This window comes from Kumtagia sp. (assembly GCF_059502445.1).
The window spans coordinates 1-41,976 of record NZ_JCACER010000057.1; the positions used below are offsets into that span (position 1 = coordinate 1).

A 41,976-nucleotide genomic window follows, 5' to 3' on the forward strand; every position below is an offset into this window, starting at 1 on the left:
CCACAAACGACCAAGATGTGTGCATGCCGTAGCCCAAAGCGGGGGAGAGGTGGCGAGCCCGAAGGGCGAGACGGAGAGGGGGACTCCTGGCAGCCGAAAAATCGGGGCGCAAAGCCGTCGTCAGTTCATTCCGCGGCTAGACAACTCGCAACAAAACACCACCCAGCGGCGCGAGTACCACGCGTGCCTCGCAGCGCTTCGGAAGGGCATGGCCGGGCAGATGCGCGCCGGTGAGCACCACCATGCCGGCCTCCAGCCGCCGCCCGTCGCGGGCGAGGCGGCCTGCGAGCCAGGCAACGGCATCGATCGGGTCCTGCGGCGCCGCACCCGTCGCTTCGCCGAGGCGGACGCCGTCGACGTCGAGGCTCGCCGTGACGAAGGGGGCGAGGGAGCCGATTGGCGATTCCGGACCCAGCACCGCGCCCTGGCTGTAGATGCGCTGGGCGACCGCGGCGGCGGCACTTGGATCGCGGGCGAAGGCGCCGCGCACGTCCATCAGCTCGATGGCCGGCAGACAGGCCGCGATGGCTGCGGCCACGGCGGCGCGCTCCTCGTGTCCGTCGAGCGGGGCGGCGAGCCGCACCGCGATCTCCGGCTCGACGACCAGCTCGCGGAAGGCGACGAGCGGCAGCTCGATGCCCGATGGATGGATCTGGTCGGAGAACAGCGGCGCGAAGCACGGCTCGGCCAGCGTGTAGTAGTCGAGAGAGCTCGGCCGGTTGAAGGCGATCTTGTAGCCGGCGATCTTTCGGCCCGGCCGGTCGCCGAGCAAGGCGTCGGTCACCTCGTCCTGGATGCGATAGGCGCTGGCGAGGTCGCCGATCTCGTCCTCGCGCGGCTCGAATGGTGCGAGCCGCCGGATATCGTCGAGGATCCTGCCGGCGACGGGGCTCAAGCGGCGAGGCCGAGGTTGCGCCGCAGCGTGCCGCCTTCATAGGCCGTGCGGAAGAGCCCGCGGCGCTGCAGCTCCGGAATGACCCGGTCGACGAAGCTGTCGAGCTCGCCGGGGAAATAGGCCGGCATGACGTTGAAGCCGTCGGCCGCGCCGCGCCTGAACCATTCTTCCATCTGATCGGCGACGTCGGCGGCGGTGCCGACCAGCCGCCAGTGCCCGCGCGCGCCGGCGAAATGCTGCGCCACCTGGCGGATGCTGAGGCCGTCGCGGCGCGACTGCTCCACCACCAGCGCCTGGCGGCTCTGCATGCCCTCGGTCGACTTCAGCTCGGGCAGCGGCCCGTCGAGCGGCAGCCCGTTCAGCGCATCGGTGGCGAGATAGCTGGCGAGCAGCGCCAGCCCGACATCGTCGGGGATCAGCGCCTGCAGCTCGTCGAACTTCGCCTGCGCCTCGGCGCGGCTGTCGGCGACGACCGGCGAGACGCCGGGCATGATCTTGATGTGGTCGGGATCGCGGCCCGCCCGCGCCGCGCGCGCCTTCACGTCGTCGTAGAATTCCTTGGCGACGGATAAGGTCTGGGTGGCCACGAACACCACGTCGGCGGTGCGTGCGGCGAGGTCGCGGCCGACATCGGAGGAGCCGGCCTGCACCATGACCGGCCGGCCCTGCGGCGAGGCCGGAATGCCCAGCCCCTGGCGGACGGCGAAACTCTCGCCGTCGTGGCCGAGCGTGCCGGTGCGGGTGGCCGGATCCCACAGGCCGAGCACGATGTCGGCGAACTCGCCGGCCCGCGCATAGCGGTCGCGATGGGCGCGCAGGCCCTGCGCGCCGAAATTCGCAGCCTCGATCTCGCTGGCCGAGGTGACGAGGTTCCAGCCGGCGCGACCGCCGCTGACCAGGTCGAGCGTGGCGAAGGCGCGCGCCAGCGCGAAGGGCTCGTTGTAGGACGTCGAGGCGGTGGCCACGAGGCCGACATGCGATGTGTGGGCGGCGAGCGCGGCGAGCAGGCTCACCGGCTCGAAGCCGATGGAGCGCGACGTCTGCGCGGCGAGTTCGACCCGCGCCTCGCGCACGCCGGCCGCGTCCTCGAAGAAGACGAGGTCGAACAGCCCGCGCTCTGCCGTTTGCGCCAGCCGGATCATGTGGCCGACATCGATGCCGGCATCGGCGGCCGCGGCCGGGTGCCGCCAGCCGGCGATATGGTGGCCGGTCGGCATCAGGAAGGCGCCGAGCTTCATCTGTTTCATGGCGCGCTCCCGTCGAGAATGGCGAATGCCGTCCGCGGCGTCTCGGCCGTGGCGACGGGCCCGAGGTCGGCTTCCCGCAGCAGGTCCGGCCGGCCGCGCGGCGAGCGCATCACGTTGAGCGGCCCGCGGACGGAGAAATGCGCGCCGTCATGGTCGAGCGGGTGCATGGCGTCCGGCCTGAAGAAGCGCCCGGCCTGCTTGTCCAGCAGAAGCGCGTCGGCGTCCCAGCTTTCCCACAGGCCTTCGACCACGGCGGCAAATTCCTTCTCTCGGTCCGCCAGGTCCACGCCCTCCAGCCTGGCCTTGCCGCTGAAGGCCGCGAATGCGGCGTCGAAATCCGCGTCCGCCACCAGCCAGCCGGCCCGTCCGCCGCTGATCAGGTCGAGCGAGGCGAGGCGCCGCGCCAGATTGTAGGGCTGGTGGCCGAGGCTCGACACACGCCCGAGAAACCTGATCCGACCGGTCGAGGCGGCAAGCCAGCCGATCAGGATCAGCGCGTCGGGCCAGCCGGCGCCGCCCTCCGCCGGCGGGATAGTGTCCGGCAGGACCGCCGTCTCGACGCCGGCCTGGTCGGCGCGCTTGATGACAGCCGTCAACTGGTCGAGCGGCCAGTCAGCGAATTCGCCGGAAATGGCGAGCGTTTGCGGAATGCCGGCCATCGTCACACCGCCAGGATCGCGGCCTGGGTGATCGTCCCGATCATTTTTCCCTCCTCGTCCACCACGGCCGCCGCCGTGCTCCTCGCCGCCACGATCGCCGACAGCGCGTCGCGAAGGTCGCCGTCCTTGTCGACGCGCGGCAGCGACGCATCGCCGGTGCCGGGCGTCATGATGCTCCCGGTCGAGAACAGCGTCAGCCGCTTGAGCGCGCGGTCGGCGCCGACGAAATTCTCGACGAAGCCATCGGCCGGCCGCGACAGGATCGTCTCCGGCGTATCGTACTGGACGATGCGGCCGTCGCGCATGATGGCGATGCGGTCGCCGAGCCGCACCGCCTCGTCGATGTCGTGCGTCACCATCACGACCGTCTTCTTGACACGCTTCAGGATCTGCCGGAACTCGTTCTGCAGCCGAGTGCGTGCGATCGGGTCGATGGCGCCGAACGGCTCGTCCATGAGCAGCACCGGCGGGTCGGCGGCGAGCGCCCGCGCCACGCCGACGCGCTGCCGCTGTCCGCCGGAGAGCTGGCGCGGGTAGCGCTCCAGCATGCTCTGCTCAAGCCCTACGAGCTGCATCAGCTCGCTGCTGCGGGCGCGGATGCGCCCGGCGTCCCAGCCGAGCAGCCGCGGCACCGAGGCGATGTTCTGCGCGATGGTCATGTGCGGGAACAGGCCGACCTGCTGGATGACGTAGCCGATGTGGCGGCGCAATTCGACGGCGTCGGCGGCGGCGCGCACGTCCCTGCCGCTGACCAGAATCGTCCCGCTGGTCGGCTCGATCAGCCGGTTGATCATGCGCATGGTCGTCGTCTTGCCGCAGCCGGACGGCCCGACCAGCGCCACCGTTATGCCGTCGGGGATGTCGAGGCTGAGATCGTCGACGGCCGCGGCGCCGGTGCCGTCGAAGCGCTTGGTGACGTTCTTCATGGTGATCATGCGGCGCGTCTTTCTCCGAACAGCAGCCGCTCGGTCTGGCCGAGCAGGAATTCGGTGCCGAGCGCCAGCAGGGCGATCGGCACGGCGCCGACCAGCAGGCGCGCCTGGTCCATGCCGGCTATGCCGACGGCGATGAAGTCGCCGAGCCCGCCGCCGCCGATGAAGGGCGCCAGCGTCGCGCCGGCCAGCACCTGCACCGAGGCGGTGCGCAGGCCGGCGAACATGGCGGGCGCGGCGAGCGGAATGCGAATCTTGCGCAGGATCTGCCGCTCGCTCATGCCCATGCCGGTCGCCGCCTCGATCACGTCGGCGTCGACGTCGCGCAGACCGATATAGGCGTTGATGAGGATCGGCGGCAGAGCGAGGATGGTCAGCGCGACGATGGACGGCCACAGGCCGATGCCGAGGATGGGCATCATGATGGCGAGGATAGCGAGGCTGGGCAGCGTGCGCAGGCCGTTGACCGAGTTGATGGCGGCCGCCGCCATGCTGCCGTGGCGCAGGATCAGCACCGCCAGCGGCAGGCCGATGAGAAGCGCGAAGACGATCGCGGTGATCGACATCAAGAGGTGCTGGCCGAGCGCCCGGTTGAATTCTTCCGGGTTCTGGATGATCCAGTCGATCGCCTGGGCGAGCAGGGTCATGCCTGCCTCCAGCGCAGCAGGCGGCGCTCGATCCAGGTCATGGAGAGGTCGAAGAAGATGGCGATCGCCGCCGTCAGGGCACCGCCGACGATGATCTTCTCCGGCCAGCTCTGGTCGATGCCTTGCAGGATGATGGTGCCGAGGCCGCCGGCATCGATGAAGGCGGCGACGGTGGCGATGCCGATGACGGTGACCAGCGCGATGCGGATGCCCGAGACGATCAGCGGCAGCGCCAGCGGCAGCTCGATCCGCACCAGCCGCTGCCAGCGGCTGAAGCCCATGCCGTCGGCGGCGTCGAGCACGTCGTCCGGCACGCTGCGCAGCCCGGTGACGACGTTGCGCAGCAGGATCAGCACGCAATAGGACGACAGGCCGGTCAGCGCCGGCTTCATGCCGAGACCCATGACCGGGATCAGGAAGGCGAACAGCGCCAGGCTCGGGATGACGAAGATGATGCCGGCGATGGTCAGGAAGACGGCGTAGAGGCGCGGCCGCCGCGCCGAGACGATGCCGAGCACCAGCGCGACGGCGCAGCCGATGAGCACCGACAGGAACGACAGCAGCAGATGCTGGCCGGCGGCCTCGGCGATCAGGCCGATGTTCTTGTGTGCCCAGGTCATGCGGATGGTTTCACGCGCGGCCCGTCATGCGCATTCCCCTCGCCGGAGAACGCCGGCCCGCGCCCGGCGCGGGCCGGTCGCTCGGAGGTCAGATACCTTCGGCCGCCAGGAATTCGGCGGCGACCTCGGCCGGCTCCTTGCGGTCGCGCTCGACCGCGGCGTTCATGGCGCGCATCTTCTCGTTGGTGAGCAGCGGCGCGATCCTGTCCAGCACCTCGGCGATCCTGGGATTGGCCTTCAGCGCATCCTGGCGCACGATGGGCACGAGGTAGTAGGGCGGGAACAGCCCCTTGTCGTCGTCGAGCACGGCGAGCTTGCTGTCCTCGATCTGCCAGTCGGTGGAGAAGCCGAAGGATACGTCGATCTGCTTGCTGGTCAGCGCGCTGTAGCGGATGCCGAGCTTGGCGAACTTGACGAACTCCTTGAACTTGATGCCGTAGACGCTCTCCAGGCCGGGCAGGCCGTCCTTGCGCTCGCCGAAGGTGCCCTCGGCGCCGAAGGTCAGGTCCTTCGACGCGGGGCCGAGGTCGGAAAGCGTCTTCAGCTTGTACTCCTCCGCCTTCTCCGGCAGCAGGATGATGGCATAGCCGTTGTTGATGGCGGTCGGCTTCAGCAGGGTGAGGCCGAGCTGGCCCTCGTAATAGGTCTTCACGTCGGCGTAGATCTTGTCGGCGTCGCTGGTGAGCTCGCCCTTCACGACCGCGGCCAGCGCGGTGCCGGTGTATTCCGGATAGAGGTCGATCTCGCCGCTGGTCAGCGCAGTGTGGGCGATCTGGGTGGCGCCGAGGTTGAGGCGCTTCTGCACCTCGATGCCGGCCTTCTCCAGCGCCTGGGCGTAGATTTCGGCGACGATGAACTGTTCGGTGAAATTCTTGCTGCCGATCTTGACCGGCTCGGCCTGGGCCGGAAGGACCGAGGCGATGGCGACCGCGAGGCCGATGCCGGCGGCCTTCAGGATTGTCGAAAACATGGGGAGGCTCCAGTTGAGGCGGCAACAATCTGGCGCAGATTGGCATCCTTTGGCAGAGGTCGCTATCCCAAATCCGCGCGGCAGCACGCAAAAATGTCAGCGTCCGTGACGCATTTCGCAGATGGCCGTTGCGGGGCGAAGCCGCTTCTCGCGCGCCCGGCGCAGGTAAGATCGACGCCGCTGCGCATGAGGGACGGCATGATCTTCCTCGACGCAGCTCTCGGCCCGGAATGCACGGATAACCTGACGGCAAGTTGATGGAGGACGAACGCCGGTCGACCGAATCCGCCTGTCCTGGCATCCAACGTTCAGGGCAAGGCCCGCCCGTTTTCGGGGGCCAGACGGGCGCCGACTGGTAACGATCAAGCTTTTGAATTTTTTGGTATATTTTGGTAGCGGAGGAGGGATTCGAACCCCCGACACAAGGATTATGATTCCTCGATCCGGTATTGATATTGCAATGAAAAAATGACGTATGTGCCGTCCATGTGCCATTCACGCCAGAAGCGCATTCGCGGCCTCGGCCAATTCGGCGCCGTCATCGCCGCGCGGGAACAGGTGGCCATAGGTGTCGGCCGTCATGGTGATCGAACTGTGCCCCATACGCTCCTGCACGATCTTGAGCGGCAATCCCAGTCCGCCGCGATCCTTCGGGTTGATGAGCCATGACGCATAGAAATGGCGCAGGGCGTGAAGGCCGCTGTATTTCGCCTTGAGGATCGGGGCGCCTTCCTCATCCTTCTTTCCGGTGTCGATCGTAATTCCGGCCCTCACCATCGCCGGCACGAGGCCGCGGTTAATGATGTTGGCGTGGCTCTCTGGATTACCTTGGCCGTTGGCGAACACAAGCGTGTTCTCCTTGCCATTGCGCCAGCTTTTTAGGCGCAATTCTCTGAGTGTGGTCGCCAGTATCTTCGGAAGTGGAATCGTCCGCTTGCCTGCATCCGACTTGGGCGGGCCTATTTCTCCGAACTCATCCGCCCGTTGATGAACGCGAATTGTCGCGGCGAGATAATCGAAATCGTTCCAGCGCAGGCCGCGCAACTCCGACGACCGTATTCCGGTAAATATGGCCGTCATGATAAGTGGCCGCCATCGGCCTTCCAGCGCATCGACAAGGGCCTTGATCTCATCACGCGTCGGAATATCGACGCCGACTTCCAGCTTGCCTTTCTGGCGCTTCTCCGCCCGCCGCTCCTTGCCCTTGCGCGTGCCGCGCATGTCGCGCACCGGATTGCGCGCCGCCAGCCCGCGCTCCGTAGCGTCCGAGAGAATGGAGCCGAGCGAGCCGACCACCTTCTTGACCATTGCCGGCGACCGGCCGTCGCGCAGCGTATCCTCGAAAGCCCGCACGAATGGCACGCTCACCTTGGATAACAGCGTGTCACCTATTAGCGGTACGATATGGAATTTCAGGTGCCGCTTGCGCTGGTTGATGGTGGAGCGCTCCAGCCCGGCAGCCTCGCCGCTGGCAATCCAGAACTCGCCTGCCTTCTTGATGGTCACGGTGTCGCGGTCGGCAACGTGCACGCCGTCGCGGACCTCGACCCGGGCCGTCGCCTCGAAATCGTCGGCCTGCTTCTTCCGGGTGAATGTCTTCCGGCGGCGCTTGCCCCTAGCGTCAACGTAGTCAACGAGCCAAGCGGTTTTCTCCTCGCCCTTACTGGTCTTCCAGACGCGCTTGCGAACAGACATCCGAATCCCCCGCCACCTGTGGACTTCGCGGTAAATCGTATTGTGTGCCATTAAATCCTTGTGTCAGACGGTTCGTCAAGGGATTTATCGTTTTCCTGTAACTGCCTGTTTTCACTTAAGAAAGCTAACCGAAACATTGAGGAAACTGTGATTAAGTGCGCTGAGCAATGCACACTGGGAAAGAACTACAGTATATTGGCAGCATGTTCTGGCGATGCGTCCTGAACGCAAAAGCGGCGGGGCCTGCTCCTGGAAAAAGTAGCCCCGCCACCCGTTTAACCACGAGATGGAGACCATCAATCGTGACGACCTCATTTAACCACGAGTCCGCTCCTGCGGACAACCACCGTCAGCCCGAAATCGTCTACGGCGTCCATGCCATCGGCGAGGCGATAGACGAACCCGACCCGCGCAAGGTCTTCTACGCTCTCCAGCAGGGGCACATTCCCGGCGCCCGCAAGGTCGGCCGCCGCTGGGCGCTGAGCATCCGCGTCTTCCGTCGCGAGATGCACGGAGAAGCAGCGTAGGCATCAAGCCTTCTTCCTTCGAAACCGCCACTCCGTGGGCAGTATTGCGTCGCCTGCGCCTCGCAGGCGCGCGACAAGAGGCCGCAGCACCATGACCTCCGTCGTAAGTATCCCTATCGAAGACATCCGGCACCGTCCCGATGCGCGCCACCGCAGCGAAGAAGCACTTGCGGCGCTTTGCGACAGCATCGAGAAGATTGGGCGGCTGATAAACCCCGTCACGGTCCGCCCCGTGGGTGACGGGTTCGAGGTTGTCGCCGGATCACACCGGCTCCAAGCATGCGAACTGCTCGGCTGGCGGGAGATCGACTGCATCATCGTCGAAGCGGACGATCTCCGCGCCGAACTGGCGATGATCGACGAGAACCTGTGCCGCGCCGAACTGTCCCCGGCTGACCGGGCGAAGCAGACGGCGCGGCGCAAGGCGATCCATTTGGAAATGCATCCAGAGACCAGGCATGGCGGCGACCGCAGCAAGTCGCAAACTTTGCGACATGATGGCGAGGTCGAACGGTTCACCGCCGAAACGGCTAAAGTTACAGGCCAATCCGAACGCACCGTGCAGCTTCATGCCGAGCGCGGCGAGAAGATCGCCGACGACGTTCTTGCCTTCATCCAAGGCACGGAACTCGACACCGGTACCTACATGGACAAGCTCAAGCGCTTGTGGGTCAGCGACCAGATGACGGTCGCCAAGCGCGACCTCGCCGACCTTCGGCGCCGCGAACGCAAAACGACCGTCGCCAAAAGCAGCACGATGGCACGCCGTTCGGACCCGCCGCAATCGGCCAACGCAGTCGGCCCGACCTATGACGAGCTCAGGTCGGCGGTCCTGTTCCTCAGCGAACTCCAGCCCGACGACTATCTCCGCCTCTGCCCTCCGACCATGCGGGCCGCAATGTTCCAGCGCCTCGCTCATCTGGAGCAGGTGTTCGGCCAAGTCCGGGAGGGCATCGCGGCATGAGCAGTGTAGCGATGAAATGGGCGAAGCGTCAGCGCTTTGGCGATGGGTTGTTGAGCGCCCTGGTTACCCGCCTGGCACAGTATGCCGACAGCAGCGGAGCCGCATACCCTTCGCAGGCGACGCTCGCCGCCGATTGCGGCGTTTCCGAACGGTCAGTTCGGCGAGCGCTTATGACGCTTCAGCAGTTCGGAGTGATCACGCGCCGGTGCCGTAGCAAGGGGCGTATGGGGCGCACAACCGATCTTGTGGTGCTTGCCCTCCATCGCGACTTCGACATAGGCCGGGCCACAATCGTTATGGCGCGGCGTCCCAAGTTCCAACCGGACAATTTGTCCGTTCCAACCGGTCAATTTGTCCGGGGAATAACTAAGAGAAAAACTACTTCTCCCTATCAGGAAGAGGGAATCTCCAAGGTTGAAGGTTGTAGCGCGACACGGGGAGGCATCCTCTCTGACAGGGCAAACTGCAACCTGATCAACGTCGTGCCGTTCCAGCGGAGGGGCGCGGCATGACGCGGCAGCTGTGGGAACACCAGACCCGTGCCATCGGCCTTCTGTGGCAGGCCATGGCCGAAGGGCGTCGCCGTCCGATGCTGATGATGCCGACCGGCAGCGGCAAGACGGACACTGCACTGGAGATCGTCAAGCGAGCGCTAGCAAAGAACCGTCGGGTCGTGTTCACCGTGCCCGCAATCGAGTTGATCGACCAGACCGTCGAGCGATTTGGTGCCGGCGGGATCTCCGACATCGGGGTTATCCAGGCGCAGCACCCCCTCACAAACCCGGAAATGCCGGTGCAGATCGCCAGCGTGCAAACGCTGACCAGACGCAAGTTGCCCGACACCGACCTCGTGATCGTCGACGAGGCGCACAGAGCCCACAAGATCATCTTTCAGTGGATGCGGCAGGAGGAGCGGCTTCCGTTCATCGGGCTGTCGGCCACGCCATGGACGCGGGGGCTGGGAAAGCACTTCGATACCCTGATCGTCGGCGCCACGACGCGACAGCTCATCCGGGATGGCTTTCTGTCCGACTTCCGCGTCTACGCTCCGTCTCATCCCGATCTGACGGGGGTCCGCACCGTCGCCGGCGACTACGCCGAGGGCGATCTGGCGGAAGTTATGGACAAGCCGAAATTGACCGCGGATGTCGTGTCGACCTGGCTGAAGCTTGGCGAGAACCGGCCGACCCTTTGCTTCGCTGTGAACCGTGGCCATGCCCGGAGTCTGGAGCGCGATTTCGCTCGGGCCGGCGTCGCCTGCGCCTATGTGGACGGGAACACCGATCGGGAGGAGCGCAAGCGGGTCCAGCGCGGTTTCGAGGCCGGTGACATCCGCGTCGTCGTCAATGTCGGCGTGCTCACGACCGGAGTAGATTGGGATGTCCGCTGTCTGATCCTGGCCAGGCCGACCAAATCGGAGATGCTCTACGTCCAGATAATCGGCCGAGGCCTGCGCCGGGCACTAGGCAAGCAGGACTGTCTGATTCTCGATCACAGCGACACGACGCTCAACCTCGGGTTCGTCACCGACATTCATCACGACCGTCTCGACGATGGGAAGGAACGCAAAGCTTCGTCGGCCGGTGCCCGTCCGGAATGGCCTGCGCCGAAGCCGAAGGAATGTCCGTCCTGTTTGTATGTAAAGCCCGCAGGTGTCCACAAATGCCCGTCCTGCGGATTCGCGCCACAGCGTATCCACGAGGTCGAGACGCGCAACGGTGAACTCGCCCATCTCGCCGGCCGCCAGGCTAAGCCGGACATGGAGACGAAAAAGAAGTGGTACTCCATGCTGCTTTGGTATCAGGACGACCGGAAGAAGGCGCACGGCTGGGCAGCACATCGCTACCGGGACAAGTTCGGCGTCTGGCCGAACGGCATCCACGTTACGCCAACAAAACCTGACATCGAGGTCGGCAACTGGATTCGCGCCAAGGCAATCGCCTGGGCCAAGGGGCAGGAGAAGGCAAAGAAAGCTGCGGAGGCCGTGCACCATGCGGCATGAGACTCCACTGCTCGATCGCGCCCGTGGACGTTGGCATGGCATCCTGCCGGCCCTCGGAATACCGGCAAAACTGCTGGACACCCGTAGGCATCAGCCATGCCCATTCTGCGGAGGCAAGGATCGGTTCCGCTACACCGACAAGGATGGCGATGGCCGGTTCATCTGCAATCCGAACGGCAGCGGGTGCGGAACGGGAACGGGCATCGATTTTGTCATGCGCTTCCATCAATGGGATTTCGCCAAGGCAGCTCGCGAGATCGAGACCGTCATAGGCGATATCTCGGTGAAGGTGCCGAAGGCGAAGGGTACCGACCCGGAAGCCCGCACCGCCATGCAGAACCTGTGGGATGCATGCAGCCTGATCAAGCCCGGAGACTTCGTCGACAGGTATCTGGGGAGCCGAGGTATCCGGCAGGATCGCTTTTCGTCAGCACTTCGCAAGATCGAGAGCACCAAGCACGAAACCGAGGGCGGGCTAAAGAGCTGGCATCCGGCAATGGTGGCAAAGATCACGGCGCCGGATGGGAAACCGACTAATCTGCACCGAACCTACCTGACGTTATCGGGGGCAAAGGCGGTGGTCGATCCGGTTCGAAAGACCATGTGGGGCAGCATCGCGAAAGGCTCGGCGATCCGGCTGTTCCCGCCCGAGCCCGTCATGGGAATAGCCGAGGGCATCGAGACTGCACTGGCGGCGGCAGAGCTGTTCCGCATCCCGGTTTGGGCAGCAATCAACTCAACGATCCTGACGGGATGGGAGCCGCCGCCTGAAACGGTTCAGGTGATCATCTTTGGCGACAACGATCCAAAGTTTGGTGGCCAGGCCGCGGCGAACAGCCTCGCCCACCGCCTCGCCTGCCAGCGCAACATCAGGGTGAGCGTCGAGATTCCGTCCTCGACGGGAGACGATTGGAACGACGTGTTGATAGCCCGGCGAGGGCTGGCGGCATGACCGAAGCGCGCTTCTCCCACGCCGAAATGGCGGACGAACTGAACAAGCTCGTCCGGTCAAAAGCGACTTGGCTGGCCGATTTTGATGCCGGAAGAGCTAAGCGTCCGGATTGGGAGATCGACATCCGCCGGCGCGAGCACCGCGTTCTCACCCAGGCTGCCGAGGACTATCGCCGAGCGGCAAAACGGAGGACTGACGATTGAAGATAAACGTTCCCGGCTGCCTCGCCATCGCGATCCACGACCGACGCTGGTTCGCATTGCGGCTCCGACCCACCTATGACCTACGGCAGAAGGCTGGTGCCTCCGACATCGCCTTCAACTCCCTTCGCGAAATGGGGTACGACAGCTATCTGCCCCGCCGCCGGGTCGACCGGTTCAACAGGCGGCTGCGTGTCATGGCCGAGTGGTCCGAACCGCTTCTCCCCGGATACATGTTCATCGTCCATCCCCGGCCTGGTGGCGCAGTCGACAACTGGGATGAGGTCCGATCTCTGAAGGAAGTGCTCGGCCCGCTCGGCGGCGCCGACGGCCCGCTGCGTATTCCCCAGGCGGTCATAGAGACGTTGATGGCAGCCGAGTTCAGCAGCGCCTATGACGATACCGCGGCCGGCAAGCGGTTCCGCGGCGAATCCGAGCGGGACAGGTTGGGGGCGCGGTTCCGAGCTGGCGAGCAGTTCATCGTCACTGATGGCCCGTTTGCCTCGTTCCTCGCCATTGTCGACGACCTGACGCATGACGGTCGTGTCCGCGCGCTGGTTGAAATTTTCAACCGCCAGACGCCGGTCGAGTTCGAGCCCGGACAGCTGGAGAAGGCGCCTCAGCGCGGCGGAACAAAAGCAGCATGATGATCATGTGCGCACAGCGAATGCGCAGGGTTGTTGATCCTGCGCAAATCAGATATACGTGGTTGCGGATGACCTTGCTCGTCTGATTGGGGGCCTTCGGGCGCTGCCAGCGGAGCGGACCCGGCCCCAGCAAGCGCCTGGGCGCAATGGGTTCGTATGCCTAGAGATCCCGAACAGCTTAGACAATCTCTACAAATCGCTGATGCCCAGCAAGCCCCCTGTCCACCGCGCGGCCGGTTCGGGCAACCGGCCGCAGCAGCGCCGACAGTTTGATAAACAGCGCGATCAGCAGCCCTGGCGCCGCTGGTACAAGACAGCGAGATGGCAGGCGATCCGAGCAGACCAGCTCGCCCGCGAACCACTCTGTGCCAACTGCCTGAAGGAAGGACGGATCACGCCGGCAACGGTAGCCGACCACCCGATCCCGCACCGAGGCGACTACGAGCTGTTCTGGAACCAGCCGCTGCAATCACTATGCGACCAGGCACCATGGCGCTGCCACTCAAGTCAGAAGCAGCGGGAGGAAAGGGCCTATTCGGGAGGACGAAGCTTCCGAGCGGCTTCCGATTGAGCCCGATGCCATTCCCGATCGATCGTGCCTTCCTCTGCCTTGTGGAAGTATTGGGAACACACCAGCCAGCCCTTGAGCGGCCGAAGCAGCAGCATGCAAAGCAGGAGCGTCAGCGGCAGCGTGATAAACAGGTGAGCCCAGACTGGTGGCTCGTAGGTCAGTTGTAGCCACAGCGCGAAGGCCAGTGCCGGCACTGCGGCAATTGACATCGAGAAAAAGGCCGGTCCGTCTGCCGGATCAGCGAACGAGAAGTCCAAACCGCAGACTTCGCACTTGGGTGCCAGCCGCAGGAACCCGGCGAACAGATGCCCACGCTGGCAACGGGGACAGAGACCTTGAATGCCGGTTAGCGCCGGATTGGTCGTTTCGTTGAATGACGTAGCCATCTCGCCCCAACAGCAGCTCAGCCAAGAGGTTCCCGAGCCTCGCGCAGATCATGATCGATCAAATGTTCCAGATGCTACCGCGCGAATAGCCGCAGCTCCTCCCGAGGGAGGGGGTGGGTCGAATCTCTGGGGCCTCTCCCGGCTAGACCGGCGCCCCGCCAGATTTTTGCGCCGTCAAAATGAAAGAGATTTTCCATGGCCGGCAGGAAGCGCAAGCCCGACCATCTCAAGGTGGTCGCCGGCACGGACCGGCCCGACCGAACGAACCCGGATGCGCCGGTGCCGTTGTCGGAGTTGCCGACTGCACCCGAATGGCTGTCGGCGCGGGCAGCGGAAATTTTCGATCAGCTCGTCGGCATCGTCGGATCGATGGGTGTGGGCTCGGCTTCGGACACGGCGATGCTGGCGATGGCGGCGTCGAGGCTCGAGGAGGTGGAAATCTGCACGGCCATCATCGAGGACGGCGGGCGCACCTTCGTTAGCTCGGCCGAGTATGACCAGCAAGGCCGGGTCATCAGCCAGCAGATCAAGGGACATCCGGCGGTGGCGCAGCGCAGCGAGGCGATGAGGCACGCGCAGTCGCTGCTGGTCGAATTCGGCCTGTCGCCGGCGGCTCGTTCGAAAGTGTCGGCGAACAAGAGCACCAATGAAAACCCGTTCGCGGCGCTCGGCTGATCACCCGCATGTCGCGGTCGGCAATCAATATGCAAGGGATGTAGCCGCCGGGAAGGTCCCGGCCTGCAAATGGGTGGTTCTCGCCTGTAAGCGCCATCTCGACGACCTGGAGGCCTCGGCAAGCCACAACTTCCCCTATCGGTTCGATCCGAAGGCGGCGGAGAAGTGGTGCCAGTTCGTCGAACTGCTGCCGCACATCAAGGGCGAGTGGGCGAGGAAAGGCGAGAAGCTACGGCTGGAGCCGTGGCAGTGTTTCAAGACGATCTGCATCTTTGGCTGGCTGCGCAAGCAGGACGGGCTCCGGCGCTTCCGCAAGGCGCTGATCCTGGAGCCGCGCAAGAACGCGAAGTCGACATGGGCGGCCGGCGTCGGCCTCGGCATGATGACGATCGACGGCGACCACGGCGCAGAGGTGTATTCCGGCGCGACGACCGAAAAGCAGGCATGGGAGGTGTTCAAGCCGGCCCGGCTGATGGCGATAAAGACGCCGGCCCTGCTCGACCACTTCGGCATTACGGTCGGAGCGAAGAGCGTGCATCGGCTGGGTGACGGATCGAAGTTCGAGCCTCTGATCGGCGATCCCGGCGATGGTGCCTCTCCGTCCTGCGCAATCGTGGACGAGTATCACGAGCATGCGACTGACCGGATGGTCGACACGATGGAAACGGGCATGGGTGCCCGCGAACAGCCGCTGCTGCTCATCATCACCACGGCCGGCGATAACCTGGCAGGTCCCTGCTACGCAGCGGTTCAGGAAGCGCAGAAGGTTCTTGAAGGGGTAATCGAGAACGACGAGCTGTTCGCCCTGATGTTTGGCGTCGACAAGGACGACGACTGGACTTCGGAGCTGGCGCTGCGCAAGGCCAATCCGAACTACGATGTCAGCGTAAAGGGTGAGTTCCTGCGCGCCCGCCAGCGCGACGCGATCCAGAACCCGCGCAAGGCGGGGGTGTTCAAGACCAAGCACCTCAACATGTGGGTGCAGGCTCGGAACGCCTACTTCGACATCCAGAAGTGGAACGAGAGCGCACGGCCAGAGCTGCGGCTTGAAGACTTCAGAGGGCGCCGCTGCATTCTCGGTCTGGACCTCGCTTCCACCATCGACATCGCGGCTATGGAACTGACTTTCGAACATGAGGGCGGGTATGCGCGGTTTGGCAAATACTATCTGCCGGAGGCAACGATCGAGCTGCCGGAAAACCAGCATTATCGCGGCTGGCGTGATGCGCCCGAGGCTTGGATCACCCAGACCGACGGCGACATGATCGACTATGTGACGATCCGCGACGACATCCTCGGGCTTCGCGACCAGGGTTTTCTCATCGACGAGATCGCCTTCGACCCGCACCAGGCGCACATGATGATGTCGGAGCTGCGTGACGAGGGCTTCATCACGGTGGAGGTTCGGCCGCTGGTACTGAACTTCTCGCCGGCCATGAAGCAGATGGACGGTCTGATCCGGTCGAGGAAGATCGCCCACAACGGCGACCCGGTGTTCACCTGGATGCTGTCGAACGTCGTGGCCAAGGCAGACGCCAAGGACAACGTCTATCCACGCAAGGACCGCGCGGAGAACAAGATCGATGGTCCCGTCGCGCACATGATGGCGCTCGCGCGCTGGATGCAAGGCGGCGACGACCCGTCGATCTACGAGCAGCGCGGCATCCTGGAGATCGAGGTTTGAGCGAGCAGCAGAACCCGCGCCGATTGCTGGAAGCGGTCGATGTCCTCGGCCTCGGCGGCATTGTGCTCATAACGAGCGGCACGGCCATGATTTACGTGCCGGCCGCCATGATCGTCTGCGGCACGCTCCTGCTCTGCGGTGCGATTCTGTTGGGACGACGCTCATGAGCCTGTTCGCCAGCCTGTTCGGCTCGACGTACCAGAATGCCGGATCGCTCACCTCGCCCTCCGGCTGGCTCATGCAGATCATCGGCGGCGGCAAGACGAACTCCGGCGTTGCGGTCAGCGAGCACACCGCGCTCCGGCTCACACCGGTCTATGCCTGCGTCAACCGGATTTCGAACCCGCTGGCATGGTTCCCGCTGCGCATATACCGGACACGCCCGGCTGGCGGTAAGGAAGCCGTGCTGCCCGGCAACGGTCCCGGCCAGCATCCTTTTGCCTCACGCATCGGCGTCCGGCCAAACGACTTGATGTCGTCGCGCACCGTTCGCAAGACGACGCAGGGTCATGCGCTGCTCTGGGGTAACGGTTACGGCGAGATCGAGCGCAACGGCCGTGGCCAGGCGGTTGGCCTCTATCCGCTGCTGCCCGACAGGACCGGCCCGGTGCGCCGTGACGGGGAGCACTGGTACGAAACGACGATCGACGGCAGGCGCCATCGGCTCGACCCCGACAACGTGATCCACATCATGGATCAGAGCCAGGATGGCTATGTCGGCATGTCGCAGATCGCGCTGCACCGCGAGGCAGTCGCGCTGGGAATCGCAACGGAGACGTTCGGCGGCAAGTTCTTCGCCAACGATGCCAAATCCGGCGGCTTCCTGCTGCATCCCGGCCGGCTCGGCCCGCAGGCGCACCAGAACCTCACCAGGCCCGGCGGTGAGAAGGAACGTTCCTCCGAAAGCCCGGCGTCGCGCCTGGAAAGCCAGGGCGGGCTGGAAAACGCGCACCGGGTCAAGGTGCTCGAAGAGGGCATGAAGTTCGTCCAGACGACGATTCCGCCCGAGGATGCGCAGTTTCTCGGCACCCGCGAATTTCAGATCGCGGAAATCGCCCGCATATTCGACGTGCCGCTGATCCTGCTGCAAAGCCACGAGAAAACCACCTCGTGGGGCTCCGGCATCGAACAGTTGATGATCGGCTTCATCCGCCAGACGGTCGGCCCATGGGTCGACGCCTGGGAGCAGGAGTTGAACTGGAAGCTCTTCACCGAAGAGGAAAAGGAACAGGGTTTTTACGTCAAGTTCAACGTGAACGCCTTGCTGCGCGGCGACATGAAGACCCGCGCCGAATTCTACAACAAGATTTTCGCGGTCGGCGGCTTCTCTCCGAACCGCATCCTGCAACTGGAAGACGAGGACCCGATCGGCCCGGAAGGCGACGAGCACTTCGTGCCGGCCAACATGGTCACGCTGAAGCGAGCGACCGATCCGAACTATCAGCCGAACGGCTCGCCTGGGGCGGCCAACCGCGCGCCCGACCCTGAAGAGGAAGAGGCAGACGAACGGGCAGAAAGGGACGCCGAATGAGGTATGCGCACATCCTGTTGGCGGTCGCGGCCGAAATCTGGGCGCTCGATCCGCAGAAGCTCGACCAGGTGGTGGCGTTCCTGGCCTTGCAGGCGGCCGGCGAGAAGCTTCCAGACGACATGGTGGCGCGGATCACGAGGAAGACCGAACAGGCCGTGGCGCGGCAAGAAGGAAACGTCGCGGTGCTGCCGCTGCGCGGCGTCATCGCCAACCGCATGAACATGATGTCGGACATTTCGGGCGGCACCAGCTCGGAAGGATTTGGCCGGCTGTTCGACGCCGCGGTGGTCGACGACGCCGTAAAGGCGATCATCCTCGACGTCGACAGCCCTGGCGGAGCCGTGAGCGGGACCGACGAGCTGTCGGGTAGGATTTTTGCCGCGCGGGGCCGCAAACCCATCGTCGCTCATGTCAACGCCACGGCGGCGAGCGCCGCTTACTGGATCGCCACGGCGGCTGATGAGATGGTGCTGGCGCCGTCGGCGGAAGTCGGATCGATCGGCGTTTACGGCGTACATGACGATCTCAGCGGAGCGCTGGAGAAGATGGGCGTCAAAAAGACGATCATCTCCGCCGGCGAGTTCAAGGCCGAGGGAAACCCATTCGGTCCACTGAGCGAAGAGGCCATCGCGCATCGCCAGGCGCGGGTGAATGCCTATAACGACCAGTTCATCAAGACGGTGGCGCGCAACCGCGGCGTGTCGCAAAGCGCCGTACGCGAGGGTTTCGGCAAAGGTCGCATGGTGATGGCGCAGGCGGCGATCGATGCTGGCATGGCCGATTCCATCGCAACGCTTGACGAAACGATCGGTCGCTTCGTCGGTGCGCCGCCGAAGCGCAAGCTCGCCTCCGCCAGAGAGAAGCGGGCGCTGGCCCTCTAACCCATTCCGAATTCACGGCTCGAAAATCGCGCTCCTGGTGCCGGCCGGGGCGATGCGAAGTCCTATCCGGCATTCAGCAACACAGGAGAAACCCATGCTGAAGCAGCTCCGAGAGAAGCGCGCAAAGCTCGTCGCCGAGATGCGCGGAATCATCGAAAAGGCCGAGGCCGAGGATCGCGATCTCTCGGCGGAGGAGCAGACTGCATTCGACGCGGCGAAGGCTTCCAAGGAAGACCTCGACAAGCGGATCGAACGCCTGGAGGCGGTCGAGGGCGATGAAGCCGCGCTGAACGCCATCGTTCCGGCGGTGTCGCGCCAGGCGAATATCCAGCGGCAGGGCGGGCCGGAAGCGGCGCGCGAGTTCGAGACCCTCGGCGAGTTCATGCACGCCGTGCGCTTCCGCCCGAGCGACCAGCGCCTCGAATTCGTGGAGCACAATCCCGCCGCGATCGACCCGGCCACTGGCGATGTCCGCGCCGAATTCCGCATGGACAACGACACGTCCGGTGGCTTCATGGTGCCGACGCAGTTCCGCTCGACAATCCTGCGGGTCCAGCCGCAGGATGCCTTGGTGCGCCCGCGCGCCCAGGTTATCCCGGCAGGCTCTCCTCCCGATGCGTCGATCACCATGCCGGCGCTCGACCAGAGCGGTGCCAATCCCGCCAACATGTTCGGTGGCATGACCTTCTCTTGGATCGAGGAGGGCGGCGACAAGCCCGAAACCGACGCCGATCTGAGGGGCGTCACTCTCACGCCGCACGAGATCGCAGGTTTCGTGACGGTTACGGACAAGCTGCTGCGCAATTGGGCGGCGTCCAGCACTTTCATCGAGGGGCTGATGCGCGAGGGCGTCAACGCGGCGGAAGACTATGCCTTCCTTCGGGGCAATGGCGTCACCCAACCGCTCGGCGCGCTGAATGCCGGCGCGACCAAATACATCAACCGCGCCGTTGCCAACCAGGTCAGTTACGTCGACTTGGTGAAGATGGTCGCCGTCCTGCTGATGCGCGGCGGCACGCCGGTGTGGTCGATGTCGCAGTCGGTGCTGCCGCAGATCGCCCAGATGGTCGACCCGGAGGGGCACTACATCTGGCAGGCCAACGCGCGCGAAGGCTTCGCGGGCAACCTGCTCGGCTATCCCGTGCGCTGGAACAACCGGGCGCCGGCGCTTGGTACCAAGGGCGACGTGCTTCTGGCCGACTGGAAGTACTACCTGATCAAGGACGGCTCCGGCCCGTTCGTCGCCGCCTCCGAGCACGTCAAGTTCACCTCGAACAAGACCGTGATCAAGATCTTCTGGAACGTCGACGGCGCGCCCTGGATGCACGCGCCGATCAAGGAAGAGAACGGCTACGAGGTTTCGCCCTTCGTCGGCCTCGACATCCCGGCCTGATCGGCCGCGCATGCGGGCCGGTTTCGGACCGGCCCGATCCCCCTTCGTCGCAACCTCTGTCATGAAAGGAGATCGCCATGCGCGACCTCGCAAATCATCTCACCTTCCGCCGCGCGATCAGCCCGCAGGCGGCGCGCACCGACAACACCGCCATCGTGTCGCAGATCATCGACCTGTCCGGTTTCGACAAGATGTGCTTCGCCATCAACATCGGCGCCAACACCGATGCCAACGCCACATTCGCGGTGCTGGTCGAGCATGGCGACGCAGCCAACCTGTCGGACGCCGCCGCGGTACCCGACAGCCAGCTCACCGGCACAGAGGCGGCCGCAGGCTTCACGGCGGCCGACGACGACAATGAAACCCGCAAGATCGGCTATGTCGGGCCGAAGAACTACGTGCGCCTGACGATCACGCCGAGCGGTAACGACGCCGGCAACATATTCGTCACCGCGCTCGCCGTCTTGTCCGGCTCCCGGTACTGGCCGGCCGGCGCTTGACGGGGGCTTCTGACCCAGCCGGCGCGAATGCCGGCCTTCCCCACTGGAGATCATGATCATGAACAAGGCTCTGACCGTGCTTTCCGCGTGCGTCGATGTGCGCAGCGGGAAGCGCTTCACACGCGGCGATGAGTTCAGCCCGGCACCCAATCTGGAGCAGGCCAAACGGCTGATCGCCGCCGGCTGCCTGCCGGAGGAAGCGCTGAAAGCGGTTGCCGGGCCGAAATCCGATGCGGAAGCGGCACTGGAAGAGCGCGCCCGGACAGAGGCCGCCGAAGAGGCCAAGCGCCAACGCGAAGCCGCCGCCGCAAAGGCGAAACGGACCGGCACTCTAAAGCAGGATGGCCCCACGGTGGCGGAATATGTCGCGGCCGGCTATCCGGCCTCGCAGTATCCGCCGAAAGGCTACGCGTCGCGAAGCACGCCGGAGGAAATCGCCGCCGTCGATGCGGAAAAGCAGGCGGCCGATCTCGACAATCTCACGATCAAGGACCTGCAGGACCTGGCGAAGGTCGAGGAGATCGAGCTCGGCGATGCGTCCAAAAAGGATGACATCGTCGCCGCGATCCGCGCCGCGCGGGCTGCGAGGTAGGCCAATGCACGTCGCCGTCATCACGCCGCCGGCCCCGGTGATCACCTTGGCGGAAGCCAAGATGCATCTGCGCGTCGACCATACCGACGACGATGCGCTGATCGCCCGGCTGGTGGCGGCGGCGACGCAGCATGTCAGCCCGCCGACCGGCTGGCTTGGCCGTTCGCTCGGCGTGCAGACGCTGGAACTGAGCATGGTTTCCTTCCATGAGCAGTGCCGGGGCAATCTGATCGCGCTGCCGTTCCGGCCGATCGTCGAGGTGGAATCGGTCAAATATCTCGACCAGGACGGCGCAGAAACGACGCTCGCCACCGACCAGTGGCGGATCGTGGACGATCATATGGTGGCGCCGGTCTATAACGGTTCATGGCCGGCGGCGCGCCGCGACCATGGGTCGGTCAAGATTCGGTACGTGGCGGGATATCCCGACACCGATGGCGAGACGCCGGTGCGCACCGTACCGGAGAAGGCCATTGTGGCGATCCTGCTTTATGTCGGCGCCTGGTACGAAAATCGCGAGGAGGTGGTGGCCGGCGTTGCCGTAAACGCGCTGCCGCCAGTCGCCAGCGCCGAGGCGCTGTTGTCCACCCTGCGCATCTGGAGCCTGTGATGTGGGTGCGGTTCACGGCCGACCACGACTTCTCGCCGGCGGCGCGCAAGGGGCTGTTCACGCTCGCCTACAAGGTAGGAACGGTCGCCAATGTGACGCGCGAGTGCGCAGAGCAGGCGCTGCGTCTCGGCCGGGCGGTCAGGACGGCCGCTCCGCGAAAAGGGGAACGCGATGGGGCTCGGCGCGGGTAGGCTCGATCAGCGCGTCACCTTCGAGGCGCCGGTGGCACCCGTCAGCGACGGCGGCGGCGGCGTGGTCGACGGTTTTGCACCGCAGTTCACCGTGTGGGCCGGCTTCTTCCGGCCGCGCGGCGACGAGGCCGTGACGGCCGCCAGGCTGCAGGGGCGGCACATCGTCGACGTGGTGGTGCGCTCGTCCACGCAGACCCGGCAGATCACCACCGACTGGCAGATGCGCGACGCGCGCCGGCCGGCCGACGTCTTCAACATCCGCTTCGTCGACACCGCGTCGGACCCGGCATGGGTGCGGCTCACCGCCGAAAAGGGCGTCGCCACATGAAGATCGCCGGCAAGGACAAGTTCCTGAAGCAGTTACAGGCGCTGCCGCAGGCAATGCGCGACGAAATCCGCACGTCGCTCAAAGTGTCGGCGGAAGAGACGACCGACCTGATGCGCCGCTTCGTGCCGGTCGAGAGCGGGGCTCTGCGGACGTCGATCGGCTACAGCTTCGGCGAGGCGCCCCAGGGCGCGCTGAGCAGCGCCGCGCGGACCGTAAAGGCGGAGGCAGGGCTTGCCGTCACGCTGTTCGCCGGCGGCGGCAAGGCGTTCTACGCGCGCTTCCAGGAGTTCGGCACGCAGGAGATGAGCGCCAACCCGTACTTCTTCCCTGCCTACAGGCTTGCCCGCAAACGAGTACGGGCGCGGATGGCAAGGGCCATGCGCGCCGGCGCGAAGAAGGCGCTCGGCAAGTGATCGGCGACGCGCTGCAGAAGGCGATCTATGCGGCGCTGACGGCCGCGCCGGCGCTGTGCGAGGGCAGGGTCTACGACAACCCGCCGGAGAAGAAGCGGCTCGTGTTCCCCTACATCACCATCGGCGACGAGCAGGTGGGCGACGACGGCACGAGCTGCGGCGACGGCTGGGAGGCCTTCTCCGACATCCATGTGTGGTCGCGGCCGCCGGCGAAGTCGAAGCTGGAAGCAAAAGCCATCGCGGCAGCGGTCGTCGAGCGGCTGGTGACGAACGGCCTCGCCGTCCCCGGCTTCACCGTAGCGGTGGCGCAGCTCGATGTGCTGCGCAGCATGCGCGATCCCGACGGAATCACCGAGCACGCCGTGGTCAGCGTGCGCCATCTCCTCACCCCGGCTTGACCAGCCTCTCATTCCCAGGAGAACATCATGGCTGCCATCAAGGTCATGAACGGCGAGCAGCTGCTCGTGCAGATCGGCGACGGGGCCACGCCGACCGAAGGCTTTGCCCATGACTGCCTCATCAATACCGAGCGCGGCATCCAGTTCACCTCGACCACCAACGACACGGTCGTGCCGGACTGCGAATCGCCGGAACTGCCGGGCTGGTTCCAGCGCAACAAGGACGGGCTGTCGGCGACCATCACCGGCGCCGGCAAGGTGCACACGACCTCGCTGGAGAACTGGTGGACCTGGTACGCGGGCGACGCGACCAAGAACGTGCGCGTGCGCATCAACGTGCCGGCGGCGGATGGCGGCGGCTATTGGCAGGGCGCCTTCCACCTGACCGAGTTCCAGGTGTCCGGCACCCGCAAGGAGCATGCGGACGTGTCGGTCACGCTGATGAACGACGGGACGATCACCTGGACGGATGCGACGCCGTGACCCGGCACGGGGCGATCGAGCTCGACTGGGGCGGCGGGACGCACACGTTCCGGCTCGGCCTGGCCGAGATCGAGGAGCTGGAGGCCGCATGCGACATGTCGGTGTTCCTGCTCTTCGCGAACATGAACGCCACGACACCCTCTGCTCGTCTGAAGCACTATTCAGAGACGATCCGGCTTGGTCTGGTCGGTGGAGGCATGAAGCCGGTCGATGCGCGGCTTCTGGTGACACGCTATGTCGACGACAGGCCGCTGCACGAGAGCGTAGCGCTCGCCGAAGCTATCCTGCTGGCCGCCCTGCATCGCGTCCACACAACGGAGACGAACGACGCGGGGGAACAGACGGCGCCGAAGTCCAACGGCTCGACTTCGGCGCCATCTACGGAAACGCCATCGTGATGGGAATCCACGAAGTGGGCGCGCTGTCACTTGGGCAGTATCTGGCGATGGTGCGCGGCTGGAACAGGGCGCATGGCGACAACGGGCCGAAGCCTCCGACTGAAGCAGAATTCGAACGGGCCGTCGGGCGGGCGCGAAGTTCATCGGAGGACCTTCGCCAATGGCAATAGAAGCCGAGCGGCTCCTGGCGATCTTCGAAGCACGATTTGCCTCGCTGGACAAAGCCCTGGCGAAGTCCAGGGGCGAAGCCCAGAAGTCCTTCAAGGCAATCGAGACGGCCGGAACCCGCGCCGAGAGCACGCTGGCGCGCGTGGGCTCGCGCGGGCTGCCGGGGATGGAAAGGGTCAATGCCAAGCTCCGCGAGATGCGGCGCGAAAGCGACTTGACCACAACCAGCCTCGGCGGTTTTGCACGCGGCTTCGCCGGAGCGCTCGGCGCTGGCCTTTCCATCCAGGCGGCGCAGCAGCTTCTCGACACGTCGGCGCGTATTCGCAATTCTCTCAAGGTGACGGGGCTCGAAGGCGAGAACCTGAAGCAGGTCTACGACCAGCTTTTCCAGTCGGCGCAGCGCAACGCCGCGCCGATCGAGTCGCTCACGACGCTCTATGGCCGGCTGGCACAGGCGCAGAAGACCATCGGGGCCAGCCAGCAGGACCTTCTGAACTTCACCGACAAGGTGTCCCTGGCGCTTCGGGTCAGCGGCACCAACGCTCAGTCGGCAAGCGGCGCGCTTCTCCAGTTGAGCCAGGCGCTCGGCGGCGGGGTCGTGAGGGCGGAGGAGTTCAACAGCGTGCTGGAAGGCGCCCCGGCGATCATCCAGACCGTGGCGGCCGGCCTGCGGGAAGCCGGCGGCAGCATATCGACACTTCGTCAACTCGTGCTCGACGGCAAGGTCTCGTCGGAGGCGTTCTTCCGAGCCTTCCTTGCGGGTGCGGGCCAGCTCGAGGAGCGGGTTAAGACCTCCGAGACCACCATCAGCCAGGCGTTCATCCGCCTCCAGAACGTCCTCGTCGATCTCGCCGGCCGTTTCGACACGGCGACCGGGGCCAGCAGCAAGCTGGCGGAGTTCCTCTCCACGACGCTGGTCAACGCGATCAACGAAGTGGGAACGATCGCCACGAACACGGCTACGGGGCCGCTTGCCGCGTTCGTCGGAGCCGTCAACAAGGTCACGGACGCAATCGTCGGGCTTGGTGCCGAGATAGGCGAGGTTTCCGGCCTCGACCAGATCGGCAGGTCCCTCGGCGCAGAGCCGTACCGCTCGACCACGCTGGGCCGCAGTCCGGAGCAGATTCGAAACCGCATCGGCGAGTTGCAGCGGCAGCTGGCCGACATGCCCAATGCCGCCAAGCCGTTCACGGACGAAATCCAGAAGCAGATCGACAAGCTGCGCGAGGAACTGCGCCTTATCGAACAGATCGGCGAGAACCAGCGGCTTCTGCAGCGTTCCACCTATTCGACGGTCGGCGGCGAGGCGGCGACGCCGGACGCGGCGGCATCGGGAGGCGTCAAACCGATCACACTGGCCGACTACCCGATCGGCGGTGGAGGCAGCGCAACAAGCTCCGGCCAGACGCCCGCCGAAAGCGCCGCAACCCGCCTTGCCGAGCAGGCTGCCGACCGTCTTACCGCGGCCATTGCGGCACAGTCCGCTACGGCCGTCGATGCCGCAGCCCTGCTGCTCGGCAAGAGCGAGACGGCCAATGCCGGTGACATCAATGCCTTCCTGAAGCGCGGCGGCGTCGACCTGAATGCGGCCACGACCGCGTGGTGCGCGGCGTTCGTCAACAGTGCGCTTGCGCAAGTCGGGATCAGTGGCAGCGGCAGCGACGTCGCCACCGATTTCCTGAACTGGGGCGTGAAGATCGACCCGTCCCAGATTCAGCGCGGCGACGTGCTCGTCCAGGATCGCGGTCTTGGCGCCGGGCAGGTTGGTGGACACGTCGGCCTGGCCACCGGCCTGGTGCGGTTTCAGGAGGGCATCCTGCAATTGCAGATGCTGTCCGGCAACGCGTCGAACAAGGTCCAGGAGGATTGGGTCAACGCCTCCGAGGTGGTGGCACGGCGTGCCACAGACGCATTCCAGGTGCCGACGGAGGCGCTCCGGCACATCGGCCAGCAGAGCACCGCCGCGAAAGCGGAAACGGAGGCGGCAACGGCGGCGGTCCAGCAACAGGGGCAGGCCTACGAGCGGCTCGGCCAGGTCGCCCAAACCGCGCTGAACGGCCTCGCCACGGCGCTGGCCGACGGCAAGATCGAGGGCGAGGAGCTTTTGCAGATCGTCATGCAGATCGCGCAGCAGATGATCAGCATGCCCGGCTTCGGCTTCCCCGGCGGGGGCGGGGCGGGCGGTGGGCTGCTCAGCCTGATCGGCTCGGTGTTCGGCTTCGCCAAGGGCGGCATCGCCGCGCGTGGACGGCCGCTGCCGCTGCCGCGCTTTGCCCGCGGCGGGGTCTCGCGCTCGGCCGCCATCTTCGGCGAGGCCGGACCGGAAGCGGCGGTGCCGCTGCCGGACGGCCGGCGCATCCCGGTTGAACTGTCCATGCCGGTCGCCCGTCATGGCCGAAGCGGCCGCAGCAACGATACGGTGACGGTGATGCTGCGCGACGACAGCGGCCGCATGGCCGAGATCGCCGACCAGCGGATCGTCAGCCGGTCGGGCACGATCGTCAACATCGCGGTGCAGCGCGCCAACGCCTCGGCGCCGGCGGCGATCGCCAAATACCGCAACGAACGCGGCAATTCGGACTATCGGCTCTGATGCTCTACTGGCCGACCTGCGCGCTCAATCCGAAGGAGACGCACGCCAACCCCGTGCCGTTCACGCGCGGCGGCGGGCGTTCGCTCAACGGCATCGAGCGGGCGACACGCACCGACAAGGGATTCTGGTCGATCGAGCTCACCGGCATCGTGGTGCGGCACGGCACAGGCTCGGCGCGCGCCTGGAACGCGCTGCGCACCGGGCTTAACGGCCGCGCCGGGCTGATCGTGGTGCCGGCGAAGAGCTGGGACACCGCGCCCTACGCGTCGGGCCGGTTCGAGCCTCGGGTGAGGACCGTGCATGACGACGGCACGCCGTTCTCCGACGGCACCACCTATAGCCAGGGGGCGATCGACATCGAGATGGCGGAGCATGCTGCGATCGGCTCCAGCGTAGTGACGCTGCGCCGCCTGATGGCGGCCGACGACCTTTCCGGCATCCGCTTCTCCTACAACCACGCGCTCTACGAGACGGGGCCGGCGATCGACGTCGACGGCGATCTGTGGACGGTGCCGCTGTTCCCGTCGATCCGGGCGACGATCCCGGTCGGCGCGTCGCTGGAATGCGACGAGCCGACCTGCCTGGTACGGCTGGCGGAGGACCGCGGCATGGACCTGCCGCAGGGCAAGCGCGGCTTCTCCGAAGCCTCGGTCGCCTTCGTCGAGGCGGTCGACCATTGGAACGACCTGGCGGGGGCGTGACATGACTGTCAAGTCGATACGCCTGCTGTTCCGCTTCGATTTCCCGTCGAAGACCATGCGGCTGTGGGACGGCTCCGGGCCCTATCTCGACCTTGCCGGCGACATATGGAAAGGCATTACCATCACCGAGGGACTGGACACGATCGAGGCGGCGCTGAACGGCGAGGCCAACCGCCTCTTCATGGGCGTCTCCGGTATCCCGCCCGAGATCGCCGACCTCGCCTGGCAGGACCACGAGGCCGGCGACGTGATCGGCTCGACGGCGCAGGTGCTGATCCAGGACTGCAACGAACATGACGACCCGGTCGGGGCGCCCGAGGCGCGGTTCACCGGCGAGGTCGACGACATCATCTTCGACGACAGCGTGACCGGCGAGACGGTGAGCTCGACGGTGATGATCGAATGCGTCGGCGGCTTCGACCTGAGGGCCATCGCCTCGGGGCGGGTGATCTCCGACGCCGACCAGAAGGCAAGATCGGCGATGCTCAACCCGTCGGCGACGCCGGATCGCATCGCCGAGCGGGTACCGAAGCTGCAGGACAAGACGATCGGATGGCCGCGGTTCCGCTGATTCAGGGGCGCCAGCTCGACCACTGGATCGAGGCGTATGGCGCGAAGCCGTGGGCCTGGAGCCATGTCGACTGCTGCATGGCGCTGGCCGACTGGTCGATCGCGCTGGGCAGCGAGGATCCGGCGATCGACCTGCGCGGCAGCTATGCCGACGAGGCGCAATGCCATGCGGTGATGGCGGCGGCCGGCGGGCTGGTGCCGTTCGGCCAGCGCCTGGTGCGCGTCGGCTGGCGGCGGGCCGAGACGCCGAGCGAGGGCTGCGTGGCGGTGATCGGCAGCGCGACGGAGGCAACCCGGCAATGGGGCGCCATCCGCCACGAAGGCAAATGGAAGGTGCGCATGGACGAAGGTTTCGTCGCCTTCACCGCGCGGCCGCTGGCGATCTGGGATTTCTGACGATGCCGCAGTTCATCGCCGCGCTGGTGCTGCCCTTCGTGGTCAACAGTCCGGTGTTCTTCCTCGGGCCGGCTGCCATCTCGGCGACGGCGACGGGGCTCGGCTATCTCGCCACGGCGGCCGGGCTCTACGGCCTCAATTCGGCGCTTGCCCAGGAACCGGAAGTGCCGAAGCCGGAGGACGGCAAGTTCAGCTTGCGCCAGCCGGTGCCGTCGCCGGCCTTCGTGCTGGGCCGCGCCAAGAAGGCGGCCGACTACTTGGCGCTGGAGGAGAAGGGCGACGCCGCCTACCACGTCTTCGCGATGGCCGGGCACCGCATCAACCGGCACGTCAAATACCACCTGCACGACGCGGTGGCGACGCTCGATCCGGTCACCGGGGCAGTGACCGATCCCGGGCATTTCGACGAGCGCGTCATCATCCGCTCGCGGCTCGGGCTCGATGCCGAGACCGCCTATGCCGAGATGGTGGCTGCGCTGCCGACCATCTGGACCAACAATCATCGCGGCGACGGCATGGCGACGACGCTGATGATCGCCCACTCGGCCGGGGTCGAAAAGCAGCAGAAGCGCTTTCCCAACGGCATGCCCGTCCTGACCGAGGAGATCGAGGGCGCGCCGCTCTATGACGGGCGCCAGCCGGCGCACGATCCGGCCGACCACAATAGTTGGGCGTATTCGGAAAACCTGGCGCTGATGCGCGCCTGGCACATCACCCATCCGGTCGGCTTCAAGCTTGCGCTCGACGACCTGCACTGGCCGGACTGGAACCACGCCGCCGATGTCTGCGATTCCCTGGTGACCAACCGGGCGGGCGAGGAGGAGCCGCGCTATCACGGCGGCTTCTGGTTTCGCGCCAGCGACGACCCGCCGACGGTCGGCCGCATCATGGACCAGGCGGCCGAGCTGGTGATCTACGAGACGGCCGAGGGCAAGATCGGCGTGCATGCCGGCGAGTTCGTCGAGTCGGACGTGCGGCTCACCGCCGACGACCTGATCAGCGTCAGTTTCGACGTCAACCGGCGGGCCGCCTCGACGGTGCTCGCGGTGCGCGGGCGCTACACCAATCCGGCCGCGACCTTCAACACCTCCGACGCGGCGATCGTCGGCGACCCCTACGTGCCGGAAGACGACACCGAGCGCACCCGCACGGTGGAGAATGTCGCGGTGCAGCGGCACAACCACATGCAGCGCTTGCAGACGTTGGCCTTCAAGCGGGCCAACGCGCCGCGGGTGCGGCTGGTGTCGCATTACGAGCCGGCGAAGAAGGTACCCTACCGCCGCTTCATCCGCGTGCACTACCCGCCACGGCTCGACGAGGCGGTGATCGAGATCATCGGGCGGCCGAAACTGTCGCTGGTCAACCTGACCTACGAGGTCGAGGGCATGGTGGTGCCGCCGACGCTGTTTGCCTTCAATGCCGCGACCGATGAAGGCAATCCGCCGCCGATCATCCCCGAGATCGAGCATGAGGGCATTCCGCTGCCGGCGGTGTTCGACGTGGTGATCGAGCGCGAGGCGGTCAGCGGCGGGCAGCAGGCAGCCTTCGCGCTGGCGAGCTGGAACCCGCCGGCCTCGGAATCGCTCACCACGGAAGTCGAGTGGCAGCCGGTCGCCGGCGGCCCGACGCAGAGCGTGATGGCGAGCGAAGAAGAGACGGAGAAACGCACCGGCTATCTCGCCGACGGGGTGCAATACCGCTTCCGCGGGCGCCACTGGTCGGCGGGGACGCCGGGCGAGTGGACGGCCTATATCGTGCTCACGGCCGTCGCCGACACCACGGCGCCGGGGCCGGTGAGCGGCGTGACGGCGCCCGGCGGCGTCGGGGAATCGCCGATCTCCTGGACCTCGCCGAACAGCCCGAACTTCGTGGCGGTGAATATCCGCCGCAACACAGTGAACAACGAGGGCACGGCGACGCTGGTACACACCGAATACGGCCCGGCCTCCAATTCCGATGCATGGACCGACACCGCGCTGGCGCCGGGCATCTACTATTATTGGCTGCGGTCGCGCAACGGCTCGGGCGTCGAAAGCACGACGAGCGCGGCGACCGGCGCGGTCACTGTCACCTGACCTGAATTTTTTCCATCCCGGAGCGACAGAGAAATGGGCCAGTTCACTGACCTGATCGGCCATGCATGGCGCAAATACGAGACGCCGAATGTGCCGTCGTCGGGCTTTCACGACCCGAAAAAGGACGAAATCTTGCCGATCGGGCCGGCGCTGGACGAAGCGTTGGCAGCCGCCACCAGTGGCAAGCGCGTCATAGACGCCGTACGCGTTGCTGCGACTGGCAACATCAACATCACTTCGCCCGGTGCCGCCATCGACGGCGTAGGCCTGTCTGCTGGCGACCGCGTGGCGCTGCCTGTACAGTCCGCCGGAGCGCAGAACGGCTATTGGACGTGGAATGGCGCGGCCGTGCCCATGACGCGTACGGCGGATGCCGATACTGGTGCGGAATTGGTCGGCGCGACCGCCTTCGTCAGGGAGGGCACTGTCAACAAGGGCAAGACCTACACCGTCGCCAACACCACCGCACCTAATGTCGGCACGGATGCCATCAACATGGTGGTGACGAGCGAACTGGACCAGACCGCACTCGACAGCAAACAGGATGCCTCGTCCAACCTGGATGGTTGGTCGCAGCACGAAGACGTCATCTACCCGGCCGCCAGCGATCAGTCCTTTGCCGGGTGGGCAACTGACGCCACCGGCTTCGTTATCTCTCCCGGTATCTACACGTTGCCGAATGGCACCGTTGTTGCGCCCTCGTTCTCAGTGGTCGAGGGCGACTACAGCATCATCGGCTATTCGACCGACCCGACCGGCTTCGTTATCCCCCAGCAATCCTCCGAGAGCGGCGGCGGCTCGGGCAGCGACGAGACCGCCCGCTTTGAGGCGCAGGACGCCTATGCGGTTGCCTACTCGGCCGCCGTCCCTCTTCGTCCGCTGCCGGAGATCGCCGGCCTGTGGTGGGATTATGTCCTGTTCATGGACTACGGGCAGAGCGAGGACCAGGGTGGGGCTTCGCCGTTGCCCAAGACGATTTCCGTTCCGTCCTTCGGGGTCTCGGCGAAGATGGTCGGGTATTCGACGCGCTCGGCTGACGAGAGCGACACCTATTATCCCTTCGGCTCGCTGGTCAACGCAAACGGCGTAGAGACCATCGCGACCGGCGCGTTCGAGCTCCGCGACATGGTGGCGACCTCCGACATCGACAAGAACGGCGGGGGCTCGGTCTACGACTATACGGACTGGATCATCTCTCCGATCGCCGGGCACAACGGCGAGGCTCCGGTTGTATCGTGGGTCTACGGGCTCTGGAGCCTGATCAACGAGGCGCGCAACGAGATGACCGGCAATTTCGCCGGCCGCGTGCCGATCGGCTCCACGCAGGGCTTTGGCGGCAAGACACTCGCGCAGCTGACATCCACTTCGCCGAGCGGGTCGGAGGATTTCGCGCCTCGCCTCCGGATGGAGAACTTCAGCACGCAGTTGGCCGCGCACATCCCGGCAACGTACGCCGGCAAGACGGTCGGTTTTGCGGCGTGGAAGACGATGCAAGGCACCGCTGACGGTCTCGCCAGCACGCCCAAGGCAACCTACAAGGCCGGTCTCGGCACGGCCCGCACGATGATGAACGATACTGCCGAGAGTGCTTTCGGTCAGATCGTTCCGCCTGCCATGTTCATCGTACAGACCGGCATTTATCCGGTCGCTGGCAAGCCGGACGTTCCGCAGGCGCAGCACGAATTCGCGCGGGAGAACCAGGACGAAGGTGTCTGGCTTGTAGCCAACAAATTCAACGTCCCGAGCAAGTTCCAGGTCCCCCCGTCGCCCGGCTTCACGGCGCTCCCTTCAACGACGGACTTCAGCAGCACGACCGTCAACGTTCACCTCGACGGGAACGCTACCCGATGGCTGTCTGCCTACGTTGCCAAAGTCTGCGAGCAGATATTCTGGCACCGCCGCAACTGGCAGCACATGCACGTCGTCAAGGGGACGTGGCGCAGCGGATCGCGGAACGTCTGCGTGTCCTGGCACTGTCCCGTCGGTCCGATCCGGACCCTGCATAGCTGGCAGGGCTACCGCAAGGTCTTCATGCCGAACAACGGCATCCAGTTCTTTCAGGGCGCTACCGAGATCGGCGTCAACTCCATGACCTTCATGGAGCAATCGATCGTGTTCGAGCTCGACATCATCCCGGCGTCCGGCGTGCCGCTCGTCATCCATGTCGGGACGGCGCGGGGTATGCACAACATCGCCGACAGCGATCCCTCGGTGTCGCGCTTCACCTACCAGTACAGCCATCAGGACTTCGCGGCTTTCGACCCGAACCCGGCCAACATGACGGCCGGTGAAATCCTTGTGAACAACGAGGCTCAAGCCGAACTGGCCGACTACATCAACCAGCCCTACCCGCTGCCGAATTACGCGGCGATCGAAGTCTTCACCCTCACCGAAATCACTGAATAAGGAGCGACGACCATGGGTCTTGGTCTACCCAAGTGGGTCTACAAGGACGCCGACGCTTTCCCCTATGCCACACAGGTCGACAGCGCAGTCCCCGACGGCCTGCTGATCTGGCAGCTGGCGGGGCTGTCCGACATCGAGCGGGCCCGCCGCAACTTCGCAACCGGCGACAAGCTGGCGGTGGTCGGCTCGCCAACTGTCGGAGCCACGTACATCACAGGCTCCGGAGGGGTGAACTATCTCAAGGCTGGTGTTCTTGAGCCGGAGGAGTTCACAATCTGCGCCATCCTCAAGCAGGACGACACAAACGTTGATGACGCGAACCGGGGAGTTGTCTGCGCGTCGTTTGGTGGCGCGCTTAACCTCGGCCTGCTGATCAGCTGGAACTCTGCAACGACGCTGCGCTGCCGCGCCTACCAGGCGGGAGGTGTGGCGCAGGATGCCATCCTCACGCCGTCCAGTCCCACCACGCTGAAGCGGTACACGTGGACGTGCTCCGCAACCACCCTCACCGCGATCAACGAAACCGATTCCGCGACCGCGACCGACACGTTCACGGCCGCTCGTGCTCCCGGCGCCTTGCCGATGAGCATCCTGTCAGCGAACGTTGTCACCTATCAGGGCGACCAGGGCTTTTATTCCTTCGCCCTGTGGAACCGGGTGCTGAGCCCGGCTGAACGCGCAGCGCATTGGGCGCAGATGGCGCTGCATGCCGCGCGTGACGGCGTGGTGGTGGCGTAGCGCCAAACCGGGCAACCGCGCCCATTCACAAGGAAATCGGAACATGACAACCGTGCTGGACGTCCAGCGCGCGCTGCTGGCGCGCGGCTATGACCTTGCGCCTTACGGTGCCGACGGTATCCTCGGACGCATGACGATCGCGGCGATCCGCAAGTTCCAGGCGGACCGCAAGCTGCACGTCAAATGGCCAGGCACGATCGGGCCGATCACGCTGGCGGCGCTCGGACTGAGCGGCGAGGCGGCGCCAGAGCCGGGCGTGTCGGCTGACGAGATCGTGCCGCCCTGGGTGGCGCTGGCGCGGCGCAAGATCGGTCTGCACGAAAAGACCAACAACAAGACACTGCGCGACTGGCTGAAGAGCGACGGCAACACGCTGGGCGACCCGGCCAAGCTGCCGTGGTGCGGCGACTTCATTGAGACGGTGATCGCAGTCACGCTGCCGGACGAGCCGCTGCCCGGCAACCCTTACTGGGCGCTCAGCTGGAAGGCGTTCGGCCGGCCGATCGACATCGTAGGGCTTGGCGCGATTGCGCCATTCGTTCGGCCGGGCGGTGGCCACATCGGCATGATCGTGGGCCACGACGCGAGCTATTTCCATGTGCTCGGCGGCAACCAGTCGAATGCCATCACTATCACCAAGATCGCCAAGAACCGGCTCTCCGGCCCGCTGCGCTGGCCGGCCACCTATCCGCTGCCGACCGAGGCACTGCAGCGCCGCGAGCTGGACGCGACCATCTCCACCAACGAAGCCTGAATGACGGCGTTCGCCAGATGTCAGGCAGCCCGGATATTGGGGGTGGCGCCGTTGAGCTGTCTGGCGATCTCGTCGATCGATTCCCGCACCGCCAGCGCCCTCTGCTTGGTCTCGCCCTTCTTGCCGTCCGTTGTAGCCAAGGCGAAGTAGAGGGTCGATCCGCCCCCTAGGCGCGCAGCGATATGCGTCACCAGCTCGCCCGAGACGAGCAGCGGGTTGTTCTCCTTGTAGGAATTCAGCCTGATCCACATTCCGTAAATCCTTCCTCGATGCGTGCCCGCTGCGCCGGGAACCTCTTGGCAAGTCGATGTGACCCCAGTGCGACACGTGCGTCTCGCCGGGCCTCGCCGCGCCTGTTCTTTCAACCCAGAGGAGTCATACCCATGATAACGAAGATCGACGCCATTGCAGCCACACTCAGGCCGGCGATTGCCGAGGCAGCCAAGCAGGCCGTGAGCAAGATGGCGCCGCCGCTGGATTGGGCGGAAGCCGGAGAGATCGCCGACAAGGTGACCAGGGAAGTCTCCGCCGTCGTCGTCAACCAGACCAACCAGGAGCCCTGGTACCAGTCGACCGTCACGATCGGCGCGGCCATAACCCTGATCACCGGCGGCTATGCGCTGGGCTACGACTTCCTCGACGGTACGGTCCCCACTCCGGCGGAGTTCGCACCGGCGGCCGGCCCGGTGATCGGGGCGCTGATCACGCTCTATGGCCGCTGGTTCCAGAAAAAGCCGCTGGGTGCATGACGCCCTGGGAAATCGCCGGATGGGCGCTGCTGATCATGGCGCCCGTCCTGTTTCTGACCTGGCTGGGGTAGAGGCGGATGACCACGAAGCTCGATGACATCTCCGAGGCGATCGGAAGCCTGAGGGCGGAGATGGCCGGTCTCCGGCGCGACTTCCAGACATCGGAATCTCGCGCCAATAGCCACCGCACCGGCGTCCACCGACGCATGGACGACCTAGTCAGCGAGCTCTCGGGCGTCAAGGTGGACCTAGCGATCGTCAAGGGAGACGTCACCGACGTGAAGGATGACATCGCTGACATGAAGCCGGTTACGGACGACGTGAAACGCTGGAAGCTGATGGGCATCGGCGCGCTCGGGGTTACCGGCATCGCGGCCGCGGCCATCGCGTCCATCGTCACGGCATACTGGTCGAAGATCGTGAGAGTGATCGTCGGCTCCTGATCCCATGCTCGGCAAAGTGGCATGGCTCGGATTTTCATCCCTGGAATCTAGTCGAGGCGCTTGATGCGCCCATTGTCGATCCGGAAAACGCCGTTCTGACCGCCCTGCCACTCGAAGTCCGTCTGCAGGTCATCCCATGTTCCAAGGTACTCGCCGCAGTCGGAGCAAAATATCTGCGTCTCTGGACCGGCGTTAGCCGGTATCCGCAGTCTGATCGTCAGGCAGAACGGGCACTCAAGCTTGTGGTTGAGAAAATCGTCAGACATCTGGCATGCGCCTTCATCGGGTCGTTTGCAACCGCTCTGCGCGCTAACAAAGAGAGTGAAGGGCGGGGCGCGAACGCTATCACGTTTGTGAGGCTTTACACGATCTCGCCACCGCGCTTCAACTCGCGAGCATGAAAAGCCAGAGAAGGATTGTTGACGCCCAGCAGTTCCACGAGTTCGAGCGCTTGCCGTTCCGATATACCCGTCTCGCTCGCCAGCGCTTTGGCTGACTGCAGTTGCGCGGCCGTCGGAGATGAGTTGTTTTCTGGCAAGATCGTGCTCCCGTTTCTAAGGCGGGAGCATTGCGGTGCTCTCAGCCGGACACGCCTTGTGCGAACTTGCGTCCGATGCTTCTCAACCTAGAGAGAAACTTCGATCAGCACCAGCGGACCTCTGGTCTCTCCCGCGATCTCCGGTTCTTTCAGATAACCACGAAATCAACATTGGTCGGCGCAAGCCCGGGATCAAGCTTTGCGAACAGCACGCAACCGCCCGCCACACTGCCACGTCGGCAGCGCTTCGCGACGATGCTCCGAATCTCCGCCGCCCGGTCAGTGATCTTCGACATCTTTCACTCCACTAGCCCCGTGGGCTTCGGCCGGCGGGGCTTTTTTTGCGTTTCAGCCATCCAGATCGTCGGTCCTGTCCGGCTTGGGTGGGAAGCGGTCATAGCTAGACGTGTAAGCGCCGCCATCATAAGCGGCAGCGGGTGCCGACTGCTGGTTTCGCGTAGATTTCGCCGGCGACCGGAGCAGCCGTCAGATGATCTACTTCACCGAGTGAACGAGCTTCGGCGGCAACGCGCCTCATGTCGGCCATTGAGGTCCGCTCGGCCATTCCGGGTGCGCCACACTACTGGCTCGGAACCTCGTAAGTCCAGACGCGAAACGCTTTCAGCACGTGCGGGCCGAAGGAATTGATAAGCGGTATGTCGGTGGCGTCGCGGCCACGCGAGACCACGATCCTGCCGATCCGAGGCACATTGTTGCGCGGATCGAACGTATGCCATTCACCGTCGAGAAACACCTCCATCCAGGCGCTGAAGTCCATCGGATCGACCACCGGAACGCCGATGTCGCCAAGATGACCGTTAACGTAACGGGCGGGTATATTGAGGCAGCGGCAGAACGTCACCGCCAGGTGGGCGAAGTCGCGACAGACCCCCACGCGCTCGTTGAATGTCTCGAAAGCCGTCCGCGTCGCGCGGGCCTGCATGTAGTCGAAGTGGATGTGGCTATGGACGAAGTCGCAAATAGCCTGAACGCGGCCCCAGCCGGGCGGGATCGAGCCGAACAGGTCCCAGGCAATCTGGCTCAGACGATCCGTCTCGCAGTAGCGACTACCCATTAGATACACCAAGCAGCCGTCAGGCAGTTCCGGCACAGCGAGCTCCCGAGCTTCAGGCAGCACTCGGTCAAGCTTGCCGTCATCCTCGATCGTCGCGTCGCCCCACATCGTGAGGTCGCCCGCAGGCGCGACCAGCCGCCGGCATTTGTTGCCGAAGAGATCGCGGTAGGTCGATACCGGAACGTCGGGGGTGGTGAACGTCGTCTCCGGAACCCTGATGTCGGCCGCGCGATCATCATGCACCGACAGCAGGCAAACCAACGCTGTCGGCTGCTGGCAGGTCAGCGTAATCTCATAGCCATAGCGGATCAGCATTCGGAACCGTCTAACGGAAATCGGCGGCGGTAAGCGTATAGGAGGTTTGGCGGCGATGGGAGTAGGCCTCGCGTGCGACATCTTCGATCGACCTGCGCGCTGAATCGAAGGTCGAAAGATACATCTCCTCCGACAACTCCATGCTGCGCAATCCGGCAGAGGACTTGGCGAGCGCCTCCACTTCGACGAAGAACGGCACTTCGAACATGCCGTCGTGTCCGATAAAACGAATGGCGTGGCGCACTTCGTCGAAGCTGCGGCTGGGGTTCAGGAATTCAAGGGTCATCGTCGATCTGCTCTGGCTGTTTGCAATTGAATTCCTCTTCCGGCGACGGGTGCATGTGTTCCTCTCGGTGTATGGAGGCGAGTGCTTCTTTTTCCCATCGCCCTCGGGAGAAAACGAGCATTTCGTTCAGCCCGATGTGATCACAAAGCAGCTGGCGCAGCGCTTCTTCGCTATCTATGCCGGCTTCGAACGCAGTGACGAGCAAACGCGCTTGAGCCGTTACGATTGCCGTGTTTCGAGCAACGCCACGTGGCGATACCTCCGACAACAGCCGGTCGATCATCGTCATGTCTTGAGAATCAAAATAGGTGGAAGACATAGCGTCCTCCTTCGGTCGGGGCCAAGGCTCGATACCCACCCTCGTTAGCAGCGCCCTTGAAATGCCCACCAACAAAAAGACCCTATCAGCATCCAACCGAGATAGCGAGGCGAATAGGCGGAAGGTGAGCGATCTATGACAGCTCCCTCGGCGGGAACCATCTCCAATCCGTTGCCGTTCAGTGATCTCACCAATGGAGGCATCAATGGCCGACGAAGGTTCCGCGCGGATGACGCAGCGTGAGACACAGGAAGCTCTTGAAAAACAGGTCGCTCACTTGCGACGTGAGGTCACCTCGATGAAGCGAACGCTCGCTGCCCAAGCGGAAGAAGCGGCCGAGCAGGCGTCCGGCTGGGTCGAAAACGCCTCCGATCGCGCCAGTCGTGCAGCTTCAGTGCTTAAGTCGCGCGCGCAGGAGGTGTCAGGGGTGGTTCAGGAGAATCCGGTCACCTTCTCTACAACCGCGCTTCTCTTCGGTGCTATAGGCTTTGTGATCGGTTGGGCAGTCGGGCAGAGTTCCGATCACCGCCATCGTCGCTGGCATTAAGCCTCCGCAGGACGATCAGGAACGGCAGCGTCCTCTGAGAACAACTCCTCGCAGTTGATAGGGGCGTGCTGCGGCTGCTCGTGGTAAAGCACTTGAAGATGTGAGCACGTTGCCCCTTGCCGGTCTTAGAAGGCTGTTTCTGCTGCTCGGTCAAAGTGCAACTCCCGAGATGACGGCTTAGTGCCTCGCATCCCTCAAACCATCCATGTATCTCTCCAGGCGGTCGAGCCGAATACGCGCCTCTTGGACATAGGCTTCGCGGTCGGGGACCGTCACGCCGCGCTCCTCGAAATCGAAATGTCCGGTTTCGATGCCGACAATGCAGTCGCGCAGGCGCTCTGCCACTGCTTCGCAGGCAGCTAGCATTTGCTCAGTGGTCGGCTCCGGTACTGTGCTCGCGTTTGCCATGTGCTCCAAACATCAGAGCCTGCGACAGGTTCCCTGCGGCCTGGGCGCATGCTCGACCGGCGTCACGGTAGAAGGAAAGGAACAATTGCGCACTCGGTCGGTTCTACAGAACTAGGCCCTAAATTGTGTGCCCCATAGGGTCGAGTAAGCCCGTCGCGCCTCCCTCAACGCGGCGGGCGTCGCCTGTGACCCAGGTGGTGGCTTGCGCGGCAAATGGAATGCAGAGCCGTCCGTCGGGTCAATTGCTGGCGAGGCTTTTTCTTTGTTTCTCACCATGTCATCCTCGCGAGCGGGGGCGCAGTGAGGAATATCAAAATGAATCAGCGAAACTGGATTATCGCGGCCGTTGTAGTAATCATTCTTGTCATCGGCTATTTTGTGTGGCCTCGCGCCGAGGCACCTACGGAAACCGCCACGCCACCAGCAACCACGGAACCGCCGGCGCAGCCCGCGACCACTCAATGATGGCGTGATCTTAAACGGCAGGCTTACCCACTATCAGCCCCGCGCCCGGCTACCCGCGTAGCCGGGGCTTCAATGTGCGGAATGCGGCGTCCGCTCCCTTATTGCCGGTCCTGGGAAGCGCACTTTAAGTGGACCTACGGCGGCCGCTCGCGTTTGCCATGCGCGGCAATGTGTGTGGGCCTTCACTAGGTTTCTCTAATTGTGGAACCGGCGATAACGCGACCTATTCACCCAGCGCTCGTCTTGCTTCCCATGGCTCCAGGAAGGCACCCTGCCAGAGGCCCCGACCAGCAATGCGCGCCATAGCCTCGTCGCCGGCATAGCGGTAGTTGCTGTGTTGCGGCCAATCGAGCGCCTGGCCCTGGTGTACCATCCAGGCCGACACGCTCCTTCGATCTGCGCGGAAACAATCGGCCACAATGAGCCCGGCATGGTCAACATCCACTTGCCGGCACCGCGTCGGCTGTGACTCCGCGAGAAAGCCGCTCAGCGCCTCGGCCGCAGCCTGCCCACATGGATATTCGGCGCCTGAGCGGTCGAAGCAGGTTTGCCATGTCTCCGGCGCGTCGATGCCGCTGAAGCGGATGCGCCGTCCCTGGATTTCGATCGTGTCGCCGTCGATGACTGCGGCGCGACCAATGAGCTCTCCGGCCGCTCCCAGAGTGGCCGCGATCAAGGTCGCGAGCAGGAGAATCTTCAATTCGACCCATTGGGAAAGCTTGAGTAAAGCGCGACCGGCGCGGTAGTAGTCCTGGGGGGCAAGCTCGCGCCGGTCGCGGCGGCCGATGGCCGCATAGGCTCGATAGCATGGTAGATTTCGGATTTCATCCGTATGTTCAATCAAAGGCGCATCATGCGCCCTTCGCCGTCGCACCGGCGAGGTCGCGACGGTCGAGGGGAACATCGGAGCATCCGCGTCGTTCCCTTCATAGTCAAAACGGGTACAGGGAGGATATCCCATGAGTGCCGATCCGGCGCACAGAATCTCGCCCGACGTACGGGCGGCGATCAGCAATTTCTTGAGAAACGAGCGGCAAGGAGACGCTCGCCCCTTTGCTGTTTCGGAAGCCCTCAACGCCATCAGGCGCGTATTCCCGGATCTTGAAATATCTGATTCTGACCTGGTCGACGCCATCGCCAGCGAAGCGCTGGCAGCTGGGCAAGCTATTGATTTTGACGTGCCGAAATCACCAGCGGCGCTCCAGTTGAAGTCGTCGCTTGAACGATGGGAAGACGAGGGCGGCGCTCCTCGACGAAGCAAACTGGGCCGAGAGGCCAAGCGTCGCATAGTCAACGACACTGCCGGGACGCGGCGTCGCGCGACCGAGACAAAAGATCGCAATCGGCTGATCTAAGGCAAGATGGCCCGCCACCTCCCAACGGCACTCGCGTTCACGTTCCTGTTTTCACGATCTTCTCGCCGCGCTCGGCGTGAAGTTGGACAGTGCGTTCGGCTTGGCCAGTTACTTTCGCCGTGTTGGTGGTGAACGCATCCGCAATCTTTGCGTTTGCGTCGTGAGCGTTGCCCATCGCCGCATTGGCTGCATGGGCGCCCTTGGCTTTCGCCTTGCCGTGAATGGCCTCGTATATCTCCTGTCGGCGGAACGTTTGCCGCGCCCGGTCTGCCGGAGACAGTTCGGCACGGCATCATGTTTCTTGGCACGGTTCCTGGCCATCAGGTCCGGTTGGCATTTAGCAGCTCATTAAAATCGTACGCTCTCGCCTCAATCAGTGTTCCATCGGCCAATTCGAGGAAGCGTATGGCACTCTCCGGTATTTCCTTCGCTCGTACGTCCCCTTGGCTTCTGAGATGCTGCAACACCAGATACCGGGCGGCTTCAGCATCAGGAGCCCCGACATAGTAAACCCTATCCTCGAAACGAAATTCCCATCCGCGTTGCATGGAAACCTCCATTGCTTTCAAGGAGGCATATAGGGGAGTGATGGCAATGCGACAGCGGCGGCATCTTTCCTATTGAGGCGTGCAGGAGCGATCTTTCCGAAGCGCTTGTCGCGGCAGTCACCAAGATCACCGGCAACACCCGCCCGCCTTGGGCACTAGTCGGCAGCGGGTATGGAAGCGACTTCAAGGCTCCGTGCGGCGTAAATGGCGGCTCTGGTGGTGCGATCTGCTTGTACCTGCAATCTCAGTGCCGCCAACTCATCCCGCAAGCGAATCATGCATTTTCTCTGCGCGACAAGCAGTGCGCGCAGCTCGCGGGCTTCGCTGAAAACGATATCCATGCCGTCGCCGAACTTCACATGCCCCTGAATGTTTCCCGCCATCTTACAGCGGAATGGTGCCTTCACAAGGGACCGGATGATTCAGCCGCCGCAGTCTGTGAGCCGAATGCGCATCTCAACTGTGGCGGGACGAGAAGGCGGGATAAGCACGCCTAGCCTATGCACTTCCCAACAGGGAGCGTGAGGCCCATCGCA

The 41,976-nt window shown here is 64.6% G+C and carries 53 protein-coding genes; 34 read left to right on the forward strand and 19 right to left on the reverse strand.

The genetic code is table 11. From position 1 onward, the window contains the following. Positions 1-136 precede the first annotated feature (136 nt). The 8 genes from AC5JDC_RS17175 to AC5JDC_RS17210 all read right to left on the reverse strand — a co-directional run bounded on the left by AC5JDC_RS17175 (position 137) and on the right by AC5JDC_RS17210 (position 7,665). The gene (locus tag AC5JDC_RS17175) at positions 137-895 is read right to left on the reverse strand and encodes a hypothetical protein (RefSeq protein WP_495843027.1); all 759 of its coding nucleotides are present in this window, start codon (positions 893-895) and stop codon (positions 137-139) included. Next, positions 892-2,142 carry an LLM class flavin-dependent oxidoreductase gene (locus AC5JDC_RS17180; RefSeq protein ID WP_495843029.1) on the reverse strand — a complete coding sequence of 417 codons (1,251 nt, stop codon included), beginning with the start codon at positions 2,140-2,142 and terminating at the stop codon, positions 892-894. Before AC5JDC_RS17180 ends, AC5JDC_RS17175 begins: the two co-directional genes overlap by 4 nt. Continuing rightward, complete coding sequence (locus tag AC5JDC_RS17185) at positions 2,139-2,801, reverse strand: LLM class flavin-dependent oxidoreductase (RefSeq protein ID WP_495843031.1); 663 nt, start codon at positions 2,799-2,801, stop codon at positions 2,139-2,141. Before AC5JDC_RS17185 ends, AC5JDC_RS17180 begins: the two co-directional genes overlap by 4 nt. Before the next feature lie 2 nt (positions 2,802-2,803). After that, entirely contained in the window at positions 2,804-3,736 is a 933-nt protein-coding gene (locus AC5JDC_RS17190) for an ABC transporter ATP-binding protein (protein WP_495843033.1), read from the reverse strand. Further along, positions 3,733-4,380 (reverse strand): ABC transporter permease, encoded by a 648-nt coding sequence (locus AC5JDC_RS17195; protein WP_495843035.1) that lies wholly within the window; start codon positions 4,378-4,380, stop codon positions 3,733-3,735. The genes AC5JDC_RS17190 and AC5JDC_RS17195 overlap by 4 nt, the downstream gene beginning before the upstream one ends. Further along, positions 4,377-5,000: an ABC transporter permease gene (locus AC5JDC_RS17200; RefSeq protein WP_495843037.1), complete on the reverse strand. Its 624-nt coding sequence runs from the start codon at positions 4,998-5,000 to the stop codon at positions 4,377-4,379. Before AC5JDC_RS17200 ends, AC5JDC_RS17195 begins: the two co-directional genes overlap by 4 nt. Positions 5,001-5,088: 88 nt before the next feature. After that, a complete protein-coding gene (locus AC5JDC_RS17205) occupies positions 5,089-5,970 on the reverse strand; it encodes a glycine betaine ABC transporter substrate-binding protein (protein ID WP_495843039.1) in 882 nt (293 codons plus the stop codon). A gap of 495 nt (positions 5,971-6,465) precedes the next feature. Further along, on the reverse strand, positions 6,466-7,665 hold the full coding sequence (locus tag AC5JDC_RS17210; protein WP_495843041.1) for a tyrosine-type recombinase/integrase: 1,200 nt from the start codon (positions 7,663-7,665) through the stop codon (positions 6,466-6,468). 302 nt (positions 7,666-7,967) lie between these two features. On the opposite strand from AC5JDC_RS17210, the gene AC5JDC_RS17215 reads away from it, so the two are divergent. The 7 genes from AC5JDC_RS17215 (at position 7,968) to nusG (ending at position 12,957) form a co-directional block, all read left to right on the forward strand. Next, positions 7,968-8,192 carry a hypothetical protein gene (locus AC5JDC_RS17215; RefSeq protein ID WP_495843043.1) on the forward strand — a complete coding sequence of 75 codons (225 nt, stop codon included), beginning with the start codon at positions 7,968-7,970 and terminating at the stop codon, positions 8,190-8,192. Between the two features lie 91 nt (positions 8,193-8,283). After that, on the forward strand, positions 8,284-9,156 hold the full coding sequence (locus tag AC5JDC_RS17220; protein ID WP_495843045.1) for a ParB/RepB/Spo0J family partition protein: 873 nt from the start codon (positions 8,284-8,286) through the stop codon (positions 9,154-9,156). Beyond that, positions 9,153-9,668 (forward strand): helix-turn-helix domain-containing protein, encoded by a 516-nt coding sequence (locus tag AC5JDC_RS17225; protein WP_495843046.1) that lies wholly within the window; start codon positions 9,153-9,155, stop codon positions 9,666-9,668. Before AC5JDC_RS17220 ends, AC5JDC_RS17225 begins: the two co-directional genes overlap by 4 nt. Beyond that, positions 9,665-11,158, forward strand: coding sequence for a DEAD/DEAH box helicase (locus tag AC5JDC_RS17230; protein ID WP_495843048.1), 1,494 nt, complete (start codon positions 9,665-9,667; stop codon positions 11,156-11,158). The genes AC5JDC_RS17225 and AC5JDC_RS17230 overlap by 4 nt, the downstream gene beginning before the upstream one ends. Continuing rightward, positions 11,148-12,110: a DUF7146 domain-containing protein gene (locus AC5JDC_RS17235; RefSeq protein ID WP_495843050.1), complete on the forward strand. Its 963-nt coding sequence runs from the start codon at positions 11,148-11,150 to the stop codon at positions 12,108-12,110. Before AC5JDC_RS17230 ends, AC5JDC_RS17235 begins: the two co-directional genes overlap by 11 nt. Beyond that, the gene (locus tag AC5JDC_RS17240) at positions 12,107-12,313 is read left to right on the forward strand and encodes a hypothetical protein (protein ID WP_495843053.1); all 207 of its coding nucleotides are present in this window, start codon (positions 12,107-12,109) and stop codon (positions 12,311-12,313) included. Before AC5JDC_RS17235 ends, AC5JDC_RS17240 begins: the two co-directional genes overlap by 4 nt. Further along, positions 12,310-12,957, forward strand: coding sequence for a transcription termination/antitermination protein NusG (nusG, locus tag AC5JDC_RS17245; protein ID WP_495843055.1), 648 nt, complete (start codon positions 12,310-12,312; stop codon positions 12,955-12,957). The genes AC5JDC_RS17240 and nusG overlap by 4 nt, the downstream gene beginning before the upstream one ends. Positions 12,958-13,488: 531 nt before the next feature. On the opposite strand, the gene AC5JDC_RS17250 is transcribed toward nusG, so the two are convergent. Further along, a complete protein-coding gene (locus AC5JDC_RS17250; RefSeq protein WP_495843058.1) occupies positions 13,489-13,914 on the reverse strand; it encodes a DUF983 domain-containing protein in 426 nt (141 codons plus the stop codon). Positions 13,915-14,109: 195 nt separating this feature from the next. Here AC5JDC_RS17250 and AC5JDC_RS17255 point away from each other — a divergent pair, with 195 nt between their 5' ends. From AC5JDC_RS17255 to AC5JDC_RS17365, 23 genes are all read left to right on the forward strand, one after another. Continuing rightward, positions 14,110-14,589: a P27 family phage terminase small subunit gene (locus tag AC5JDC_RS17255; RefSeq protein WP_495843060.1), complete on the forward strand. Its 480-nt coding sequence runs from the start codon at positions 14,110-14,112 to the stop codon at positions 14,587-14,589. Beyond that, positions 14,561-16,273: a terminase large subunit gene (locus AC5JDC_RS17260; protein ID WP_495843062.1), complete on the forward strand. Its 1,713-nt coding sequence runs from the start codon at positions 14,561-14,563 to the stop codon at positions 16,271-16,273. Before AC5JDC_RS17255 ends, AC5JDC_RS17260 begins: the two co-directional genes overlap by 29 nt. Beyond that, a complete protein-coding gene (locus tag AC5JDC_RS17265) occupies positions 16,270-16,440 on the forward strand; it encodes a hypothetical protein (RefSeq protein WP_495843064.1) in 171 nt (56 codons plus the stop codon). Before AC5JDC_RS17260 ends, AC5JDC_RS17265 begins: the two co-directional genes overlap by 4 nt. Further along, the gene (locus AC5JDC_RS17270) at positions 16,437-17,804 is read left to right on the forward strand and encodes a phage portal protein (RefSeq protein ID WP_106771244.1); all 1,368 of its coding nucleotides are present in this window, start codon (positions 16,437-16,439) and stop codon (positions 17,802-17,804) included. The genes AC5JDC_RS17265 and AC5JDC_RS17270 overlap by 4 nt, the downstream gene beginning before the upstream one ends. Next, complete coding sequence (locus AC5JDC_RS17275) at positions 17,801-18,685, forward strand: S49 family peptidase (protein ID WP_495843067.1); 885 nt, start codon at positions 17,801-17,803, stop codon at positions 18,683-18,685. Before AC5JDC_RS17270 ends, AC5JDC_RS17275 begins: the two co-directional genes overlap by 4 nt. A gap of 94 nt (positions 18,686-18,779) precedes the next feature. Continuing rightward, positions 18,780-20,078 (forward strand): phage major capsid protein, encoded by a 1,299-nt coding sequence (locus AC5JDC_RS17280; protein ID WP_106771246.1) that lies wholly within the window; start codon positions 18,780-18,782, stop codon positions 20,076-20,078. A gap of 77 nt (positions 20,079-20,155) precedes the next feature. Continuing rightward, complete coding sequence (locus AC5JDC_RS17285) at positions 20,156-20,578, forward strand: hypothetical protein (RefSeq protein WP_106771247.1); 423 nt, start codon at positions 20,156-20,158, stop codon at positions 20,576-20,578. 58 nt (positions 20,579-20,636) lie between these two features. After that, positions 20,637-21,170 (forward strand): Rho termination factor N-terminal domain-containing protein, encoded by a 534-nt coding sequence (locus AC5JDC_RS17290; protein WP_495843070.1) that lies wholly within the window; start codon positions 20,637-20,639, stop codon positions 21,168-21,170. Positions 21,171-21,174: 4 nt separating this feature from the next. After that, positions 21,175-21,780 (forward strand): head-tail connector protein, encoded by a 606-nt coding sequence (locus AC5JDC_RS17295; protein ID WP_495843072.1) that lies wholly within the window; start codon positions 21,175-21,177, stop codon positions 21,778-21,780. Further along, positions 21,780-21,971 (forward strand): hypothetical protein, encoded by a 192-nt coding sequence (locus tag AC5JDC_RS17300; RefSeq protein WP_106771250.1) that lies wholly within the window; start codon positions 21,780-21,782, stop codon positions 21,969-21,971. The genes AC5JDC_RS17295 and AC5JDC_RS17300 overlap by 1 nt, the downstream gene beginning before the upstream one ends. Continuing rightward, positions 21,952-22,299, forward strand: a complete 348-nt coding sequence (locus tag AC5JDC_RS17305; protein WP_495843074.1) for a phage head completion protein — start codon at positions 21,952-21,954, stop codon at positions 22,297-22,299. The genes AC5JDC_RS17300 and AC5JDC_RS17305 overlap by 20 nt, the downstream gene beginning before the upstream one ends. Then, positions 22,296-22,712, forward strand: coding sequence for an HK97-gp10 family putative phage morphogenesis protein (locus AC5JDC_RS17310; RefSeq protein ID WP_495843076.1), 417 nt, complete (start codon positions 22,296-22,298; stop codon positions 22,710-22,712). The genes AC5JDC_RS17305 and AC5JDC_RS17310 overlap by 4 nt, the downstream gene beginning before the upstream one ends. Then, complete coding sequence (locus AC5JDC_RS17315; RefSeq protein WP_495843078.1) at positions 22,709-23,110, forward strand: DUF3168 domain-containing protein; 402 nt, start codon at positions 22,709-22,711, stop codon at positions 23,108-23,110. The genes AC5JDC_RS17310 and AC5JDC_RS17315 overlap by 4 nt, the downstream gene beginning before the upstream one ends. Before the next feature lie 27 nt (positions 23,111-23,137). Further along, the gene (locus tag AC5JDC_RS17320; RefSeq protein ID WP_106771254.1) at positions 23,138-23,593 is read left to right on the forward strand and encodes a phage tail tube protein; all 456 of its coding nucleotides are present in this window, start codon (positions 23,138-23,140) and stop codon (positions 23,591-23,593) included. Continuing rightward, entirely contained in the window at positions 23,590-23,991 is a 402-nt protein-coding gene (locus tag AC5JDC_RS17325) for a gene transfer agent family protein (RefSeq protein WP_495843079.1), read from the forward strand. Before AC5JDC_RS17320 ends, AC5JDC_RS17325 begins: the two co-directional genes overlap by 4 nt. Positions 23,992-24,151: 160 nt before the next feature. Then, positions 24,152-26,752 (forward strand): tape measure protein, encoded by a 2,601-nt coding sequence (locus tag AC5JDC_RS17330; protein WP_495843081.1) that lies wholly within the window; start codon positions 24,152-24,154, stop codon positions 26,750-26,752. Next, on the forward strand, positions 26,752-27,453 hold the full coding sequence (locus tag AC5JDC_RS17335; protein ID WP_495843083.1) for a hypothetical protein: 702 nt from the start codon (positions 26,752-26,754) through the stop codon (positions 27,451-27,453). The genes AC5JDC_RS17330 and AC5JDC_RS17335 overlap by 1 nt, the downstream gene beginning before the upstream one ends. 1 nt (position 27,454) lies before the next feature. Further along, complete coding sequence (locus tag AC5JDC_RS17340) at positions 27,455-28,024, forward strand: hypothetical protein (protein ID WP_495843085.1); 570 nt, start codon at positions 27,455-27,457, stop codon at positions 28,022-28,024. After that, positions 28,006-28,419, forward strand: a complete 414-nt coding sequence (locus AC5JDC_RS17345) for a DUF6950 family protein (RefSeq protein WP_495843087.1) — start codon at positions 28,006-28,008, stop codon at positions 28,417-28,419. Before AC5JDC_RS17340 ends, AC5JDC_RS17345 begins: the two co-directional genes overlap by 19 nt. A 2-nt stretch (positions 28,420-28,421) precedes the next feature. Further along, on the forward strand, positions 28,422-30,494 hold the full coding sequence (locus tag AC5JDC_RS17350; RefSeq protein ID WP_495843089.1) for a phage tail protein: 2,073 nt from the start codon (positions 28,422-28,424) through the stop codon (positions 30,492-30,494). Between the two features lie 33 nt (positions 30,495-30,527). Continuing rightward, on the forward strand, positions 30,528-32,900 hold the full coding sequence (locus tag AC5JDC_RS17355) for a hypothetical protein (RefSeq protein ID WP_495843091.1): 2,373 nt from the start codon (positions 30,528-30,530) through the stop codon (positions 32,898-32,900). A 12-nt stretch (positions 32,901-32,912) separates the two neighbouring features. Beyond that, the gene (locus tag AC5JDC_RS17360; RefSeq protein WP_495843093.1) at positions 32,913-33,638 is read left to right on the forward strand and encodes a hypothetical protein; all 726 of its coding nucleotides are present in this window, start codon (positions 32,913-32,915) and stop codon (positions 33,636-33,638) included. A gap of 43 nt (positions 33,639-33,681) precedes the next feature. Next, the gene (locus AC5JDC_RS17365) at positions 33,682-34,392 is read left to right on the forward strand and encodes an NlpC/P60 family protein (RefSeq protein ID WP_495843095.1); all 711 of its coding nucleotides are present in this window, start codon (positions 33,682-33,684) and stop codon (positions 34,390-34,392) included. 20 nt (positions 34,393-34,412) lie between these two features. On the opposite strand, the gene AC5JDC_RS17370 is transcribed toward AC5JDC_RS17365, so the two are convergent. Continuing rightward, positions 34,413-34,643 (reverse strand): hypothetical protein, encoded by a 231-nt coding sequence (locus AC5JDC_RS17370; RefSeq protein WP_495843097.1) that lies wholly within the window; start codon positions 34,641-34,643, stop codon positions 34,413-34,415. Positions 34,644-34,775: 132 nt separating this feature from the next. On the opposite strand from AC5JDC_RS17370, the gene AC5JDC_RS17375 reads away from it, so the two are divergent. Both AC5JDC_RS17375 and AC5JDC_RS17380 read left to right on the forward strand, forming a co-directional pair. Continuing rightward, positions 34,776-35,141: a hypothetical protein gene (locus AC5JDC_RS17375; protein WP_495843099.1), complete on the forward strand. Its 366-nt coding sequence runs from the start codon at positions 34,776-34,778 to the stop codon at positions 35,139-35,141. A 77-nt stretch (positions 35,142-35,218) separates the two neighbouring features. After that, positions 35,219-35,584, forward strand: a complete 366-nt coding sequence (locus tag AC5JDC_RS17380; protein WP_495843101.1) for a DUF1515 family protein — start codon at positions 35,219-35,221, stop codon at positions 35,582-35,584. 47 nt (positions 35,585-35,631) lie between these two features. Here AC5JDC_RS17380 and AC5JDC_RS17385 read toward each other — a convergent pair whose 3' ends face one another. The 6 genes from AC5JDC_RS17385 to AC5JDC_RS17410 form a co-directional block, all read right to left on the reverse strand. Beyond that, positions 35,632-35,850 carry a hypothetical protein gene (locus AC5JDC_RS17385; RefSeq protein WP_495843103.1) on the reverse strand — a complete coding sequence of 73 codons (219 nt, stop codon included), beginning with the start codon at positions 35,848-35,850 and terminating at the stop codon, positions 35,632-35,634. 95 nt (positions 35,851-35,945) lie between these two features. Further along, positions 35,946-36,122 carry a hypothetical protein gene (locus AC5JDC_RS17390; protein WP_495843105.1) on the reverse strand — a complete coding sequence of 59 codons (177 nt, stop codon included), beginning with the start codon at positions 36,120-36,122 and terminating at the stop codon, positions 35,946-35,948. A gap of 149 nt (positions 36,123-36,271) precedes the next feature. Then, positions 36,272-36,418, reverse strand: a complete 147-nt coding sequence (locus AC5JDC_RS17395; protein WP_495843107.1) for a hypothetical protein — start codon at positions 36,416-36,418, stop codon at positions 36,272-36,274. Between the two features lie 284 nt (positions 36,419-36,702). Further along, positions 36,703-37,512 carry a transglutaminase-like domain-containing protein gene (locus AC5JDC_RS17400; protein ID WP_495843109.1) on the reverse strand — a complete coding sequence of 270 codons (810 nt, stop codon included), beginning with the start codon at positions 37,510-37,512 and terminating at the stop codon, positions 36,703-36,705. A 10-nt stretch (positions 37,513-37,522) separates the two neighbouring features. Continuing rightward, positions 37,523-37,798: a DUF1488 family protein gene (locus AC5JDC_RS17405; RefSeq protein WP_495843111.1), complete on the reverse strand. Its 276-nt coding sequence runs from the start codon at positions 37,796-37,798 to the stop codon at positions 37,523-37,525. After that, on the reverse strand, positions 37,788-38,117 hold the full coding sequence (locus tag AC5JDC_RS17410; protein WP_495843113.1) for a hypothetical protein: 330 nt from the start codon (positions 38,115-38,117) through the stop codon (positions 37,788-37,790). Before AC5JDC_RS17410 ends, AC5JDC_RS17405 begins: the two co-directional genes overlap by 11 nt. Positions 38,118-38,322: 205 nt before the next feature. On the opposite strand from AC5JDC_RS17410, the gene AC5JDC_RS17415 reads away from it, so the two are divergent. Continuing rightward, positions 38,323-38,664, forward strand: a complete 342-nt coding sequence (locus AC5JDC_RS17415) for a hypothetical protein (RefSeq protein ID WP_495843115.1) — start codon at positions 38,323-38,325, stop codon at positions 38,662-38,664. 177 nt (positions 38,665-38,841) lie between these two features. On the opposite strand, the gene AC5JDC_RS17420 is transcribed toward AC5JDC_RS17415, so the two are convergent. Together AC5JDC_RS17420 and AC5JDC_RS17425 are read right to left on the reverse strand one after the other, a co-directional pair. Further along, positions 38,842-39,072 carry a hypothetical protein gene (locus AC5JDC_RS17420; RefSeq protein ID WP_495843117.1) on the reverse strand — a complete coding sequence of 77 codons (231 nt, stop codon included), beginning with the start codon at positions 39,070-39,072 and terminating at the stop codon, positions 38,842-38,844. Positions 39,073-39,760: 688 nt separating this feature from the next. Then, positions 39,761-40,441, reverse strand: a complete 681-nt coding sequence (locus tag AC5JDC_RS17425; RefSeq protein ID WP_495843119.1) for a thermonuclease family protein — start codon at positions 40,439-40,441, stop codon at positions 39,761-39,763. Positions 40,442-40,496: 55 nt separating this feature from the next. Between AC5JDC_RS17425 and AC5JDC_RS17430 the strand changes: the two genes are divergently transcribed. Then, positions 40,497-40,892, forward strand: a complete 396-nt coding sequence (locus tag AC5JDC_RS17430; RefSeq protein WP_495843121.1) for a hypothetical protein — start codon at positions 40,497-40,499, stop codon at positions 40,890-40,892. A 703-nt stretch (positions 40,893-41,595) separates the two neighbouring features. Here AC5JDC_RS17430 and AC5JDC_RS17435 read toward each other — a convergent pair. Further along, complete coding sequence (locus tag AC5JDC_RS17435) at positions 41,596-41,823, reverse strand: hypothetical protein (RefSeq protein WP_495843123.1); 228 nt, start codon at positions 41,821-41,823, stop codon at positions 41,596-41,598. Between the last annotated feature and the right edge of the window lie 153 nt (positions 41,824-41,976).

Excerpts from the sequence above, each read along its gene's own strand:
- AC5JDC_RS17180 (WP_495843029.1), bottom strand. The coding sequence starts at position 2,142 with ATGAAACAGATGAAGCTCGGCGCCTTCCTGATGCCGACCGGCCACCAT.
- AC5JDC_RS17185 (WP_495843031.1), bottom strand. The coding sequence starts at position 2,801 with ATGGCCGGCATTCCGCAAACGCTCGCCATTTCCGGCGAATTCGCTGAC.
- AC5JDC_RS17190 (WP_495843033.1), bottom strand. The coding sequence starts at position 3,736 with ATGATCACCATGAAGAACGTCACCAAGCGCTTCGACGGCACCGGCGCC.
- AC5JDC_RS17195 (WP_495843035.1), bottom strand. The coding sequence starts at position 4,380 with ATGACCCTGCTCGCCCAGGCGATCGACTGGATCATCCAGAACCCGGAA.
- AC5JDC_RS17200 (WP_495843037.1), bottom strand. The coding sequence starts at position 5,000 with ATGACCTGGGCACACAAGAACATCGGCCTGATCGCCGAGGCCGCCGGC.
- AC5JDC_RS17205 (WP_495843039.1), bottom strand. The coding sequence starts at position 5,970 with ATGTTTTCGACAATCCTGAAGGCCGCCGGCATCGGCCTCGCGGTCGCC.
- AC5JDC_RS17210 (WP_495843041.1), bottom strand. The coding sequence starts at position 7,665 with ATGTCTGTTCGCAAGCGCGTCTGGAAGACCAGTAAGGGCGAGGAGAAA.
- AC5JDC_RS17220 (WP_495843045.1), top strand. The coding sequence starts at position 8,284 with ATGACCTCCGTCGTAAGTATCCCTATCGAAGACATCCGGCACCGTCCC.
- AC5JDC_RS17225 (WP_495843046.1), top strand. The coding sequence starts at position 9,153 with ATGAGCAGTGTAGCGATGAAATGGGCGAAGCGTCAGCGCTTTGGCGAT.
- AC5JDC_RS17230 (WP_495843048.1), top strand. The coding sequence starts at position 9,665 with ATGACGCGGCAGCTGTGGGAACACCAGACCCGTGCCATCGGCCTTCTG.
- AC5JDC_RS17235 (WP_495843050.1), top strand. The coding sequence starts at position 11,148 with ATGCGGCATGAGACTCCACTGCTCGATCGCGCCCGTGGACGTTGGCAT.
- AC5JDC_RS17240 (WP_495843053.1), top strand. The coding sequence starts at position 12,107 with ATGACCGAAGCGCGCTTCTCCCACGCCGAAATGGCGGACGAACTGAAC.
- AC5JDC_RS17250 (WP_495843058.1), bottom strand. The coding sequence starts at position 13,914 with ATGGCTACGTCATTCAACGAAACGACCAATCCGGCGCTAACCGGCATT.
- AC5JDC_RS17255 (WP_495843060.1), top strand. The coding sequence starts at position 14,110 with ATGGCCGGCAGGAAGCGCAAGCCCGACCATCTCAAGGTGGTCGCCGGC.
- AC5JDC_RS17260 (WP_495843062.1), top strand. The coding sequence starts at position 14,561 with ATGAAAACCCGTTCGCGGCGCTCGGCTGATCACCCGCATGTCGCGGTC.
- AC5JDC_RS17270 (WP_106771244.1), top strand. The coding sequence starts at position 16,437 with ATGAGCCTGTTCGCCAGCCTGTTCGGCTCGACGTACCAGAATGCCGGA.
- AC5JDC_RS17275 (WP_495843067.1), top strand. The coding sequence starts at position 17,801 with ATGAGGTATGCGCACATCCTGTTGGCGGTCGCGGCCGAAATCTGGGCG.
- AC5JDC_RS17280 (WP_106771246.1), top strand. The coding sequence starts at position 18,780 with ATGCTGAAGCAGCTCCGAGAGAAGCGCGCAAAGCTCGTCGCCGAGATG.
- AC5JDC_RS17285 (WP_106771247.1), top strand. The coding sequence starts at position 20,156 with ATGCGCGACCTCGCAAATCATCTCACCTTCCGCCGCGCGATCAGCCCG.
- AC5JDC_RS17290 (WP_495843070.1), top strand. The coding sequence starts at position 20,637 with ATGAACAAGGCTCTGACCGTGCTTTCCGCGTGCGTCGATGTGCGCAGC.
- AC5JDC_RS17295 (WP_495843072.1), top strand. The coding sequence starts at position 21,175 with ATGCACGTCGCCGTCATCACGCCGCCGGCCCCGGTGATCACCTTGGCG.
- AC5JDC_RS17300 (WP_106771250.1), top strand. The coding sequence starts at position 21,780 with ATGTGGGTGCGGTTCACGGCCGACCACGACTTCTCGCCGGCGGCGCGC.
- AC5JDC_RS17305 (WP_495843074.1), top strand. The coding sequence starts at position 21,952 with ATGGGGCTCGGCGCGGGTAGGCTCGATCAGCGCGTCACCTTCGAGGCG.
- AC5JDC_RS17310 (WP_495843076.1), top strand. The coding sequence starts at position 22,296 with ATGAAGATCGCCGGCAAGGACAAGTTCCTGAAGCAGTTACAGGCGCTG.
- AC5JDC_RS17320 (WP_106771254.1), top strand. The coding sequence starts at position 23,138 with ATGGCTGCCATCAAGGTCATGAACGGCGAGCAGCTGCTCGTGCAGATC.
- AC5JDC_RS17330 (WP_495843081.1), top strand. The coding sequence starts at position 24,152 with ATGGCAATAGAAGCCGAGCGGCTCCTGGCGATCTTCGAAGCACGATTT.
- AC5JDC_RS17335 (WP_495843083.1), top strand. The coding sequence starts at position 26,752 with ATGCTCTACTGGCCGACCTGCGCGCTCAATCCGAAGGAGACGCACGCC.
- AC5JDC_RS17340 (WP_495843085.1), top strand. The coding sequence starts at position 27,455 with ATGACTGTCAAGTCGATACGCCTGCTGTTCCGCTTCGATTTCCCGTCG.
- AC5JDC_RS17345 (WP_495843087.1), top strand. The coding sequence starts at position 28,006 with ATGGCCGCGGTTCCGCTGATTCAGGGGCGCCAGCTCGACCACTGGATC.
- AC5JDC_RS17350 (WP_495843089.1), top strand. The coding sequence starts at position 28,422 with ATGCCGCAGTTCATCGCCGCGCTGGTGCTGCCCTTCGTGGTCAACAGT.
- AC5JDC_RS17355 (WP_495843091.1), top strand. The coding sequence starts at position 30,528 with ATGGGCCAGTTCACTGACCTGATCGGCCATGCATGGCGCAAATACGAG.
- AC5JDC_RS17360 (WP_495843093.1), top strand. The coding sequence starts at position 32,913 with ATGGGTCTTGGTCTACCCAAGTGGGTCTACAAGGACGCCGACGCTTTC.
- AC5JDC_RS17365 (WP_495843095.1), top strand. The coding sequence starts at position 33,682 with ATGACAACCGTGCTGGACGTCCAGCGCGCGCTGCTGGCGCGCGGCTAT.
- AC5JDC_RS17370 (WP_495843097.1), bottom strand. The coding sequence starts at position 34,643 with ATGTGGATCAGGCTGAATTCCTACAAGGAGAACAACCCGCTGCTCGTC.
- AC5JDC_RS17375 (WP_495843099.1), top strand. The coding sequence starts at position 34,776 with ATGATAACGAAGATCGACGCCATTGCAGCCACACTCAGGCCGGCGATT.
- AC5JDC_RS17380 (WP_495843101.1), top strand. The coding sequence starts at position 35,219 with ATGACCACGAAGCTCGATGACATCTCCGAGGCGATCGGAAGCCTGAGG.
- AC5JDC_RS17385 (WP_495843103.1), bottom strand. The coding sequence starts at position 35,850 with ATGTCTGACGATTTTCTCAACCACAAGCTTGAGTGCCCGTTCTGCCTG.
- AC5JDC_RS17395 (WP_495843107.1), bottom strand. The coding sequence starts at position 36,418 with ATGTCGAAGATCACTGACCGGGCGGCGGAGATTCGGAGCATCGTCGCG.
- AC5JDC_RS17400 (WP_495843109.1), bottom strand. The coding sequence starts at position 37,512 with ATGCTGATCCGCTATGGCTATGAGATTACGCTGACCTGCCAGCAGCCG.
- AC5JDC_RS17405 (WP_495843111.1), bottom strand. The coding sequence starts at position 37,798 with ATGACCCTTGAATTCCTGAACCCCAGCCGCAGCTTCGACGAAGTGCGC.
- AC5JDC_RS17410 (WP_495843113.1), bottom strand. The coding sequence starts at position 38,117 with ATGTCTTCCACCTATTTTGATTCTCAAGACATGACGATGATCGACCGG.
- AC5JDC_RS17415 (WP_495843115.1), top strand. The coding sequence starts at position 38,323 with ATGGCCGACGAAGGTTCCGCGCGGATGACGCAGCGTGAGACACAGGAA.
- AC5JDC_RS17420 (WP_495843117.1), bottom strand. The coding sequence starts at position 39,072 with ATGGCAAACGCGAGCACAGTACCGGAGCCGACCACTGAGCAAATGCTA.
- AC5JDC_RS17425 (WP_495843119.1), bottom strand. The coding sequence starts at position 40,441 with ATGTTCCCCTCGACCGTCGCGACCTCGCCGGTGCGACGGCGAAGGGCG.
- AC5JDC_RS17430 (WP_495843121.1), top strand. The coding sequence starts at position 40,497 with ATGAGTGCCGATCCGGCGCACAGAATCTCGCCCGACGTACGGGCGGCG.
- AC5JDC_RS17435 (WP_495843123.1), bottom strand. The coding sequence starts at position 41,823 with ATGGCGGGAAACATTCAGGGGCATGTGAAGTTCGGCGACGGCATGGAT.